Here is a 49,699-nt window from a genome sequence, read left to right as displayed (position 1 = left end):
TAACAACATACTTTTGATATGTGATTTGGTTTGTCGCAGTTTCTTGGTCACTTGCGTTCTATGACGAGCCAAGGTCGTAAATTGTTCGTGCTCTTCTGTGGGAATAAAAACACCTCTTAGAACACCTGATTTTAATTGATTGGACAAGTTTTTAGAATCTAAGGCATCTGTTTTTTGATAGCGCTCTTTATCTCCTGTCTTTATATCGGCGGGATTAACAACTAGAACATTCCAACCCAAGTTTAAAAAATATCGTGCCGCGGAGAATCCGCAACAACCCGCTTCATAAACTAAATCCACAGCATGATCTGGAAATGTACGTTCCACATATTGGTACAAATCCTCAGCATTAGAAGGCATCGAATAGGTCTTGTGAAAAAATAAATCTGTTTGGATAGAAACTGTCCAGCTTTTTTTGTGAATATCTAAACCAATGAATATCTTTGGAATAGAAAAGGTGTCTTGTAATTTCATAATCTTCGTTTTTTGTACTCTCAAAGTTATGCTTTTACATAGATGCTTGGAGCTAGCTGGAATTTAGTGGAATTATCGTTTCGCATCAAGTTTTCGTTAAGCCGAAAATTGAAAGGTTACGAACTTCCAGCCATCTCAAAGTGCAAAACGGTGCCATACATTGAGGAACGCACTCAAAAATGAAAATATTAACGAATGAAGAAAGAAAATATCCCTCTAATAATAATCATTGTCAGTTTTATTTTAAGTGTTGCTAATATTGTAACATATGAAAAAAATGATAGCGGATTTTGGTCACGAATTACATCAAGTGTTTTATTAATAATTGCAATGTTTATTATAATTCGAGAAAGGAAAAAGCAGAAGAAAAATAAAACAGAATGATATTCACAGTGGATTTTTTCGTTAGTTTTCGGAATTTAAACCCATCTGATGCTCGTTTGCAACGAGTACCTACTTACAATATAATCGAAATCGTAGTATTTCTAATGCGGTTTACATAGTACTAAAACTTACTACTATGAATCGAGGAAGTGGAGTTCGTCGAGATTCTTTCAGAATGACAAACTAAATGGCGTTTGATTGCGAATTTTTTATAAAAACCAGCTCTCCGAAGTGTTTTTTATAAAAAATAAATTAGGAGTGGAACGGGTGCGAATTCTACTGACTTCGTACCCGTTCCTATTCTAGAATATTATATGACACTTTTATGAAAATCTAGTAGTTTGATTGCTTCGTTCCGCTCGATATTGAAACTCGTTAGGACTCCATTTACTGGTATTCCGTGTAATCTGCACGCTAGAAGAAATATATTTCATAACTTCGAACACGGTCATCATAATTACAGGGCTTCAGGAGAGCAACCTTTCTAAGAATCTAAATCAGGTACTGCAACTAGCATATTGGATTTTTTTTCAAGATTAGACGCTTTTTTACCCTGTAAAATAGTTGTTTTAGGGCTTTGAAATGCTATTAATTTCCCACCAGTTCAGGTAATTTTCGATAAAAAATTAGATTAAAAACGAGGGAAATTTTATTAAACACAATTCGCCCACAACAGTTAGGCATAAACGGAATAGATAATTTACATAATGACACCCCACGGAATATTTTAATAAAAATCACATCAACTATGAAACAAATAGTAACTCTTGCCCTTGCTGTACTTACAATGATAGCATGCTCAATCCGTCCAGAAAAAAAAAAACTGAAATTACAGGAATAGACAACACAGTGCGTCCCGGTGATAACTTTTATCGATATGTAAATGGCAAATGGTACGATTCTATATCCATACCTGCTACCCAAGCTGGAGTTGGTGCTTATATGTTTATGAATTATCCCCAACGCTTGCGCTTACAACGAATATTAGATAGTGTTTCCCGAGGTAAGTATGCTGCAGGAAGCATTGAGCAAATGGTGGGTGACTTTTACGCATCAGGTATGGATACTATAGCCATTGACAAGCGCGGTTTTGAACCAATTAAGCCCACGCTTGCAAAAATTGAAGCAATTAATAACGTACCGTCTTTAATGGCCTTTGTGGCACGTGAAATCAAATTAAATAATAGCTCTATCATGACTTTTGGAGTGGGTCCTGATGATAAAAACAGCAGTATCAATATTGCTCACGCCTACCAAACGGGAATAGGTTTACCAGATAGAGATTATTATTTTAAATCAGATTCCTCTACGGTCGCCATACAAAATGCCTACACGACATACCTTACCACATTATTCCGATTAACAGGTAGCAATGAGGCGGAGGCTAGTAAAAATGCTGATGTAGTGTACAATATTGACAAGCAACTTGCAGCTTCGCACAAGACAAGAGTGGAACGACGAGACGTGCAAGCAAATTACAACAAGATCGGGATTCAAGAGCTTGAAAAAAAACAGCCGAACATTGGTTGGAACGATTTTCTTAACCATTTAGGCGCTAAAACCGATTCTATAGATATTGGACAACCTGCTTATTACGAGAAGCTAAATACACTATTAAAAACTATTCCGATAGCGAACTGGAAATTATATTTGAAAGCCAATACCATAGAAGGATACGCAACGGACTTAAGCGGGCCTTTTGTTGATGCCGCTTTTGAGTTTACCAAAGTAATTTCTGGCCAATCGGTGCAAAAAACACGTGGAGAAATTATGGCTAGTGCCGTTGATAATTATTTAGGTGAAGCACTTGGACAATTGTATGTAAAGAAATATTTCCCGGAAAGCGCAAAAAAACGCATGTTAGATCTCGTTAATAATGTACAAAAGGCCTACGCGATACGAATAGACAATCTGGAGTGGATGAGCGACAGTACAAAACGAAAAGCAAAAGAAAAACTGTTTGCGACTACTAAGAAAATAGGATATCCAGATCAATGGAAGGAGTACAGCACTGTTGCTATTTCAAGAAATGCGTATTTTGAGAACTTAGTATCAGCTGGGGGAGCTGCATATTCACGTGAATTGAAAAAGTTAGGTAAGCTAGTAGATAAATCGGAATGGTTTACAACACCGTCAACAGTTACGGCCTACAATAACCCCTCCGCGAATGAAATTGTCTTTCCTGCAGGTATTTTACAGTCTCCTTACTTTGATAATGAGGCCGATGACGCTCTTAATTATGGCGGTATAGGAATGGTTATAGGCCACGAAATAACACATACTTTTGATGACCAAGGCGCACAATATGACAAAGAGGGTAACGTGAAAAACTGGTGGACAAAAGACGATTATGCTAAGTTTAAATCAAGAATAAAACAAGTCATTGACATGTATAGTACGTTTACCGTTTTGGACAGTTTACATGTTAAAGGCGATATGACTGTTGGGGAAAATACGGCAGATATTGCTGGAATAGCTGTAGCTTACGATGCTTTTAAAATGACGAAGCAGGGACAGGATACTATAAAAATTGGCGGTTATACGCCAGACCAACGATTCTATCTTTCTGTTGCCAGAATATGGAAGGTAAAAATGAAAGAAGAATTTCTTCGTTTGTGGATTAATAACAACTCCCATTCACCACCTATTTGGCGTGTTAATGGACCGCTGATGAATAGTACTCCTTTTTACAACGCATTTGATGTAAAACCTGGCGATAAGATGTATTTACCCAAAAAAGACAGAATAACTATTTGGTAAACTCGGGACGATATCAAGGAAATTATAAAACTAGTAAATTTCCCCTGCTTCTACAACCAAACAATTTATAGTCACAGTAGTTCTTTTGTGTACTACTTGAATATAATAAAGTAGATATTCAAATTAATCATTGAAAAAAATAATAGATAAATGGCGCAAATGTTACTTGACTTTGCGTCATTACTATTCTAGGATATATTGAAATAAGGTTGTCATAAAGGCTTTATGTATGCGATTGATTTATTTTAACAGCTATGACAATTCGCAATGACTGTATTTATAGAAATTTAGGATATTTAATCTCCCTATTTATTTTGATTGGCATACTACCAGGCGCTTTTACGCACATCTTTTGTCCAGTACTGCTAAGACCAAAAAAAACATCAAAAAGTTTAGCCTTACTTGCGCCTACTACTACTCTTTAAATTTTAGAATAAAAAAAGTACCTTTAATACTACTGCTTTTATAAATTGTTATATAATTTTACTAATCAAAATCATTTGCAATGCGGCGAAGAAATACTAGCAATCGCTATGAATTAGATAGCTTTTAAGACATAGGTATTACGATGGTGATGTCGATTATTCCCAATGCAATCAAATCTGTAAAACACCTCTTTAAAACCATAACACTTCGCAATCGATTGATGGATACTTTAAAAATCTTTTATTTTTTACGATCTTTTTTTCTCATCGTAAATGATTTTTAATTATTTTTGTACAGTGTTTTTTATCACACAATACACTACCGAAAATTGAGTTCAACAGCAGTTACTACACACACAAAACTACTGTGAAAATTACCGTTTCCCAAGGTATTTCATTAGACCGAAAACATGCAAGTTTCAAATTATTTCAGATTTTGAAACTGTCCTCGATTTGCAATAAATAGACAACTACTACAAATAACTACTGAACTTAAAATTTTAAAATTAATCATGAAAGAAATTATTAAAAAATTTGACAAAAAAATTATTGACAAATTAGATCAGAGTACGATCACAATTATGAGAAAGACGAGCAGAATTGCAATCCGTCTATCATTTGGTATAATATTTATTTGGTTTGGAATACTAAAACCATTGCACCTATCACCCGCAGAAGGTTTGCTTAAAGCGACTGTCGTATGGCTGCCATTCGGATCTGCAGATACTTGGCTAATAATTATTGGATGGTGGGAAGTTATTATTGGTATTTGCTTTCTCTTTGAAAAAACAACAAGGTTAGCGATTATTCTTTTACTAACTCAGATGATAGGGACTTTTATGCCATTAGTTTTTCTTCCAGAAGTAACTTTTCAATCGAATAATATTTTGCTTCCTACATTAGAGGGACAATACATAATTAAAAATTTGATAATTATTTCTGCAGCTTTGGTTCTTGGTGGCGAAATTACTAGATCAAAAAAAGTAACATAAATAACTGATAACAGTTAATTATTGATTTAGTTTCAAAAACCAATAATCAATCAACAATAAGCGGACTAAGTAATAATTCTAAAGTAAAGTACGCCATAGCAGGCATGCAACGCTAATAAACGTCTAGTCCTGTGGTATTATTCCCGATACTTTGCGAATCTTTTCGTGTAGTATCGGGGATACATACTACAGTCAACAATAAATATACATGCTTCGCAAATTGTTCTTGACCTTCCTTTTTTTCGAATTTAATACTAGAGTTTGACTCCTTTCAGTAATGTACTTATGGTGTAATTGCATTGGTACTAGCAACGGCAGGTAAAGCAAAAAATCATTTATTATGCTAAGCGAATCCCTGTGCTGCCTCTGTGTAAGTTGCTACTGATTATGTACTTATTCTTTAATTTAATAACACCGTTAAATCTGATTTAGTCAACCACAAATAGTGTTACCGCTTCGTTACTCACAATAGTATAGTTGACAAAAATCATTTGTTATTATAAGAACATCTATATTTGGTCTCTTTTCAAAAAAATCATGAGGTAAATGATGCAGGTATTTTTCTTTCGTCAAAATGCTAAATCAACACTTATTTGTCGAAGAACTACCTTTATATTATCATTAAAATTCTATTAATAGGGATTCCAACTCCTTTTTTTAAAACTACACTTTGATCCGTTAGTGCCCAGACTGTAGTTTCTACCATTTTTTTTGATCTATCATCTTCAAAGTAAATTTGAATTTTTGAATGTTCTAAGTTCCCTAAGGCAAGTGCTCTTTCTAATTCGTTTTTTCTTGCTCTAATTGCACTAACGTCCTCTAATACCTCACTATGTGGGAATTTCAGAATTCCTATGTTTTCTTTCTCGACGATTTCAAAATCTATAGTCATAATTACTTTATTAAGATTATTAATTTGCTCGATTGCTTTGTTATCAACATTAAATTGAAACTAGTCTACCAAATATAAATACATTTTGCTTCTTGCTCTCTTTTGTTATTATTAATTTAACAAACCTTTAAATTACCATTTCTTTCTAGAGCACATTTGCAACAAATACTTCCCTTTCTTTAAAAACAAAATAATAACATTTGCTTCGCTATTCCCTGAAAAACCAAACCCATTATATTTCATACTATCATTTTCGGCACTTAATAAAAAAGTATGTAATGTAGTTCCTCCATTTTGAGAACTATCAGAACGAAGCAACGACTTGGTTTATGGCAATTATGATATTGGCTTTCTGATTTTGAGCTACATTAATTTATAAGCTATATTTTCCCATCCAGCACCCGAAAATTTACTTACAAAAAAATAGAATTAGAATGCTACGCATCCTGATATTGCATCCCATTTTTGGATTTCTAGAAAGTATGCTATCACAACGTATTCAAAAATATTTTAGGAATCTATAAAATTTAAAATAAATTCTCATCCATTTCATACGCTACCCTAATTCGGTACGATGAATTGAATACCTAACCTTTAGATAAAAACGTATTTTCTTGACGGAAACAGTACATATAAATTCAAAAAAAGGTCAATGCACACTTGTAAAAACTATAGATAGAAATTCAACTTGCAAAAGGTTTTTAAATCTTGCTAGAAAGGACATAAAGCAATCAAATGTAAGAACTGCCATTATAATTTGAAAATAAACTACACAAACCATATTTAGCAGAGATACTAGCGAAGCAATTGAAACATTTATTAGCGTAACTATTATGTTTAATTTAAACAAAATAGTAGAGTATAAACTCTTAATCGCTCTTATGAGTAGTGCACTTTGCATATTCCTGTTCACTTCTGATGTGATCAATCTTTTTTTCATTTATCGAATAAAATGAACCGCTGTGCCCTTGTAGAAATTAAAAAGCATACAACTCAGCGCTATTGGACGGAATGAGCAATAAAGCCTTGACTGAACATTGCGTATCTGGTAAGTAGTACATCTGTCCATCCATGCCTATAACTTTACCGTAAAATATTGAGTAAAAATTGACTTTCCCATTTTTATGGTAATAAATTCCTGCTTGTTATTTATCAATTAAGTAGTACTATTGTATCAGGGTTATAAAATTAAATTTAAAGTTGAAATGGATGTAAACGACTTAATTGGCAGCTTTACTATTGTAGGAAGCAATCAAGATGCCGAAGAAAATAATTATAAAGGCACACTGACTTTAGCTGTCGATACTAACAGTAGAGTTACAGCCAAATGGCTTATTAATAACGAACAAGAACAAATAGGTACTGGTTTTTTTAGAGATGCTATCCTCGTAATTAATTTTAATTACAAAGGAGATAACGATGAAATTTTTAAAGGTGTTGTCGTTTATCGCTGCTTATCTAAGGACTTATTAGATGGCTTTTGGTCTGAAAAACAGGGTAATCCACTTTATCTTGGTACAGAACGTTGTTTCAGAAGTACTAAGATTCTAAATTAGAATTGTTTATTTGGACCTTACAAACAACCTAAAAGTATTGTGCCCTTAAATACTTGAATCAGTTTTGCAAAATAGTACTGATGAAAAACAAACAGGATTAGACTGCTGTACATCAATCCTTTCCATACCATTTTGTGCAAACTTTAACGAACGGTCAATTAGCAATACAAATTAGACAAAATTCAAAAAGGTACTAGAAACTGTATGTATTTAACGTTATATGCAAGCTGTCTTCGTACGGAAAAACGTAGAATTCAAACTTCAATTTATCGGGTTAAAAAATCAGATCCGTAATTTGTTTCAGTATTTCCCTTTTTTGTTTTATACCAAAGACTAATAGCTGCACTACCTTTGTATCAAAGGAATTAAACAAATTTAAAAATAAAAAAATATGAATTTAGCAGATAATATTTCAGGAAAAGTAGTGCTAATTACTGGTGCTAGTAGTGGATTAGGAGAAACTACAGCACGTTATTTGGCTTCCAAAGGTGCAAATGTAGTATTAGGTGCTCGTCGCGAAGAACGTTTAAAAGAGATTGCAAACGATATTAATACTCAAGGAAAAGGTAAAGCGATTTATGCCAAAATGGATGTAACGATTAAAAAAGATGTACAAGAATTAGTTGATAAAGCTGTACAAGAGTTTGGCAAATTAGATGTAATGATAAATAATGCAGGATTAATGTCTATTGCGCCATTAAGTGAATTAAAAGTGGATGAATGGGATACAATGATTGATGTTAATATCAAAGGGGTTTTATATGGTATAGCCGCTGCATTACCAATTTTCCAAAAACAAGAATCAGGACATTTTATTAATTTATCATCTGTTGCAGGTGTAAAAGTATTTAGTCCTGGAGGAACGGTTTATAGCGGAACAAAATTTGCTGTTCGTGCCATTTCTGAAGGTTTACGTCATGAAGTTGGCGGGAATATTAGAACAACTACAATAGAACCAGGAGCTATTGATTCTGAATTAAAACAAGGTAGTTCTCATAAAGAAAGTTCTGATTTTGTCAACGAATTTTATAAAAATGCCATTCCATCAGACTCTATTGCAAGAACAATTGCTTTTGCAATAGAACAACCTAGTGATGTAGATATCAACGAAATTGTACTTAGACCCACAGTTCAAGAATTTTAATCCACATTAAATATTTATAAAATAAAGAGTTGTAAATTTGCAACTCTTTAAATGGGTTGTAATCTAACTTATTGATTCAGCCCATATTTATTTAATGTAGTATGCCACATTTTAACAACATAAAAGATTATAATAACTATGCGGGTTACAACACCCCTAAAAAAGACCTAATTGACGTCATAAAGTACAACGATTATAACAAAATTCTATTATCTTGTTCAGGTATAACTTCTGACTTTTATATGATGGCTTTTAAGCGAAATATGACAGATTTAGAATGGTTTGGAAATACAGAATTCGATACAAAATCTGACTTTTTATATTTTATCAAACCCAGCCAAATGCATAAATGGGATGTTAAAGAGCCTTGGGAAGGGTATCATATTTTAGTATCCCCTATTTTACTAAAAGACTACAATATCGATTTTAGTTTTTTTCAATACGAAATTAATGAAGCTCTTTTTTTAACTGATGAAGAGCAAGTCCAAATTGAGCATTTATACACTCAAATATTCAATGAATACAATAAAGATAATTATGAATTAGATTTACTAATTGCGTATTGTAATCTTGTATTTACCTACATTGCTAAATGTTATAAACGACAATTTGATACACGACAACCGCTATATAACAAGTTTGTACTCGAGTTTAAAAAACGAGTAGACTCCTACTACTTAGACAAATTAAACGAACTTCCTTCTGTTCATTACTTTGCGCAAAAATTAAATCTATCTACCAATTATCTGGGAGATTTAGTAAAGCATACTACAGGCAAGACGGCTTCAGAAATTATCCAAGATAAAATTATCACGGAAGCAAAAATACAATTGAAATCAACCGATAAAACTATTGCGGAAATCGCATATAATTTAGGGTTTGAATATCCTACATATTTCTCACGGTTATTCAAAAAGCATACAGAAAAAACACCTTCTCAATTTAGGAAGTAAGAAAAGAATAGCAAACAAGGCAACACCGTATAAACTTAATAGCTTCTTTTAGTTTGTTTGTGAAAGTCTTCGCAAACTTTCTATCTGTGATCTATTTGCTTACTTCAATGCTTAAATTAGCTCTCCAAAATAGCACCTTTAAAACCAAATAGGATTGTAACGATGTATATCCCTCTTTCCCACACCATTTTGTGCAGAATTCAATGCATGGGTTTTGTAAAATCGCCCAAAAAATGTAAAGTTGCTAATCATTTTAAGCTTGAAAATGTTATCTTAGCAACGGCAGTTGATTTCAAGCTAGGATTATAACAAAATATAATCCCTTTAAAAGTTCGTCTTAATATAATTGATAAATGATTCGAACTTACAAATAAGTTAAAATCTTAAGTAATTAGAAAAGTGAAGACCAGAAATCACTTAAAAATAACGGGGAAAAACCTGAAAATCTAAATTAGTAGGGGAAATTTAAAAAAAATGCGATGGTAATATTATCGGTTATTGCGCAACTAATTGTTGCTGTTTCTGTTCTTATTGTATGGGTATTTCGTTTTGATAATATCGTTAAAGAATTCAAGCAATATGAACTCAGTGATTTAACACGTATGATTGTTGGAGCAACTAAAATAGCATCAGCAACATTGCTTATTGTAGGTATTTGGTATCCCTCACTAGTGCTAATTCCGGCACTTGTCATGGCATTCCTAATGTTAAGTGCACAGTATTTTCATTTCAAGGTGAATAACCCTTGGCTAAAACGTCTTCCCTCATTATTATTTATGCTACTAAGTCTTTTTATTGCTGCTGTAACCCTTAATTTAATTGCCTAATGCCCTTACTAGAAGTTTTAATCATTTTTTCCAGTCTCTCTTTTTTAGGTTACGGTGTAGCTTACTTTACAACTACAAATATGAAAAGTGAATTTATTCGCTTTGGATTGGGTAAATTTGGAACCCTTACAGCAGTTTTAGAAATCGTGGGAGCAGTAGGTTTGCTGGTTGGTTTATTATACAATTCTATTTTACTGATAGCCTCAGGTGGTCTAGCTCTATTAATGTTTTTAGGAGTAATAGTTAGGATAAAGATTAAAGACGGTTTATTAGCTTCGTCACCCGCTTTTTTTTATTTCGCTTTAAACTTATACATCTTTTTAGAATCAATGAAAATCTTCTTGGATTAAAGATTAAATATGATTGTTTAATTGAATTACAAAAAAAAATTAAATCAAAAGCTTCTTTCTTAATAAAATATATTTGTTGAAAACAATAGACTTAAATTTTTAATTAGTAATAAATACTTTTAAATAAAAATATAAAAGGATAAATCGATGGAAAACATAGTAAATAAAAACTTATAAAAATCGACAACCATTAATGGTCTTATTCATATCTACTCAATGTTACTTCTAAGAGATAAATAAGATCAGAATTTCTTGCCCTAATATAGAAGAAACATAATTTTCACATTATAATGGCAAACAGGCCTTAGTACTAAATGATTTAAGACCGATTGTATGTTCAACATAGTACAATTACACTGTACTATTTTCATCTCAGATCTGTATTGTACTAAAACGATTTTGACCAAAACATAAATTCGTATGGTATAACATCGCTACGCTTACTGACTTTCAATGCCCTTAGGACAATCTCTAATGAGCGAACTTATAGTATCAAATGCAAACAGTGATTTTCATAAATTCGTTTTTGGATAACAGAAAACCTCATATCTGGTAACCACGAAGAATTACGCGCAGCAAATGTTGAACAGAATATTGAGCGGAAATTTCATAAATGAATAAAAATTAAAAAATTTAATTTACGTTTTTATCTGCCTATTTATCGCAATTACTGCCTTTTAAGTTTTTTATTTAGCAACAAAATCTTCTAAAGTAAGAATAATTCAGCCTTTATTACTTAGAAGATTTTGTTGTTTATTTCTGGTTAACTGAATTTAGACAAGACCTCATAAAATAGAACTCATAAATAATATGATTATAAAAAGAGGCTATTTTGGCCTTGAAAAACAAAAATTTTATAAAACTGAATATTTAGAAGGATTTTATATATCTAACCAACCAAGTAAAGCGGATCCAACCCTTACATTTTAGTAGTACAAATAGGAAAAAGCATTCGCTCTCTTTGCTAATTTTATCTTAGAAATTATAACAAGATGAGGTTATAAATGAAACAAAAAACTAAAAATTTAGAGCCAAAAGAGTGTCAATTTTAAACCGAATATAAAGAAATGTTCAATAAACTTGCAATTGTGTGTGACGCGATAACTAATTTATTGTTAGTTCAGTTTGAATACGCAATCCTTTCGTACTTCTCATTTTGCTGATGTTTGACAAATTATAAGTTCTTGTTAGACTCAACAAGCACTGCATAACCACGTTAGTATAAATATAAAAAAACACCTATCTGTTTAGTCACGGTCTGAAGAATTTTCTTGTGTATTTTTGTTATTTGCACTTCAAAAACCCTTGCTTTTTTAAATTTTTTTACCGGTTTATTACCATAACTCACCTATTTATAAATGATTTTAAGATTACAAAGTATCCTTTACTGCCATTTAAAGTCTTATTTCTGAACTACTCATAACAAATTTCCCCAGCATTAACTTAATGCTGGTTTTTTTATAATCGGGCAAAATCTTATTTACAGTTCATCACACTTTTTTAAAAACAGTACAATAACAGATTAAAAAGAAATAAAATTACTTGATTTTATAGCCCAGTAAAAAGGGAAGAATCCATCTTGGTGTTAACTGTAACATTTTTTGGACCTACATTTTCGTTAGGTCTATCAAAAGAAAGTAAGATGTTACCCGCTTTTTGATAATTATTCCAAGGCTTCAAGAACTTTGGCTCGGAATCTTTAAAATTTTGATAATACGCCCATTGTTTTATCAAGTGGTCTTCTTTGTCAACATAAAGCCAGTATTTATTTTCGGGTGTTACACCTACAGCATTAAAAGTAAGTTGTAGCACATCCGCTGCTGCTCCATTGGGTAATTGGTCTGTTTTGACATAAGTAAGATTTACTCCAGGATCTTGCAATTTCCATGGCATCACTAACCAATATGAATCATTAATCCACAATGCCTTTCCCTTTTCAAGTAAACCATTAACTTTAGTCTCATCTTGAACTAAAGCGCCATTCTCGTATACTTTACCCTTTAGGGTATTGATATTTACTAACGTTACTTGATTTGCTGATGGATTCTCTATGCGAACATCTCCTGTCCATTTATTCCACAACAGTTTTCTGTTCACAAAATCCCATTGAATAAAATGTGTAGCATCATAATTTTCCATTCCACCCATCGCAGTCACCATTTGTTTTACGACCGCATTTGCTTTTTTATCATTTGACTGAGCTAATACTGAACTGCCGCTGAAAATTATCGCAATAACAAGTAGAGCCACTTTAAAAATATTTTTCATAATCATTTTTTTGATTGATTCTTTCAAACAAAAGTAGTTTCTTTTTTCTTTCTTTTTAAATCTAATCTGATTATATAAATTTATATCTTGATTATTATTTCCTATTGTAGCTTCGTCTATCGAAATATAAGGCTGCCTCATCCCAAATAAGTGAATGAAGATAAGTAGCCGAATTAATTAATCCGTTTTTAATTAAGTTATCTAGGACTTCATATTCATCTAAATCTGGATTTCTTCGGTTTAAAACTAACTTTCTAAAAGCCTCTAATGCCTTTTCATGAGTTAAATCAATAATAACTGCATTAAAGTCATGTGCAGATTTTGCAACCAGTCCAAAAGTGGCTAAATAATCCTCCGCAAAATCTTTTAAATTATTTGTTACTATTACATTTGCCTTTGTTTTTATTGCCGCTGCAAGCACATGACGGTCTTTAACGTCCGGCAAGGTTAATCCAGAAATCAATGATAAATAATTTAGGACTAATCCGTCTGGCAATGCCAGATTTACAGTAGTTGACCTTTTTTTAATTTCTTCTTTACCTATTCCTTCTCTTCCCATGACATCTTCCAATTCATATAAAACATGAGTGATCCACTCTAGAGTAAATAATTCATAATGAGCAAGCCAAAAAAGTAAATCTCTAATTTTAATTGGATAAATTACATTAGAGTCAAAAACACATGTAAACGTAAGCTATGAAACATATAAATCTAATTCTTCATAAGATTTCATCCTATTTATTAGTAATTGCTCCTGTTTCAGTTTTAATCCTTTTTTATAATCCATTACGTGTCAAGTTTAACTCGACGATGTCTTCCGACCAAGGTAAATGGAATATTTCCTTCCTCAACTAATTCAACAAAATGAATTCTTAAGCAGCCTAATAATTGAGCTGCTGCTTGAGTTGTAATTTCGGTAGCAATCGGAACCAAAAAAATTGATCACCCTGACTTGTTCCCTTTAATATTTTCACTAAAATTTTTAAGTCGCGTTTAAAGAAATTTTAATTTTTTCAGGAGTCTCTTCAATTTCAATTTCTGGATTCTCCGAATGCAATCCATCAAAACTAGCTACAAGTACATTGAATGATTTCATCGCTACAATCTGCTCTTTTTTAAGTTAAGTTTTTTTTTATATCATTAAAGTGTTCTATTTCGAATTAGTAATTTAATTCTAAAAAATATAAACGAAAATGAATTGTATAGAAATGTTACTTTTTTAAACTATTAAAAAGCAACACCAACACCTTAGCTAAAAATGTCCTAATTTCATTTACCATCGTTAATTTTAACAGTACTACCGTCTTTTTTACTTACGCTGTACCTATCTCTCTTTCAACGATCATAAAAAGAAACTAAAAGCTATCCATAATACACCAATACATTCTTACCATCAACGCAGTTGCAACATCCATCTTCACCTTATTATACTTACCTTAGCCTAACTAAAAATAAGCACAAGAAAAAAATATAAAATGCAAACAATATTAGGAGCAAACGGAATAATAGGAGAAGAATTAGCTCGCGAATTAAGAAAAAACTATACCGATAACATACAATTAGTGGGCCGAACCCCGCAAAAAGTACATCCAGATGATCTGCTTTTTACAGCAGACCTACTTGATCCGGAAAGTGTTATAAAGGCACTTCACAATACTGAGATTGCTTATTTAACAGTAGGACTTCCATTAGATTCTGAAATATGGCTAAGGGATTGGGTGATTATTATGCATAATGTGATCACTGCTTGTAAAAAAAACAGCTGCAAACTAGTCTATTTTGACAATACTTATGCCTATGCTCAAGACAGCAAAATCCAAACCGAAGAAACCCCTTTCACCTCTAAAGGGAAAAAAGGAAGAGGAAAAAAACTGGCAGCAGATCTTTTATTAAAAGCCATTGCTAATAAAGAAATTGAAGCCGTGATTTGCAGAGCTCCCGAATTTTACGGTCCTGGTAAAACTAAAGGACTCACCAATAGTATAATTTTTGAAAATCTTAAAAACGGAAAAGAACCTAAGGTATTCTTGAAAGACAATGTCTTACGGACACTTATTTTTACCCCTGATGCCAGTAAAGCGATGGCACTTATTGGTAATACTGTTGATACGTATGGGCAAACTTGGCACTTGCCCTGTGACGACAATAGATTAACCTACAAGCAATTTATCACTGAGATAGGAGAGCAATTGGGAAAAGAAATAAAATACAAAGTGTTGCACTGGATCACACTAAAAATTGGTTCTTTTTTTGACCATAACCTTAAAGAAACACAAGAATTACTGCCTCGTTATGCGATTGATAATATCTTTAAGTCCTCAAAATTTAAAACCAGATTTCCAGATTTCGTTGTAACGACATACCCAGAGGGAATTGAAATAATCATAAAAGACTTTAAGATAAAATAATACCAAGTGGGTATTCAATATAGGCCAATTATATTGTACAATTTCTATATTACATCGGCATTAAACCAAAACGATTTGGAGTAAAAGATAAATTCGTTTTTTATAACACGCTATCTAATTTTACCGATCAAAAAAAATGGCTTTCCAAACTGGGCAGCCATTCTTAACTTTATGTAGCTCTATATTTTAATCATTATGATACTACCTAACTCACCTTCTCTAATGCTTTGCTTATCAACGTTTCTCCCTTAATAATTTCAAAAGTCGCCATATTAGCTATGTTATCATCTAATGACTGCATCAAGGTTTGTGCCACGTCTTCCCTACTTATTTCTCCCCATTTATTTAATTTTCCTTCAAGCTCAATAGTAGTTAAAGGGGATTCATTTGTTAAAGAACCTGGTCTGACAATGCTATAGTTCAATCCACTAACTTTCAAATATTCATCAGCAACGTATTTTGCTTTTAAAAACTCTTGCAATTGAGTTGCTTCTTCCGGTTTGTCAGCTCCCATGGAACTCAACATAACAAACTTCTTTATTTTTGCTTTTTTAGAGGCATCTATTAGTTTTTTTGCTCCTTCTTGATCAACTCCGATAACATTCGTACCACCAGAACCGGCAGCAAAAATTACTTTATCAATAGAGCCCGTAAAAAGGGGTGAAACATCACCTTCTAAGTCACCTAAAACAGTTTCAATATTTTTATCTTTGAAATAAGCGCGCTGCTCTTCTTTTCTAACCATCGCTATTGGATTAAAATCGACTGATTCCATTAAAAGATGTACTACTTTTTTTCCTGTGGTGCCATTAGCACCTGCTACCAATATATTTTCCATATTCTAATGTACAAAAACAGATTTACTAACTTCTATAAGATGAAACGTTTAACTTTAGTTTAATACTAATTAACGTCTTTTTTAGAAATAATCTATTTGAAATTGTGTGACTGATAATAAAGCCTAATTCATTTTTATGATTTTCTACTCTTTAGAAAATTTACTATTTTTACATTCTAAAAATGATACAATGCCAAATAAAAAATATAAAATAGCAGTTATCCAATTGAACCTTAACGATGTTGCCGAAAACAACCTTAAAAAATGTTTGAATTGGGTACGTGATGCCGCAAATCAAGGCGCTGAAGTTATCACTTTACCGGAGTTATATAGTAGCCATTATTTCTGTCAGAGTGAAGACGTTGACAATTTTGCTTTAGCAGAGCCGCTTTACAGCACATCGTTCATTGCCTTTAGCGCTTTAGCCAAAGAACTAGGCGTGGTAATTATTGTTCCTTTTTTCGAAAAAAGAATGGCAGGAATTTACCACAATAGCGCTTATATTATTGACACTGATGGTTCAGAAGCAGGATTATACCGTAAAATGCATATTCCAGATGATCCTCATTTTTATGAAAAATTTTATTTCACACCTGGCGATTTGGGTTTCAAAACCATCCCTACAAAAAAAGGGAAAATTGGAACACTTATTTGTTGGGATCAATGGTATCCTGAAGCGGCTCGATTAACTGCCTTAAGTGGATCAGAAGTTTTGTTTTATCCAACAGCAATAGGATGGCACCCAGGTGAAAAAGAGCAATATGGTGAAAATCAATACGGCGCCTGGATGAATGTTATGAAAGGACATGCTGTAGCAAATGGGGTGTATGTAGCGGCGGCAAACAGAATTGGATTAGAGCAATATTTACCTGATACAGCTGGAATTGAATTTTGGGGCGCCTCATTCATTACGGGACCACAAGGCGAAATTTTGGCGCAAGCCTCACACGATAAAGAAGAAATCCTGATTGCTGAAGTTGATTTAGACTTGCAAGAAAATGTACGTCAGAACTGGCCATTCTTTAGAGACAGAAGAATTGATGCTTTTGGCGATATTACTAAAAGAGCAATAGAGTAATTATGACTACAAACAATAGAAGATTCCCTGCAGAATGGGAAAACCAACAAGGGATATTACTTTGCTTTCCTCACAACGGAAAAGACTGGCCAGGAAAATATGAAGCCATCCAAGTGGGCTATTTGTTGAATTTAATAAAAAAAGTAGCTACTTATGAAACAGTATTTTTAGTAGTTTTTGACGACAAACTAAAAGAGAAAGTTACCGGAATGCTAGAAATGGCAAATGTGAATTTAGATAATATTTCTTATATTATTCAAAAAACCAACAGAAGCTGGATGCGAGATTCTGGCCCTATTGTAATCAAAAATGGAGACGCTAGAGAAGCTTTAAATTTCAATTTTAACGGTTGGGCTAAATATAAAAATTTTCAATTAGATAAGCATGTTCCTGCGAGAGTAGCTAATTTTCTAGATATCCCGCTTACTCAAGTGCTATACAAAGGGAAACCGGTAATTGTAGAGGGTGGTGCAATTGACAGTAACGGAAGAGGAACTTTATTGACATCTGAAGAATGCTTGATGCATCCTGATATTCAGGTACGAAATCCAAACTTTACCAAAGCGGATTACGAAGCGGTTTTTAAGGAATACCTGGGAATCACTAACGTGATTTGGTTAGGAAATGGAGTTGAAGGCGATGATACGCACGGGCACATAGATGACTTGTGTCGTTTTATCAATGAGGATACCATTGTGACGATTGTAGAAACAGATCCAAAAGACAAAAACTATCATCCGCTACAAGATAACTTAAAACGTTTACAGAATGCCAAACTAGAAAATGGTAAATCGCCTGTAATTGTAGCTTTACCAATGCCTACGCGATTGGATTTTGAGGACTTAAGACTTCCGGCCAGTTATGCCAACTTCCTCATATTAAATAAATGCGTGTTGGTTCCCACTTTTAATGATGCCAATGATCATAAAGCACTTAATATAATTGCAGAATGTTTTCCAGACAGAGAAATAATTGGCATTAGCGCCATAGATTTAATTTGGGGATTTGGAACTTTGCATTGTCTAAGCCAGCAGATACCATCATAAAAGGGAAATCATTAAGACTATTATACATAAAAACACCAGCAAATTAGCTGGTGTTTTTATTTGCCATCCTTTTTACAAAAGATTATTTATCTTTTGTAAACGGTATCTTTTGAGTACCACCAATAATCATATCAAAACCAGTCTGGCTCTCATTAAATTGGAATTTCAATCCCGCTCTCTTAGATTCAAAAAGATCTTTCCCTATTGGTTCTACAGAAAACGTAGGATAGTTAGTAATCGCCGCCTGAAGGACACTATTTTCCTCTGCAAAAGTAATTTTCATTGGTGATTGCGTATTTGAATAAGTTCCTAAATATCCATCTAAAATGATATCCTTTTCAATAATTCCTTTGGCAGCAGTCCATACATTATTGGATTCATTGCTATCTGGAAAAACATGATCTGGATCTAAAGTGATACTTTCAATTTCCTCCGTAGAATTATGCTTAAAAGACCACTTTGTGTTTTTTTGCCAAATTTCAACTGGTAATTTCACTCTTTCTACTTTACCGCTTTTTGTTTTCACATCAAGGATTATTGGCATTGGCATTTTTTCGAAATTTTCAACAGTAATTACAATCCCTTGATTTGGATCATTTTTAACGTATTTAATTGAATTAATACCTTGGTCGAAACGCCAATTGTATTGAAACCAGCCTCTCCAAAACCAACTCAAATCCTCACCTACAACATTCTCCATAGTTCTAAAGAAATCATCTGGTGTAGGATGTTTAAAAGCCCAGCGCTCGACATAAGTCCGGAAAGCCAAATCAAAACGTTCTGGACCTAATATCTGTTCACGCAAAATAACTAAGCCTAAACTTGGTTTGTAATACGCTAAAACTCCGATATTGGCTTCTTTCATATTATCAGGAGAGCTCATAATCGTTTCTAAATCAATACCCGTAAGAGCTTCGGCTCTTTGATGTAAATCACCTGGTTCTCCCTTATATTCCCCATTATTAAAATCCACTGATGATAATGAATTAATAAAAGTATTAAATCCTTCATCCATCCAAGCGAATAAACGCTCGTTTGAACCTACAATCATAGGAAACCAGTTGTGACCAAATTCATGATCCGTAACTCCCCATAAACTTTCGCCTTTGGCTTCCCATCCACAAAACACAATCCCCGGATACTCCATCCCGCCTTCATTACCAGCCACATTTGTAGCTACTGGATAAGTGTACTCAAACCATCTTTTAGAATAATTTTCAATGGAAGCCTTGGTAAATTCTGTTGAACGTCCCCAGGCCTCATTTCCTGCGCTTTCGACTGGATAAGCTGATAAGGCTAATGATTTTTTTCCGCTTGGAAGATTAATTTTAGCTCCATCTAAAATAAATGCTGCTGAAGATGCCCATGATAAATCTCTAGCATTTTTAAGTTTATAATGCCATGTTTTAGTTGCAGTAGAGGTAGCATCGGCTAACGCAGCCACTTCTTCTGCTGTCCGAATAAAAACAGTTTTATCGCTTAATTTTGCTTTTGCTAATCTATTTTGTTCTACAGCACTATACACTGCCGTTGGATTGACTAACTCCCCTGATGAAACAACAATATGATTGGCTGGAGCCGTGATGTTAATATCAAAATCTCCGTATTCCAAATAAAACTCTGAAGCTCCTAAATACGGATTTGTATTCCAACCTCTTATGTCATCATACACACACATACGCGGATACCACTGCGCTATGGTAAATATTTTTCCGTTTTTAGTGTCCAAAACTCCAGTTCTATCTGAACCTTCCTTCGGAGAAACATAAGAGAAATCAATTTTTACTTTAACTGTCCCTCCTTTTGCTTTTAGTCCTTGCGGAAGAAAAACTTGCATTCTTGTATCTATAATTACAAACTTAGCATCGACTTCAGTAGAAATTCCCTTAGTAGTACTTAGAATTTTAACCGATTTGATTTTATGCCCTCCATCAAAATCTTCTCCTTGTGCGCCATTGCGACTGCCGGTTAAAGGCACAACAGCATTACCGCGTGAATCTTCTTTGAATAAATTTTGGTCGACATTCATCCAGATAAAAGACATCGCGTCAGGACTGTTATTGGTATAGGTGATTATATCTGTACCAATAATTTCATTATTCTCTGCGTTTAATTTTGCTGTAAGGACGTAATCAGCTTTATTTTGCCAATACTCTGCACCCGGCTGACCGCTGGCGGAACGTGTTGTCGTTCCGTTTGTTGAATAAAAAAACGGGGCAAAAGCATCATGATAATTATAACTAGATTTTGAGGCAGCTGTTGCAGGAACTTCTTGCGCCCAAAGGGAAGAGATTCCCAATAATAAAGCCATTTGAAGCATGGCCATGAACCGAATTATTTTCATTTTTTTTACTGTTTGAGTAGCAAATTAATGAAAAATAATCATAATCGAATACCAAATTGAATGTTTAATCAAAAATTAAGAAACTTTCAATAAAAAGACCTTTTGTTAGTTTTCATTATTTAATATAAAAATTTAGAAATATATTTACAAGGACAAACAATTTAATCCAAAACAAGACTCTCCTTTTGATAACAGTAATAAACAATTCCAATTTAATTGCGCAAATCAATCATTTTGGTGCAGAACTAACTTCACTAAAAAACAACCAGTCTATCGAATATATTTGGGAAGGCAACGCCAACTTTTGGGGCAAGCACTCCCCTGTTTTGTTTCCAATCGTGGGAACACTTAAAAATAATTCGTATCAATGTAATGGTAGACAATATCATTTGTCGCGACATGGCTTTGCCAGAGATATGGTATTTGAATTGATTGATAAAAGAGAAAATAGTGCCACTTTTGCTATTCAATCATCAGATGACACGAGAAAACAGTACCCTTTTAATTTCGAACTCCAGATCAACTACACACTGGAAGACAACAGCTTGTCCATCTACTATAAAGTGGTAAACAAAAGCGGATCACAAATGCCTTTTTCGATAGGTGCCCATCCTGCTTTTTCCTTAGCCGGTAATTTTGAAGACTACAATTTACAATTTGAGAAAGACGAACTTTTAGAATATAATCTGTTGGAAAATGATTTAATTACTAACGAGACTAATGTACTTGACGCCACAAACAAGTTGGTTCCTTTAAACTATGAATTATTCAAAAACGATGCTTTGATTTTTAAATCATTGCAATCTAAATATGTAACAATTTTAAAAAATCAAACGCCATTACTTAGAGTCAATTATGCAAATTTCCCCCATTTGGGAATTTGGACGAAAATAAATGCACCGTTTCTTTGTATCGAACCTTGGTTTGGCTATTCGGATTCAGTTGAAAGCAACGGAAATCTTATGGAGAAAGATGGCATCCAGATAATAGAACCACAACAGACTTTTGAGGCGAAGTTTAGTATCGAAATTCTCTAATCTACTAAATATAACTATTAAGATGTTGTCCAAAAACTTCACTCCCTTTTCAACCCAAGAAGACCGAACAACTGTACTTAAGACCTTTCAATAAAAATGATGCCAGTCCGATACTCAAATTACGATCAGACGCCGGAATGATAAAATACATCCCAAGACCATTACTGTAATTTCTTAAAGATGTAATGGAACACACTGCAATGATTGATGCTAAAATTGAAAATATCGTACAGGTAAATTGGATAATTACACTAAAAAATGATTCTAAATTAATAGGTAAAATAGGTTTTTATAGGATACAGCCGGTGTATTTTCGTGCTGAAATTGGTTTTAAGCTATTGCTAAGTTTAGTGTTAGCGGAATCAATTCAGAAGCTATAAATGGAGTTTTAAACTATAGTTTCAGCGAAATGCAGTCACACTCAGTTGAAGGAATTATTGACCCGAGGAACTAAGGTTCAGAAGAGGTTTTACAAAAAAAAGGATTCATAAAAGAAGCTCACTTAAAAGAGAATAAATTTTGTGAAGGAAGCTTTTTAGATACTGTTATTTATTCAAGATTAAACAAAGTACAGCACTAATTTATTTTAATTTTTTATCCTATTTGGATTACAAATCTTTACCATATTATTTTATATTTGCATTTAAAACTGACAATAATTTCGCTTTTATGTTGATCAATAAACTTTATATCATGAAAAAACTTCTTTTTTTACTTGTTGTTTTGCTTTCATTACAATTACATAGTCAAACCTACGTAAAAGTAAATGCATTAACCACTTTATTAACTATTCCTAATGTAGGGATAGAAACCAGTATTGGCAAAAAATCAACTTTTCAATTGGATATCCTAGGTTCTCCATGGAAATCAATCGATGGTAAGCCTCAGCAATTCTATATCGTTATTCCAGAATACCGCTATCATTTTAAAGAAAAACACAATGGCTTTTATGCAGGAGCTCATATAGGCGGTACTGTATTTAATTTCCAAAAATGGAACTATTTAAATACTGACCTCTATGAAAAAGGATTCGGTTACGTAATCGGAGCAACAATTGGCTATCAGAAAAAAATAAATGATCGTTTTATGTTGGACTGCTTTTTAGGAGGAGGAAACCAACAGGGATTTTACAAAGGCTACCTCATTAGCACTGGCGAACGTTATGAAACTGCTAAAAATTGGAATAAAAGCGGAGAATGGTTACCATACCGAGGAGGAGTTATGGTTTCCTACCGACTAAATTAAGCCTTGAACTATTTTTCTAATTTGGACAGCGATTGAACATACAATTCTTCTACTTCCTTTCTTGCCCAATCTGTCTTTCTTAAGAAAGTAAGACTTGATTTTATACTTGGATTATCATTGAAACAATTAATTTTCACTAATTCGCCCAAGGTGTCAAATCCGTAATGACTTACAAGTTTTTCCAATATTGATTTTAGTGTTATTCCATGAAGCGGATCTTGTGACTGTTGCTTTTCCATCCGGCAAATTTAAATCAATTTTATAAAAAATAGTGTCGATTCATTGATTTGTTCCTACATTTGTAGCTATATGGTAAAATCAGTCAAAATACTTAATAAAAGAGCCCGGTATGATTATGAAATAATCGAGAAATTCACTGCGGGAATTGTTTTGGCAGGAACTGAAATCAAGTCAATCCGTTTAGGGAAGGCTAATATTACTGAAAGTTTTTGCGAATTCAGTGGTACTGAACTTTTTGCCATAAATACCTATATCGAAGAATATACGTTTGGAAATCAATTCAATCACAAAGCGCGAAGCGAGCGAAAACTGTTGTTAAACAAAAGAGAATTAAAAAGTTTAGCACGAAGTGTTCAAGCCAAAGGATTGACCATAATACCTTTAAAATTATTTACAAACGAAAAAGGAATGGCTAAATTAGAAATAGGACTTTGCCGAGGTAAAAAAACCTATGATAAGCGAGAATCATTAAAAGAACAAGATACCAAACGCGATTTAGCGCGAATCAAGAAAGAGTTTTAAAAAAAAGGGGAGCTTGAATCGCCCTTTTTTATTATCCAAAATGATGACTAAATTTGTCAAGACTACTTAAATTCTAGCTTACAAATGAAAATACTACTCAAAGAAGCTCGTGAGCTAAAAAGCTTAAAAACAAGAGAAGTGGCCCAACTTTTAGGGATCGATCAGGCGCTAATAAGTAAATTTGAAAGCGGAACCAGAAAACCAACTAAAGAGCAAATCATAAAATTAGCTACACTTCTTGAAATTGATTTCGAAACAATAATGGTTTCTTGGCTAACAGAGAAAATAATCCATGAAATAGGACAAGATGAATTTGCTTTAAAAGCACTACGGGCAGCCGAAGAAGAAATTAAATTGAATAGCAGATCGTCCGTTAAAAAAGTTTCTAAACCACTTCAAAAGCTTTTAGACGAAATAGATACTCTTAAAGTAAAACTAGATACTTTTCTACCAATTGAAAAAAGTGCAGTTAACCAGGCATTAGAATTAGATTATACCTATAAAAGCAACTGGATGGAAGGAAATACACTTTCACTCGCAGAAACTGATTTGGTAATTAATGAAGGCCAAACCATTTTCGGCAAAAGTATGCGCGAACATTTAGAAGCTATCAACCATCAGGAAGCGATTGTATTTATAAAAAACAAAATTGAAAAGAATTCGATTTTTGGTGAAAAGGAACTCATTTCCCTACATACTATCATTTTAAGGGGGATATTACCGAAAGAAGCAGGCCAATATCGAACTGTAGGGATCACAATTAAGGATAAAAGTTTCAATCCCTGTGAACCAGCAGCTATTCCAAAAGAAATAGAAGCGCTTTTCAATTGGTATGAACGGAATAAAAATAGCGAACATCCCATTATATTAGCCGCTACCATTAAGGAGCGTCTCTTGACGATACATCCTTTTATAAACGCAAACGGGACAGTATCGCGACTCATTATGAATGCTGTATTGCTAAAACATGGATACCTGATAGCAAATATTAAGGCTGACGAAGATACACGAGATCTGTATTATAAAACGCTAAAAAAATCAATAACAAAAGAAAATAAAGACGATTTTATACAGTTTGTAGCTCAAATTGAGAAGGAAAGTTTAAAACAGTTCATAGGTTTCAGTTAATGAAAAGCCTTTTCAAAAGAGCCTCTTTCATTTAATTTTTATCAACTAACAAAGGAACGAATTTAAATTCTCCCAGTTCATGTTTCTCAAATTGTGTTGCATTTACCCGAATCAATAAAGTCATAATTTGCACTTCATCACCTAACGGAATGACAAGTCTACCTCCTATTTTCAACTGTGCCATAAGAGGTTGTGGAATAAACGGTGCCCCTGCGGTAACGATAATACTGTCAAAGGGAGCATAACTAGGTAATCCTTTATAACCATCTCCAAAAGAAAGGTGCTTGGGACGAATTCCCAATTTTGGGAGCAAAATCGACGTTTGTTTAAACAATTCGTTTTGTCGCTCCACACTATATACTTTAGCTCCCATTAGGCATAAAACAGCCGTTTGATATCCTGATCCAGTACCAATTTCCAGAACTTTATGCTCTTTTTTAATTTTTAATAATTGAGACTGAAAAGCTACTGTATACGGTTGCGAGATGGTTTGACCGGCAGCAATGGGAAAAGCTTTATCTTGATAAGCATAATCTTCAAAACTAGAATTTAAAAACAGGTGTCGAGGTATCTTCTTTATCGCATCCAAAACAGTTACATCGGTAATCCCTTTTTGCTGTAAAACGCTTACTAATTGATTCCGAAGTCCTTGATGTTTGCCTGTATCTTTCAAAGTTTATTATTTTGTTTTGGTAAAAATAGAAAACAAATTCTAATTCTAATTATCAAACTAAAATTTTTAAATCCTCAAATAATTGTCCCTTATACTTAAGGGATTAATCATTTAATTCCTATTTTTGTAGAAAGAACATCATTATGCTGAAAATTGGAGTTTTAGGTGCTGGTCATCTAGGAAAAATACATTTACGTCTATTACAACAATCTGAAAAATATGAATTGGTTGGGTTTTATGACCCAAATCAAGAGAATGCTGATAAAATTTCTAAAGAATTTGGATACAAACATTTTAGTACAATTGCCACTCTTATTCATGCAGTGGATGTAATAGATATTGTAACTCCAACACTTTCCCACTACAAATGTGCAAAAGTTGCTATCAAATCCGGCAAACACGTTTTTATTGAAAAGCCCATTTCAAATACGATTGAAGAAGCAGAAGAAATTATTGCTTTGGCCAAAGAGTACAATGTTAAAGGCCAAGTAGGGCATGTAGAACGATTCAACCCTGCATTCATCGCTACTAAAAACATGATCGAAAATCCCATGTTTATAGAAACCCATCGTTTGGCTGAATTTAATCCTCGGGGCACAGATGTTCCGGTAGTTTTGGATTTGATGATTCATGATATTGATGTCATTTTAAGCGTAGTCAAATCAAAAGTTACAAGCATTAATGCTAGTGGCGTATCCGTAATTAGTGATACACCAGATATTGCAAATGCTCGCATCGAATTTGAAAATGGATGCGTTGCTAATTTGACCGCCAGTAGAATTTCGATGAAAAACATGCGAAAAACTCGTTTCTTTCAAAAGGATGCCTACATCTCTGTTGATTTTTTAGAGAAAAAATGCGAAGTGGTAAAAATGAAAGATGCTCCAGAAACTCCTGGTGATTTTGACATGATTTTACAAAATGCAGAAGGGATTAAAAAGCAAATATACTTCTCAAACCCTGAAGTCGAACAAAACAATGCCATTCTGGAGGAACTAGAAACTTTTGCAGATGCGATAAATGACAATTCGACTCCTATTGTTACTCTAGAACAAGCTACGGAAGCATTACGAGTTGCCTATCAAATTATAGATTGTTTTAAAAAATAGAACAACTATTCGAATTTAAAAGTTAAACGAGAAAACTTTAGAATTAAATATACAATAAATGAAAATAATAGCAGTAATCGGAGCAGGAACTATGGGTAATGGAATCGCCCATACCTTTGCCCAAAGTGGTTTTACAGTAAAATTAATTGATGTTTCTGAAAAATCATTAGATAAAGGAATGGCGACAATTGCCGCCAATTTAGACAGAATGATTTCAAAAGGAGTCATTACTGCAGAAGATAAAGCAAAAACAATTACCAATATAATTACCTACACTGACATCAAAGATGGAGTTGTTGGCGTTGATTTAGTTGTAGAAGCTGCAACTGAAAATATAGATTTAAAACTTACTATTTTCAAGCAGTTAAACGAAGTTTGCGCTTCTGACACGATATTAGCTACAAATACCTCTTCTATTTCTATAACTCAAATTGGAGCGGTGGTTTCACATCCGGAACGAGTTATCGGGATGCACTTTATGAATCCTGTGCCGATAATGAAATTAGTTGAAATTATTCGTGGATATAACACGAGTGATGAAGTGACTAAAACTATTATGACTTTATCAGAAAAATTAGGAAAAATACCCGTGGAAGTAAATGATTACCCTGGCTTTGTTGCTAATAGGATTTTGATGCCAATGATTAATGAGGCTATAGAAACATTGTACAATAAAGTAGCCGGTGTATATGAGATCGATACCGTCATGAAACTTGGAATGGGACATCCCATGGGACCTTTACAATTAGCTGATTTTATTGGACTTGATGTATGTTTAGCAATCTTAAACGTTATGTACGACGGTTTCAAAAACCCAAAATACGCACCTTGCCCGCTATTAGTTAACATGGTTCGTGCCGGAAAATTAGGAGTGAAATCCGGAGAAGGATTCTACGATTACTCAGAAAGCAAAAAAGCAGAGAAAATCTCTAAACAATTCGTATAAAGTCAGAGTTTACAGTCGCAGATTTAACTATAAATTGCGACTGTCGCTTAACACTATAAATAATGGCCAGAATAATTCCTTTTAGAGCGGTACGCCCTACCCGCGATAAAGTTAGCTTCGTGAGCTGTCGCTCTTACGAGGGTTACGTTCCCGCGGAATTAGCTGCACAATTGGATTTCAATCCTTTGTCTTTTCTGCATATCTTAAAACCAGCTTATACGCATCAGGAGTCTGTATCCTTTGAAAAAAGATACCGCCAAGTAAATCAAAAGTACCAAGATTTCAAGACAGAAAGAATTTTGGTAAAAGATAAAGCGCCAGCGATTTACATTCACAAGATAATTACAAAAGCGCATTCTTTTACAGGAATTATTGTAGGGACTAGTATAGATGATTACCATAATAATAACATCAAAAGGCACGAAGAAACTATTGCTTTCAGAGTAAATCTTCTTAAAGAGTACATGAAATATTCAGCGTTCAATACGGAACCCGTCTTAATGACCTATCCGGATAACAAAACGATAGAAAATTGGATCTTTAACAGAACTCAAAAATTAGCTGATTTTGAATTTTCGACTACTAAAAGAGAAATCAATTATTTATGGAAAATTGATAACACTTTAGAGGTCAACTGGATTCAGAATGTTTTTGAAAAAATAAAGACGCTATATATTGCTGATGGACACCATCGTTCAGCTGCTGCTGCATTATTGTCAAAAGAAAACGATAACCCGCAAAATACCGATAAAGATTATTTACTGAGTTATTTAATTTCTGAAAATAATGTCAAGATCTACGAATTCAACCGATTGGTAAAAGATTTAAATGGTTTTGAAAAAGATGCTTTTATTAAAGAGCTCAATAAAAGCTTCCTAATTGAAAATCTAAAGCAGCAACCGTTTCAACCTTCTGAGAAACACCAATTCGGAATGTATCTTGACAATGAGTTCTATAGTTTATTCTTAAAAAAGGAAAGATTTGTTTTCAACTCAGCTTTAGAAAGTCTTGACACGCAGATATTATATGAAACGGTCCTTTTACCAATTTTGGCTATAAAGAATTTAAGAGATGATGAACGCATCGAATACGTTTCTGGAAAGCAGTCCATTTTGGAATTAAAAAAGAGCATTGATGAAGGTGAGTTTGAAGTTGGGTTTATTCTCTTTCCATCGAATATTAATGAGATTAAAGCTTTGGCAGATGCTGATTTAATTATGCCTCCGAAAAGTACCTATATCGAACCAAAGTTTAGAAGTGGAATAGTTATCCATGAACTTTAAATTGGGATAAAAAAAATTATAAATTAAAAAATAAAACAATGTTAATAGCTGAAAATTTACTTTCCATTAAAAATAATTTACCGGAACAAGTAACACTAGTTGCTGTTTCCAAAACTAAACCTATTTCGGACTTAATGCAAGCCTATGATGCCGGCCAACGCATTTTTGGTGAAAACAAAATCCAAGAGATGGAGGGTAAATGGGAACAAATGCCTAAAGATATCCAATGGCACATGATTGGTCATGTCCAGACAAACAAGGTTAAATTTATGGCGGCATTCGTGAGCTTGATTCATGGCGTGGACAGTTTTAAATTATTAAAAGAAGTTAATAAACAGGCCTTAAAAAACAACCGAATAATTGATTGCCTACTACAAATGCACATTGCTGAAGAGGAAACAAAATTTGGTCTTGATGAAGAAGAGTTAAACTCTATTTTGGCTTCAAGTGAATTTAAGGAAATGAAAAACGTAAGAATTACCGGATTAATGGGAATGGCAACATTTACCGATAATCAAGATCAGGTAAAAAAGGAATTTTCTCAACTAAAATCAATTTTTGATGAGTTACAATCACAAGAAACAGAAAACTGCCAACTGAAAACACTGTCGATGGGAATGTCCGGTGATTACAAACCAGCCATAGAAATTGGAAGCACGATGATTCGCATCGGAAGTAGTATATTTGGAGCAAGATAAAACTTCAATGAAAATTGTAACTAGAAATTGAATGATATTATAATTAACGCAAGAAGATAACGGTCCTACTTTTTATGAAATCTATAATTTTGAAGATTTTTTCGATCGATTTGCTGGCGAATGACTTTCTTGATTAGCAAATTAGAAAATCATACGCATCCGAATATTATAAAATTAACTAGTAAGATCTTCTGAAAATTCTACATTATATTATGAAGAAACATAAGGTGCAATAACTAGCAAAGGTTTTGTTTTCAAAGCTTTGTTAACAGTATAAGAATTGAAAAATCTCGAAACTCATTAAAGGTTCTTGATTATATAAAAGCAGACGATTCAAAAGAAAAAAGTGGCTTTTGAAAAAAGTTGAAAAACTTATCGCAATCACTTCAAAATGATTAATAATAAAAAATAATTCGATGGCAATGACAATGTTTTTTCAATAACAATCAAAATAGCAATCACAATTTTTAATTTCTTAGGAATTGGTATTGATATTTGACATTGAGTTTGATATTGCCATTGATATTTTGAAATTGATATTGATATTTAAAATGTACGCAATACTAGACATAGAAACCACGGGAGGGCAATTCAATGAAGAGGGAATTACCGAAATCGCTATATATAAATTTGATGGTCATGAAATCGTCGACCAATTCATTAGTTTAGTTAATCCTGAAATTCCCATTCAACCTTTTGTAGTAAAATTGACCGGTATTAATAATGCCATGTTAAAGTCAGCTCCCAAATTTTTTGAAGTGGCAAAACGCATTATAGAAATCACAAGTGATTGCGTCGTTGTTGCCCACAATGCCGATTTTGACTATCGGATTCTTAAGACAGAGTTTCGCCGCTTAGGCTATGATTTCAATACAAAGACACTTTGCACAGTAGAGCTGTCTAAGAAATTAATGCCTGAACAACTTTCTCACAGTTTAGGGAAATTAGTAAGAGCATTAGGAATACCTATGGCAGACAGACATCGTGCTAGTGGAGATGCAATGGCAACAGTGAAGTTATTTAAAATGTTATTAGACAAGGATTTAGAAAAAGTAATCATTAAAGATTTCATAAAATTAAAAATCGAAAAAGGCTTAGCTCCAAAATTAGTTGATATTTTAAATGGTTTACCTGCGGTAACTGGCGTTTACTATATTTACAATGAAAGTGGTACTCTTATTTATATTGGGAAAAGTAAAAACATCAGAAAAAGACTCAACCAGCATTTTACAGGTATAACTAATAGTGCTAAAAAAATTCAAGTTGAAGTATTTGCCGTAACTTACGAAGAAACTGGAAGTGAGTTAGTTGCGCTATTAAAAGAAAGTGAAGAAATAAAGAAAAACAAGCCTAAACACAATAGAGCGCAGCGAAAAAGTATTTTTCAATGGGCGCTATACCCGGAAATGGATGCGAATGGCTATTTGAACTTAAAATTATCAAAAGCGGACGGACGAAAAAAAGAAATCACCTCATTCACCAGCTTACAGGAAGGAAAAAATAGTTTATTTAGAATTACGGAGAAGTATAATTTATGTCAAAAATACACTGGCCTATATCAAACAAAAGCGGCTTGTTTTCAATATAAGATAAAAGAGTGCGATGGCGCCTGCATAGGCATGATATCTAAAGAAGAATACAATTTAAGAGTAGCAGCATTTATTACAAATAATAGTTTTGAAAACCAAAATATGGTTATTGTTGAAAAAGGAAGAACTGTCAATGAACGTAGTGCTGTGCTGGTTGAAAACGGTGTTTACAAAGGCTACACTTTCTATGATTTAAATTATCAGATAACAAATATTGAGATCCTACGAAACATCTTGATTCCGATGCAGAACAACCGTGACACACGCAATATCATTCAAGGTCATATCAGAAAGAATAAAGGGTTCAAAATTATAAATCTGTAAGATAATATCTAATTTATCCAATGCTTATGCCTGAATTACAATCAAAATATGAGCGCTTTAGACAGAAAGCAAATGAAATAATCCATGGAACAAACACGAAAGCAGGTCGCTTATTCGATTTAATTCTCCTTGCCCTTATTTTGTTGAGTGTTGTTTTAGTAATGATGGAAACCGTTGCTGAATTTGATTTAAAATACCATTCTTATCTTGTACTTCTCGAATGGATTATCACCGTATTATTTACCATCGAATATATTTTTAGAATCATTTCAATTAATAGACCTTGGAAATACGTTTCCAGTTTCTATGGCATCATTGATTTATTAGCTGTTCTCCCCATGTATTTGTCGATTTTCTTTCTAGGAACCAGTATTATGACCGTCGTTCGTTCCTTACGATTATTGCGATTATTCAAAATACTAAATCACCCACAATTTACAAGTCAATCCTTGCAGCTAAAACAAGCCATCAAAGCCAGTAAAGGGAAAATTATAGTTTTTATATACTTTGTCTTGATCAGCACCATCATTATTGGTTCTATAATGTATGTTGTAGAAGGCAAAGAAAGCGGTTTTACTAGTATTCCCGCCAGTATCTATTGGACAATAGTAACATTGACAACTGTTGGTTATGGAGACATATCTCCTGGAACTCCATTAGGTCAATTTATTGCTTCTTTTGTCATGATTTTGGGATATGGAATCATTGCGGTACCTACAGGTATCGTTACTGCTGAAATTGCCAAGAGAACAAAAGATAAAATGGCAATGGACCAAGAGCCTTGCACTGGATGCGGTACCGAAGATTATCCAGAAAATGCTAATTTTTGCCCTCATTGCGGACATTCCTTTGACAGTAAGTAATCCTTGAAGCTATCTCCAGCTATTCACTGCAGCTCCTCCTCCCTCAAGTTGTATTTCTAAGACATAAAAGGAGCTTAAAAAAGCGCTCTTTTACGTCGAGAATTGCTAACTTGCAGTCATCCGGGGTTTACGTTACTATCCGGGCTAAAAACAAATATGAAACAACTAATTACCATTGTAGGTCCCACAGGTATCGGGAAAACTTCATTAAGTCTTGTTTTGGCTAATCAATTGAATTGCGAAATTATTTCCTGTGACAGCCGTCAATTTTTCAAGGAAATGACAATTGGAACGGCAGTTCCTAACGCTACCGAACTAGATGCTGCTCCACATCATTTTATTCAAAATAAATCGATATTTGAGAACTACACTGTTGGTGAATTTGAAAAAGAAGCCATTAAAAAAATAGAGACGCTATTTTTGACGCATGACTATGTAATACTAGTTGGTGGTTCTGGCTTGTATGTAAATGCTGTTTTAAAAGGCTTTGATGATTTCCCTGAAATAAATAATGCAGTACGGGACGCCGTAATTATGCAATATGAAAAACTAGGAATCGTATATCTGCAGCAACAATTAGAAACGCTCGATTTGGCATATTTTGAAAAATTAACTAATGAAAATCCACAAACCTTACAAAACCCGCAACGCATGATGCGCTTTGTAGAAGTTTGTATCGGTGCAGGACAGCCCTATTCCTCCTTTTTAAACCAAAAACAAATCCAACGCGACTTCACACCTATTATCATAGGCCTTGAAGCGGAAAGAAGTGTAATGTATAACAGAATCAACCAACGCGTCGACATCATGATGAACGAAGGTTTATATGCAGAAGCCAAGGGATTATATTCAAACAAAGAATTGAACGCCCTGCAAACTGTTGGTTATAGAGAATTGTTCAGCTATCTCAACGGAGATTTCACCTTAGAATTTGCCGTCGAAGAAATCAAGAAAAACACTAGACGTTTTGCTAAGCGGCAACTCACCTGGTTCAAAAGAGATGAAAACACAAAATGGTTTAATTTAGAAACCCCCTACGCAACAATTATCAGCTATATTAATTCCAGAAAATAAACCACTATGGACTTAAAGTCAATTGGTAAAATCCTATTTTTACTTTTAACAACTTATTTAATTATCCTATATTGTGTAGGTTTAAAATTGAAAATATCGCAACTTTCTTTAAAACGTACACATAAAAAGTAATTTTTTTTGGGTCTTATTGTACTGATTATAATAGCAGTAAATATTCGTCTATTTTATCCCTACTTAAAAAATAAAAATCTAAAATCGTTAATCTAAAATATTAAATCTACTATGCCATTAGCTCCAAATTTCACTTCTGTTTTTAGCAAAGACTGGGAAATCAATTTCACGCAATGCATGCCTAATGGCTATTTAAAATATACTGACTTGTGCAATATGCTGCAATTGACAGCAGCAGCACATTCTGATATGGGGGGCATCAGTTTTTCAGACATGCAGGAATTTAGTCAAGCTTGGGTTTTGAGCAAAATGCGTGTGGAAATTACTGAATTACCCAAATGGAGAGATATCGTAACGATAAAAACATGGGTTAATAGCCTCGAAAAATCTCGATCTGTACGTGCGTTGGAAATGCACGTAAACGGAACTAAAATAATAGGATCTACTACATTTTGGGCTGTTTTTAATACTGACAAGCGCCGACCAGAAGCATTAGCCTTACCTTATGAGCATATCGAACTGTATCCAGAAAAAAAACCAACGCAAGAAAGCTTTTCAAAAATAACAATCAATCCAGAGAAGGAAATGGTTTTTGAAAAAGTGGTATACTTATCCGATTTAGATATTGTCAATCATGTTAACAATGTAAAATACCTAGAATGGTGTCTAGACCATGTTGACGAAAAATCGATTCTGAATGAAAAACTGGATAGTTTTGAAATGAATTTTATGAAAGAACTCTCCTTGAAAGATAAGGTAGTAATTCATGAAAACTTCTCTGAAGTGTCTACCATATTTAGCATAACAAAAGAAGATAAAACCTGTTTCGCTTTAAAGTTAAACTGGAAATAAAAGATATTATTTCTGCGGAATACTAAATCTATTAAAAGTAGAACTAGTTATGTTTACTGCAAAGAATAAAAAGTTAGTGTCTCCTCTTTAAGATTTGACAATAAATCAAAAAAAGGCTCCAATTTCTCGGAGCCTTTTTTATTTTACTTTTCTACTTTATTTTTGACAACTAATCTAAACCCTTCACCGTGAATGTTCAGAATTTCAACGTTTTCATCTAATTTAAGGTATTTTCTTAACTTAGCGATGTACACATCCATACTTCTAGACGTGAAATAGTTATCGTCCCTCCAAATTTTTGTTAAAGCTAATTCTCTTGGCATTAAATCGTTCTCATGAAGAATCAACATTTTCAATAACTCATTCTCTTTTGGAGATAATTTAATAGGTTCTTCACCGTTAAAAGTCAAGAACCTCAATTTTGAATTAAGGTGAAATTTGCCAATATTAAATTCATGTTGAACCTGTTCTGCTTTAGTGTCAGAAGACTTTCTTTGAATTATCGCTTTTATCTTCATCAATAATACTTCTGAATCAAAAGGTTTGTTCAAATAATCATCAGCTCCCGCCTTATATCCTTTTAAGACATCTTCTTTCATCGATTTTGCAGTAAGGAATATAATAGGTACTTCACTATTTTTTTCTCTTATTTCCTTCGCTAAAGTATACCCATCTTTATAAGGCATCATTACATCAAGAATGCACAAATCATAGATGTCTTTTTTGAATTTTTCAAAACCTTCCATACCATTCTTGGCTAAAGTAACGTCAAAATCATTTAGCATTAAATAATCTTTAAGTACTGCACCAAAATTAAGGTCGTCTTCTACTAAAAGTATTCTTTTATTTATATTTTCCATAGTATATTTTATTAGTGGTATTTCAATTTATCAAGGGTAATTTTATTATGAAGGTACTCCCTTTCCCTTTCTCGCTTTCTACATACACCTGACCGTGATGATCTTCTACAATCCTTTTCACGTAAGCTAAACCTAAACCATGGCCTTTTACATTGTGAATATTGCCAGTATGTTCTCTGTAAAATTTTTCAAAAACTCTTTTTTGTGCTATTTTACTCATTCCTAATCCTTTATCCTGTACCTTAATAAGAATCATATCTTTAATATTTTCTGTGTAAACATTAATATTAGGGACATCAGGAGAGTATTTAATTGCATTTTCTAAGACATTCACGATTACATTTGTAAAATGCACATCATTCATCAAAACCGTCGTTCTACTCGCATCAAAATGAGTAGTAATCTGTCCTTCTCTATCTTCAAGAATTAAATTAACGTGTTCAATTGCGTCGATTACAACTTCTTCCACATTACTTGATTCTTTTTCTATGTCAAGCTCTTTTTTCTCAAGTTTAGAAATTCTTAAAACGTTTTCAACCTGAGCATGCATTCGTTTATTTTCATCACGAATCATCTGCAGATATTTGAAGACTTTTTCCTTATCATCAATTATTTTCGGATTTTTAATAGCGTCCAGTGCCAAATTGATAGTGGCTATCGGTGTTTTAAACTCATGTGTCATGTTATTAATGAAATCCGTTTTTATTTCAGAAATTTGACGTTGGCGTATCAATTGATTCAATGCACTTGAATAAGCCACAATAATAATTAAAGTAAAAATGATTGATAATACGGTTATGCTTACTAATTCAGACAACAGGAATTTTTTCTTTTGCGGAAAAGTTACTAATAATTTGTATTTTTCATTCCCTTCATTATCCGTGAAAATTGGAATTGTATAAGTAGCTTCCTTATCATATTTAAAATCATCTGACTTAATTATAGTGGCCAAACCATTGTTATATATTCCGAATTCAAACTTTGTTTTCACACCAGATACCTCTAATTCTTTTTTTATAAGTTTCTGTAATGTCTCCGCTGAAACCCGTTCTTGAATTGGCATAGCTGACGCTATATCTTTAAAGAAAATTTCAAATTGAGCATTATCTAAAACATCTAAATTTCCTGACTTTTCAATTTTTACATCTGGTGTTAGGCTTTGCTGTATATTAGATTTATCAATTGTATTATTGTTATAAACCTCCGTTACCCGCTTAGAATTAAAATTTTTAAATTTTTCGCTATTAAATTTTTTATCAAAGAACGTAGAAGATATTTTGTAATCTTCCGATATAATACTGTTTGAATAAACGATTGTTTTATTAGTCCTTGGATTTTTTTGAACATAATAAAACTCTAATAAATCATCTTTTTGAGGAATTTTACCGGTACTATCTTTATAATGATTGTATTTATCATAAAAACTATAAGCTTCTTGCTTTTGAAGCTTAGCGGCAACATTACCAACAACCTCCGTTACATGAAACTTAAACTGTTCATCATTATTTTTGAATGAAGTATTGAACCAATATACCTGAACTAAAATTATTCCTATCAAAGATAAGCTCATCAACACCACCAATAATCTAAAAAAAATTTTATTCATCGTTCCAAAATTAGCATTTTAACAATATGAATGATAATCTATTAACCAAACATTAACATTTAAGAATCATTTTGTTTTATCCTCAAAATTTTAAGAATTTCTTCCGTTTTCTTTTTAGCAATTTTAGAATCAATGTTTAAAATTACATAATCACTTTTTGAAACACGCTGTTCATCAGTCCATTGCGAATTTATTCTCCCTAAAACCTGATCTCGCGTCGTTTTATCTCGCTCAATCACTCTTTGAATTCTTGATTCCAAGGGCGCTGTTACCGATATAATTGAGTCAAAGTCCTTATAATTCCCACTTTCAAATAAAATAGCTGCTTCATAAATTACAATAGAACACTCTTTATGTTCCAGGAGCCATTGCTTAAAATGCCTTTTAACAGCAGGATGTACAATCGAATTGAGCAGCTGCAATTTTTCTGGGTCGTTAAATACTATTTCAGCCAGTCTGTCCCTTTTTAAAATAGCACCTTCAAAAAGAGCCACTCCAAATGTTTCCTTAATAGCATCTACAACTTCAGCAGTCTGCATAATTTTCCTTGCTTCATCATCTGCTATATAAACAGCAATCCCCAAAGATTGAAAATGATTTGCAATCATGGTTTTTCCACTACCTATACCGCCCGTTAAACCTATAATTTTAGTCATAATTACACTTTAAAAAATAATTCAGGAAAAGCATTTTGAGGCTTCTTTTTCAGAATAATAATTTTAACGAACGATTCTATAAACCCTACTCCGTAACCATAAAATTGTTTCCAAACGGCTACTACCGATAAATAGCCAATTTTAATGTTTTTATTTTGATACGTAGCGACCAAAAAAAGCGCCAAAAAATAGATAAAATACAGTTTAAGTAATACGTCAAAATTGAAAACCAGCAGCAGTACTGCTAAAGCAAACCCAATAATGAAAACGGACGGAAAAAAGAACGTCAACTTATTATACTGGGGATACCAACTATTAAGTATCGGCCTTGCTTTACCAAATTTATTAACTTGCACTGAAAACTTATCCCAATCAATCCTTCTCTTATGATATACATACGCATTTAAGAAGAGCTTGGTTTCAAAACCTAAATTCCACAATCGGATAGATAAATCCGGATCTTCTCCAGGATGTATGTTTCCAAAGCCATTTGATGCTTCAAAAGCTTTTCTGGACAATCCCATATTAAAGCTTCTTGGTTGGAATTTATCTATCTTTTCAGAACCGCCTCGTATTCCTCCCGTTGTCAGAAACGAAGTCATGGCAAAGTTGATTGCCTTTTGTATGTCTGAAAAGCTATCAAGTGCTCGATCAGGACCTCCAAAGCAATCTACGAAATTTCCTTTTAAAGCTCTATCTACTTCGATAAGATATTCCTGCGGAATAATGCAATCAGAATCAAAAATAATAAAGTAATCTCCTTTGGCTTTTTTCATTCCATAATTCCTAGAATCACCGGGCCCAGAATTGTCTTTGTAATAATAGGAAATGGTCATTTTACTGTCATATTTCTGAACTACATCTTCGCATTTCACTGACGAGCCATCTTCTATAATCACCACTTCAAAATCTTGATTGTAATCTGATCTTGATAAACTTTCTAATAGTTCATCCACTTCTTCTGGTCTATTGTAAACAGGAATAATTAAAGAAAAAAACATATTCTTGGAGGGGAATTAATTATACGATTAGGGTAAATTTTTAACAAAGATATGCTATCTCAATAAAAAAACCATCAACTAGTAATTGATGGTTTTGCATATAATTTAAGTAAGCTTTTTTTCGTTATTCAAACATTTCCACTACTTCCTGACTCACTCCCATATTAGAGAATCCCCCATCATGCAAAAGATTTTGAAGCGTTACCATTTTTGTTAAATCTGAAAACATAGAAACCGTATAATTAGCGCAATCTAAAGCTGTTGCATTACCTAGAGGTGACATTTTATCGGCAAATGAAATAAAACCATTAAACCCTTTAACAGCTTGACCCGCCTTAGTAACCGTTGGTGATTGGGAAATTGTATTTACCCTTACTTTTTTATCTCTTCCGAAAAAATAGCCAAAACTACGGGCAATCGACTCCAAGTACGCTTTATTGTCTGCCATGTCATTATAATCCGGAAAAACGCGCTGTGCTGCCATGTAAGACAAAGCAACAATACTTCCCCACTCGTTCATGGCATCTTTTTTATACAACACCTGCATGACTTTATGAAAAGAAACGGCTGATACATTCCATCCCTTTTCGGTGTAGTCGTAATTCTGATTTGTATAATGATTTCCTTTTCTAACATTTACAGACATTCCGATAGAATGCAAAACAAAATCTATCTTACCTCCAAGAATTGTAACAGCTTGGTTCACTAAATTCTCTAAATCAGCAACTGATGTCGCGTCAGCAGGAATGATTTGTGAGCCCGTTTTTTGACCCAACTCGACAATGGAGCCCATGCGTATGGAAGCAGGAGCATTTGACAAAACAAAAATACCTCCCTCCTCATGTACTTTTTCTGCCGTTTTCCATGCTATTGAATTTTCATCCAAAGCGCCAAAAATAATTCCTCTTTTTCCTTTCAATAAATTATACATAGTAATCGCTAATTAAAGTATTCTGTTTAAAATAAAAAAACACCTTAATTCCTAAAGGGATAAACCAATACGAAATTAAAGTGTTTTATAAAAATTGGTTGCAGTTATTTAGTATTATTTAATACTCTCAACACCCACCATTTCGTTTGTTTCTGCTTTGTAGTCTACACCTACAAATCCAAATCCAAAAAGATTATGAAAATCACTTCTATACCCATCTAAATCACCTAACTCAGCTAGATTCTCTGTAGTAGCTTCTTGCCATAATTTAGCTATTCTCTCTTGAACATCAGGACGCATTTCCAAATCGTCAACACGAATTCTTCCTTTTTCATCTGTTGCAATTGCTGCACCAGAGAACAATCTATCAGCGTACAAACGTTGAATTTGTTCAATACAGCCTTCGTGAATACCTTCTTCTTTCATTATTTTATACAATAAAGAAATATACAAAGGAATAACTGGTATCGCTGAACTTGCTTGTGTTACTAGGGCTTTATTTACAGAAACATAAGCTTTCCCGTTAATATCAGCTAGGCTGTCAGTGATCGTGAAGGCAGTAGCTTCTAAATCATCTTTAGCACGACCAATAGTTCCTTTTCTATAAACAGCTTCAGTCAATGCAGGTCCGATATAAGAATAAGCGACAGTTGTTGCACCCGGAGCCAATAGATTTTCTGCTTTTAAGGCATCCATCCACATTTTCCAGTCTTCTCCGCCCATTACAGCTACAGTATTTTCAATATCACCACCACTGGATGGCTCGATAGAGATTCCTGATACCTTACCCGAATGGAAATCTACAGTTTTATTAGTAAACGTAGTTCCAATCGGCTTTAAAACAGAGCGATGCAAAACACCGGTTACAGGATGCTTACGCACCGGAGAAGCTAAACTATAAATTACTAAATCTACTTGTCCTAAATCGGTTTTTATAAGATCTAACGTTTGTTTTTTTATTTCATCAGAAAAAGCATCTCCGTTGACACTTTTAGCATACAAACCTGCTTTTTGGGCTTCTTTTTCAAAAGCTGCCGAGTTGTACCAGCCTGGTGAAGCTGTTCTTCCAGCTGTAGGTGGTTTTTCAAAAAAAACACCAATAGTAGCTGCATCTGATCCAAAAGCACTAGAAATTCTTGAAGCTAATCCAAAACCTGTCGAAGCACCAATTACTAATACTTTTTTAGCACCATTTATTGCTCCTTTTGATTTAATGTATTCAATTTGATTTTTAATGTTTTGTTCGCATCCATCTGGGTGCGCTGTCAAACAAATAAATCCTCTCATTCTTGGTTCTATAATCATTTTAATATCGTTTAATCGTTGATTTACTATTTCAATTTATTTGTAAAATTTTTATTCTTGTTGTCAAATAGTACAAATATAACCCAAAAAACTACTTCAGCAAGGCTTTAGCGTGATTTAGGGCCGAATCTGAAACTACTGCTCCTGATAACATTTGGGCAATTTCAATGACACGATCCTCGTCTGTCAAGAGTTTTAACTCAGACTGCGTATCCTCGCCTACCGTTGATTTGGACACTTTGAAATGGGCATTCCCTTTTGCTGCAATTTGCGGTAAGTGAGTAATGGCAAAAATTTGCATGGTTTGACTCATTTCTTTCATAATCTCCCCCATTTTAATAGCTATTTCTCCAGAGACACCAGTATCAATTTCGTCAAAAATCAATGTTGGTAATTTAGAATATTGCGCTAATATTGCTTTTACGGCAAGCATAATACGACTCATTTCACCACCAGAAGCCACTTTTTTCAATATTCCGAAATCAGTTCCTTTATTAGCCGAAAATAAAAATTGGATTTCGTCTTTTCCATTGGGATAATAAGTATCTGATTGTTTCACTTGAATATCAAAGCGAACATTAGGCATTCCTAATGTATCTAAAATAACAATTAATTTTTGAGTCAAAATCGGAATTGCTTCCAGACGTTTATCATTAATAGTTGTTGCCTGATTGTCTAACAATTCTACTTTTCTCTGAATTGCTTGAGTAAGTTTCTCGATTTCTGCCTCTAAATTCCCAAGTTCAAAAACTGAATTTTCTAATTGGACTTGAATTTCTAATAATTCATCGACAGTCGACACCTGATGTTTCTTCTGCAAATTGTAAATAAGTTGCAGCTGCTGACCAATGCGATCCAACTGCACTGGATCATTAATTAGTTTATCAGAGCATCGGCTCAATTCATCCGAAATATCATCAAATTCTATTGCAACACTTGTAACTCTATCTAAAAGCAAATTGTAATCTGTCGAAAAACCAGCTATTTTTTGCAAAGAAGCTTTAATTTCTTTTAGATTATTTAGAACTCCTATTTGCTCTTCATTAGCGACAGCCAAAGACTTATCTAGTGACTCTTTTATAGTCTCGACATTATTTAACTTTTCAAAATCATCTTCAAGGACCTCTTGTTCGCCTGACTTTAAGTTTGCTTCAACCAATTCATTCAATAGAAAACTATGATACTCCTGTTCTTTTAACGACTCTCCTTGCTTTTTTATAAGCGAATTTAACTTCGTTTTATCTGCTTTATAACTTTTTAGAAGCGCTTGATACTCTTGAATGTTCTCTACATTGTCAGCTATAGCGTCAATAATATCAAACTGAACATTCTCGTCGGACAGTTCTCGTGTTTGTTGTTGCGAATGAATGTCTATCAAAAACAAACTTAACTCTTGTAATATTTGTAAGTTGACAGGGCTATCATTAATAAATGCCCTAGATTTTCCAGACGGAAGAATTTCACGCCTAACAATGGTGACCGTTTCATAATCTAATTCATTGCTTTCGAAAAAAGGAGATAAATTGTATTTTGAGATTTCAAAATGCGCTTCGATAATACATTTTTCTTCTTTATTCTTTAAAGAAGTCAGGTCAGCTCTTTTACCTAAAACTAGTCCCAAAGCACCTAATATAATTGATTTACCAGCACCCGTTTCTCCTGTAATAATTGAAAAGCCTTTTGAAAAATCTATGCTTAATTTTTCTATTAATGCATAGTTTTTTATCGATAGAGTGGTTATCATTGATGGTGTTTTTTATTATGAAGATTTAAATTTATTGAAAAATTAATTAATAAATTTAGTATTTAATCATTTCCCATTTGCTTGCGTTCAAAGGAGAAGTTCTATTTAAACTATTTATTAAATCCGACACAGTAATACTTGGCCCTCCTGAAAAAACGGAAAGAATTTCATCTGATTTTGCATCGAAGAAGATGCGCGTCAAAAACGCATTGGGTTTAGAAGAATTTAGTTTAGCTAAATCTATTAACGATATTTTGATTCTCTCTTTGGCAGATTTTAAATCTTTTGCCATTAGGTCTAAACCAGAATGATAATCGAATGCTGTTTTACGTACTGCTGAAAATGAACCAGATAACATATCATTGATCAGGAAATAACGATTTTGATTTCCGTCAATTTGACTCCAACCTTTATAGCTACTTTGTTGCGCTACATCTGTAATATTTTGTGCTATTTCAAAATTAGGATTTCCTGATTCAAGTAAAAAAGTATCCTGATCCATTCCTAATATAACATAGCTGTAAAAAGAAATTACAGAAACCAGATTCGATTCGAATACCGTTGGATTAAAAAGTAAATTCTCAAATTCAGTATACCTAAAACTAAAGTCTTTATCGTTGTAATTTAGCACTGGTGATGAATAGGATGAATTGTAGATGGGTCTTGAAGACTGTACTTGTAAAGTTGCCGTAAACTGATCTGCATTATTTGATAAGATCGTAATATACATGGAGCAATTAATTTTTTCACTCTGCTTCATTATTTGGCCATTCCAATCTGTTTTGTTTATAAATTCATTCAGTGATGTTTCGAGAGTTTTGAAAACCTGTAAATTGGCATTACCTAATGTCTCTGAATTTACCGTTACTGTACAATTTAGCTGCTGTGCTTGAGTAAAGCCAACTGATAATAGTAAGAAAATGATAAATATCTTATTCATGAAAATTTGCTATTACTTTATTTAATATATCATCAGCAACTGCTTCTTTCGATTTCAGCTCCATCGGTTCAATATTAAAATTCTTGTCGATAAAGGTAACTTTGTTAGTTGGTTTTCCAAAACCTGCTCCGTCATCCTGTAAAGAATTTAAAACAATCAAATCTAAGTTTTTTTTCTGGATTTTACCCTTCGCATTTTCGATTTCATTTTCTGTTTCTAAAGCAAATCCTATTAAAAACTGATTTTTCTTTAGATTCCCTAGCGACGCTAATATGTCCTTTGTCTTTGTGAATTCGATAACAAAATTATCTTCGGCCTTTTTTATTTTTTGAATAGTTCTATTTTTGGGCTTATAATCAGATACTGCTGCTGCTGCTATAGCAACATCTACATCTTCAAAATACTGATGACATGCTTCATACATTTCCTGTGCAGAAACAACATGGATGACCTGAATTAAAGAATGATTTACCGTGAAATGGGTAGGCCCTGCCACCAAAATTACTGAAGCGCCTAACTTTGCGGCACTCCTGGCAATATCAAACCCCATTTTACCAGAGGAATGATTCCCTATAAATCGTACTGGATCTATTGCCTCGTATGTGGGACCCGCCGTAATTAGTATTTTTTTTCCTTTTAGCGGTAGTTTACTTTCTAGATCATCTTCCAAAAAACGAATGATTGTTGAAGGTTCTGCCATCCTACCTTCCCCAGAAAGACCACTTGCTAATTCTCCACTCTCAGCAGGAATTATAGTGTTCCCGAAGTCTTTTAACGCCTTAAAACTAGCAACGGTTGAAGGATGCTTGTACATATCTAAATCCATTGCAGGAGCAATAAAAACAGGACACTTAGCAGATAAGTAAACAGCTATTAGTAAATTATCGCAAGTACCATGTGCCATTTTTGACAAAGTATTTGCTGTTGCTGGGGCAATCAGAATTAGATCTGCCCATAGTCCTAACTCCACATGATTATTCCATTTTTCATTTTCTTCATCTTGATTAAAGAAAGCGGAATGCACTGGGTTTTTAGATAAAGTGGATAATGTAAGAGGGGTTATAAAATCCTTAGAAGCAGGTGTCATTATCACTTGGACATGTGCACCTGCTTTTATGAAGAGTCGTACCAAAGACGCTGTTTTATAGGCGGCAATTCCACCAGAAATTCCTAGTAAAACCTTCTTTCCGCTTAAAACTGACATTGTACTTTTATTTAGTTGAGTCTCTGTGATAAATTTTACCTTCTAACCATTCTTGAACGGCTAAAGCATGAGGCTTTGGCAATTTCTCATAGAATTTTGAAACTTCAATTTGCTCTTTGTTTTCAAAAACTTCTTCAAGACTATCATTATACGTAGCAAACTCTTCCAGTTTTTCAGTCAATTCTTTTTTAATCTCAGAATTGATTTGATTTGCTCTTTTAGCCATAATGGTTATCGCTTCATACACGTTTCCAGTAGGTTCTTCAATAACAGTTTTATTATAAGTTATTGTATTTACCGGCGCATTCGTCTTTTTTAAATCCATGACTTTATTTATTTAGTAAATTTTTGTAAATCTTCTTCAACTCTAGCTAACATTTCGTTCGCTGTCTTTTTGTATTTTGTCTCCGCTTTAAATCTGATCAAGCTCGTATAGGCTGTTTTTGCAACATTCAAACGTTCTTCCATTTTAGCAGGAACGCTATTTATTCCTAATTGGTATGCCGAATCAAACTTATAAAACAAAGCATCTTCTTTGTAGGGCGTTCCAGGATAATCAGCGATAAAATTATCTAATGCGACTAGGGCCGATTTATAATCAGATATCGTGTTGTATCCTTTAGCATTTTCAAATACTTTTTTTTCTATTTTTTCGCTTAAAACTCTTACCGTTTCATTTGCCTCCGATAAATACTCAGAATTAGGATACGTATCTATAAAAGCCTGTAATTTATCAATGGCTTTGTAAGTATCAGTTTGGTCTAAACTGTAAACCGGTGATAGCATAGAATAACTTTTCGGGCCTAAATAAGCGGCTTCCTGTACTTTTTCACTTTTAGGATATCCTGAAGCGAAACTTTCAAACTGATATCCGGCTAAATAATACTGTTCCGTTTTATAATACGACTGTGCAAACATGTAAAATAACTTTTCCGCCTGAGGCTTTCCTCTGTAAGCAGGAGCGATTTGTTCAAAAAGTCGTATTGCTTTACTATATTTTCCAGCCTCATATAGTTTAGTACCTATGTCAAATTTCACCGCTACATCATCGTTTTTTAATGCTTTTTGATATTCGTTACATGAAACAAAAAGAGCAGTAAGAAGCAATAGAGATATAATTTTTTTCATTTTAATATTTTTAATTGATTTATGGAGTAGTTACACCCCACAAAAAATCATACCGAAGTTTCGATGGCAAATTTAGTTATTAATTTAGCTACTACAAAATATTTCTTTGCATAAAAATAAGCGGTACGTTGTTCACTTATTTGGCTGTATTTTTAACAAATTGATCTATTCTTTGACATAAAGACTCATCCACCTGGACTAATGGCAAACGTACAAAATTATCTGCTATTCCCAATGAATCAAATACTTGTTTGATCCCGGCAGGATTCCCTTGTTCAAAAATCAGATCAATACAATCAGATAAAAGGTATTGTATTTTATAAGCTTCATCTACTTTGCGATTTAAGCCCAATCGTATCATTTCAGAAAATTCTTTTGGGAAACCTTGTCCTATTACGGATATTACCCCTGATCCTCCTGCAAGAACCATCGGTAAAGCGATCATATCATCTCCTGAAATCACAAGAAACTCATCTGGCTTATCCTTTAAGATTTGCATGGCTTGAACCATATCCCCTGCCGCTTCTTTAATGGCTACAATGTTTTTACAATCATTTGCCAAGCGCAATACCGTCTTAGGCAATATATTACTTGCTGTTCTTCCGGGCACATTATAAATGATCACTGGAATCGGCGAGGATTCAGAAATTGCTTTAAAATGTTGGTATATCCCTTCTTGGGTAGGTTTATTATAAAATGGAGAAACGGAGAGTATAGCTATAAAAGAGGAAAAATCTCTAGTTTGTAATTCTTCAACAATCTTTCTTGTATCGTTACCTCCCACTCCCAATACTAAGGGCAATCGTCCCTTATTGCAGTCCACTACCGTTTTAATAACCAGCTCCTTTTCGTCTTGAGATAGTGTTGCATTTTCTGCTGTTGTCCCTAAAATTACAAGATACTCAATTCCACCGTCTACAGAAAAATTTACTATTCTTCTTAATGCCTCCGTATCAATTGAAAAGTCCTTGTTAAATGGGGTCACAAGAGCAACACCCGTCCCTATTAATGCTTGCATGTTTTATTATATTTTATTTAATATTTTTAAATATCTCAACAATTCCTGAGTAAAAACCTTCTGATTTACAGCATCGGTATTGATAATCAAATTATTTAATCTTTTATCAATCGCTGAAAAACCAACTTTAAAATGTGCTTTTGAATTATGAGTCACACTTAATAAAATCGCCTTCTCAATCTCATAATAACTTATTAATAAATCAAAATCTTTGTCGATAAAATTGTTAAGAGCTGGATTGTTTATTACGGAATTCCACTTTAGATGTTTTGAGCCAAAAGTAGTGTATTCCATATTCATACTTTTTATAAACGTATCTCTGTAGACAATAACTTCTATATTTTCTTCTAAAATACCATTAGCAATGAACTCCGTGGTTAAAGCTTTTATTTCTAAAAAATACCGCTGATCGATAACTAAACCTACCGTTTTTATTATTCCAGAAATTGAATTGCTTTTTACATTTTGTTAAACTATTTTTTAATATTTTTTTTGCAGCAAATTCTTTTATATAATTTAAAAACATTCTATTTTTACCACTTTACAAAATTAATTAATTAAGTCCCATAACAAATGGTAAATCTAAAAAAGTATAACGATGTTTTCAAACTTTTTGTTATATTCTTAACATATTTTTTCGTTCTATCCTGTGGAAATAAAACACTGAGGTTAACCCAAATTGAAGGTGTACAATTACCTATTACAGAAAAAGGGCAACAAGTACCTGAAATTGAAAACTTTATAAAACCGTATCGCGACCACATAACAAAAGATTTAGACAGCGTACTTGCCTATTGCCCTGAGACTTTAGACAAAAGTATCGGAAAATGGCAAACAAGCATTGGCAACTTAATGGCCGATGTTACTCTAAAACGTGGAAATACTATCTTTACAAAAAAAGAGAATAAGAAAATTGATATTTGTTTACTCAATCAAGGCGGGATCAGATCTACCCTTCCAAAGGGAAACGTAACGAGCAGAACTGCTTTTAAAATTATGCCGTTTGAGAATAGCCTTGTAGTAGTGGCTTTAAAAGGAGAACAAATTAATGAAATTGTAGATTACTTCCTGAAAGAAAAACAACCACACCCATTGTCTGGGATGACGTTTACGATTGATAGAAATAAGCAAGCTAAAAACGTACTTGTACAAGGAAAACCAGTGGAAAAAGAGAAAGTATACTATGTAGGTACTAACGACTACTTGGCAAATGGAGGAGACAATATGTCTTTCTTTAATAAAGGAATTCAAACCTATAATCTGGATTATAAATTAAGAAATATTCTGATTGATTACTTTAGAGAGGTAGACAGCATTCCTGTAATTAATACTGTTCGAATCACAATCGAATAAGCACCAAATATTTTTAAAACAACTATGGCCCTAGCCCCGATTATAGTGAAAATCCTTTTTATCCGCCAAAAAGGCGGTTAAAAAGATTGAAGCGGAAAGCGGGAGTGAGCTTCAAAAAAGAAAAAAATGAAAAGAAGAGATTTCATAGAGAAAACGGCCGCAACTACTGCAATATTAGGTTTAGGGCTGTCATTGAGTAGTTTTGAATCTCTCCATGTCAAAAAAATCACCATACTGCACACCAATGATGTCCATAGTCATATTGATCCTTTTCCTGCTGATGATCCTAGAAATCCAAATATGGGTGGTGTTGCTAGAAGAGCCGCATTAATTCAAAAAATCAAGAAAAGAAGATAAAAACGTATTGTTGCTGGATGCAGGTGATATTTTTCAAGGAACTCCTTATTTTAATTATTATGGAGGCGAGCTAGAATTTAAATTAATGAGCATGATGCAATATGATGCCTCAACGATAGGGAATCATGATTTTGACAATGGTATTTCTGGTTTATACGCTCAAATGCCACATGCAAAGTTTGAGTTCTTATCTGCGAATTATGATTTCAAAAACACTCTGATGGATGGCTTAGTCAAACCTTATAAAATTTTCAATAAAAACGGAATTAAAGTAGGTGTTTTTGGAATTGGAATTGAACTTGATGGCTTGGTAGATAAAAAAATGTATCAGGAAACGGTCTACAACGACCCTGTCGAAACAGCACGGGAAATGACCAAGATATTAAAGCACGAACTAAAATGCGATTTAATTATTTGTTTATCGCATTTAGGGTACAACTATAAAAATGAGCTAACAAAAATAGACGACTTAAAGTTGGCGGCGGTAACAAAAGATATCGACTTGATAATCGGTGGACACACACATACTTTTCTTGACAAACCTACAGTTGTAAAAAACAGCATAGGAAATGAAGTTTTAGTAAACCAAGTAGGCTGTTATGGTATTAACCTTGGTCGGATTGATTTTTATTTTGATTCCAATAAAAGAAAAGCAACTGAAGGAGTAGCAATCGTGGTTTAAATTTTAGCACTTTCATCTCTTTTATAAAGCAATAGATTTTATATCCAAGATGTTATTTTAGCAAACCCTTTATTACACTAATCAAAATCATTATTCCGACTACAATTCCGCTAACTGTGAGATACAATTTCAGTGCCTTCTTTCCATCTCGATAATCTGAAGTTGGAATTGTTTCTGTATGAGCAATTATACTGTTCTCTCTGAGAATCCCATCAAGTTTGAATCTATCTGGATCTAGAATAAAATATCTAATTCCACTTTCTAAAAATGGTTGATTTTCAATGTCACAATAATATTCAATATGCTGTTTTTCGATTTCGCTTTCAAATACTATTTTGTCTTTTAACAGGACATAAATTTTGAAATGAGTTTTGAATAGTATTTCTGGGTTTTTTCTTTCCATTTAGTTTCTCATAAATTGGCTAAAACGGTATAATAATAAATATGACTATCCGCTTTA

At 33.4% G+C, this 49,699-nt stretch carries 49 protein-coding genes and 1 pseudogene; 26 read left to right on the top strand and 24 right to left on the bottom strand.

What is annotated here, in order from left to right:
- Positions 1-474: IS110 family transposase (locus A3SG_RS0104370; RefSeq protein ID WP_016988800.1), on the bottom strand; the 474-nt coding region annotated here is incomplete at its 3' end.
- 195 nt (positions 475-669) lie between these two features.
- Here A3SG_RS0104370 and A3SG_RS0104360 point away from each other — a divergent pair.
- The 3 genes from A3SG_RS0104360 to A3SG_RS0104350 all read left to right on the top strand — a co-directional run bounded on the left by A3SG_RS0104360 (position 670) and on the right by A3SG_RS0104350 (position 5,035).
- Positions 670-858 carry a hypothetical protein gene (locus A3SG_RS0104360; protein WP_016988798.1) on the top strand — a complete coding sequence of 63 codons (189 nt, stop codon included), beginning with the start codon at positions 670-672 and terminating at the stop codon, positions 856-858.
- 795 nt (positions 859-1,653) lie between these two features.
- Complete coding sequence (locus tag A3SG_RS0104355; protein ID WP_016988797.1) at positions 1,654-3,618, top strand: M13 family metallopeptidase; 1,965 nt, start codon at positions 1,654-1,656, stop codon at positions 3,616-3,618.
- 937 nt (positions 3,619-4,555) lie between these two features.
- Entirely contained in the window at positions 4,556-5,035 is a 480-nt protein-coding gene (locus A3SG_RS0104350; protein ID WP_016988796.1) for a DoxX family membrane protein, read from the top strand.
- A gap of 610 nt (positions 5,036-5,645) precedes the next feature.
- Here A3SG_RS0104350 and A3SG_RS0104345 read toward each other — a convergent pair.
- Entirely contained in the window at positions 5,646-5,927 is a 282-nt protein-coding gene (locus A3SG_RS0104345; protein WP_016988795.1) for a hypothetical protein, read from the bottom strand.
- Positions 5,928-6,059: 132 nt separating this feature from the next.
- Positions 6,060-6,245: a hypothetical protein gene (locus A3SG_RS0104340; RefSeq protein WP_016988794.1), complete on the bottom strand. Its 186-nt coding sequence runs from the start codon at positions 6,243-6,245 to the stop codon at positions 6,060-6,062.
- An 887-nt stretch (positions 6,246-7,132) separates the two neighbouring features.
- Between A3SG_RS0104340 and A3SG_RS0104330 the strand changes: the two genes are divergently transcribed.
- From A3SG_RS0104330 to A3SG_RS0104305, 5 genes are all read left to right on the top strand, one after another.
- On the top strand, positions 7,133-7,483 hold the full coding sequence (locus A3SG_RS0104330) for a hypothetical protein (protein ID WP_029596603.1): 351 nt from the start codon (positions 7,133-7,135) through the stop codon (positions 7,481-7,483).
- Positions 7,484-7,874: 391 nt separating this feature from the next.
- A complete protein-coding gene (locus A3SG_RS0104325; RefSeq protein ID WP_016988791.1) occupies positions 7,875-8,627 on the top strand; it encodes an SDR family oxidoreductase in 753 nt (250 codons plus the stop codon).
- A 101-nt stretch (positions 8,628-8,728) separates the two neighbouring features.
- Positions 8,729-9,580, top strand: coding sequence for a helix-turn-helix domain-containing protein (locus A3SG_RS0104320; protein WP_016988790.1), 852 nt, complete (start codon positions 8,729-8,731; stop codon positions 9,578-9,580).
- A 479-nt stretch (positions 9,581-10,059) separates the two neighbouring features.
- Positions 10,060-10,407: a DoxX family protein gene (locus A3SG_RS0104310; RefSeq protein WP_016988788.1), complete on the top strand. Its 348-nt coding sequence runs from the start codon at positions 10,060-10,062 to the stop codon at positions 10,405-10,407.
- Complete coding sequence (locus A3SG_RS0104305; protein ID WP_016988787.1) at positions 10,407-10,757, top strand: DoxX family protein; 351 nt, start codon at positions 10,407-10,409, stop codon at positions 10,755-10,757. Before A3SG_RS0104310 ends, A3SG_RS0104305 begins: the two co-directional genes overlap by 1 nt.
- 1,548 nt (positions 10,758-12,305) lie before the next feature.
- Here A3SG_RS0104305 and A3SG_RS0104295 read toward each other — a convergent pair.
- The 3 genes from A3SG_RS0104295 to A3SG_RS23055 all read right to left on the bottom strand — a co-directional run bounded on the left by A3SG_RS0104295 (position 12,306) and on the right by A3SG_RS23055 (position 13,958).
- Positions 12,306-13,025 carry a hypothetical protein gene (locus tag A3SG_RS0104295; RefSeq protein ID WP_035663406.1) on the bottom strand — a complete coding sequence of 240 codons (720 nt, stop codon included), beginning with the start codon at positions 13,023-13,025 and terminating at the stop codon, positions 12,306-12,308.
- 94 nt (positions 13,026-13,119) lie between these two features.
- Positions 13,120-13,671, bottom strand: coding sequence for a PIN domain-containing protein (locus A3SG_RS19110; RefSeq protein ID WP_232226275.1), 552 nt, complete (start codon positions 13,669-13,671; stop codon positions 13,120-13,122).
- A 140-nt stretch (positions 13,672-13,811) separates the two neighbouring features.
- Positions 13,812-13,958, bottom strand: a complete 147-nt coding sequence (locus tag A3SG_RS23055) for an excisionase family DNA-binding protein (protein ID WP_198008499.1) — start codon at positions 13,956-13,958, stop codon at positions 13,812-13,814.
- A gap of 542 nt (positions 13,959-14,500) precedes the next feature.
- On the opposite strand from A3SG_RS23055, the gene A3SG_RS0104280 reads away from it, so the two are divergent.
- Positions 14,501-15,433, top strand: coding sequence for an NAD-dependent epimerase/dehydratase family protein (locus A3SG_RS0104280; protein WP_016988782.1), 933 nt, complete (start codon positions 14,501-14,503; stop codon positions 15,431-15,433).
- 205 nt (positions 15,434-15,638) lie between these two features.
- Here the strand turns inward: A3SG_RS0104280 and A3SG_RS0104275 are convergent, their stop codons facing one another.
- Complete coding sequence (locus tag A3SG_RS0104275; RefSeq protein ID WP_016988781.1) at positions 15,639-16,271, bottom strand: SDR family oxidoreductase; 633 nt, start codon at positions 16,269-16,271, stop codon at positions 15,639-15,641.
- Positions 16,272-16,461: 190 nt separating this feature from the next.
- Between A3SG_RS0104275 and A3SG_RS0104270 the strand changes: the two genes are divergently transcribed.
- Together A3SG_RS0104270 and A3SG_RS0104265 are read left to right on the top strand one after the other, a co-directional pair.
- Positions 16,462-17,349: a carbon-nitrogen hydrolase gene (locus A3SG_RS0104270; RefSeq protein WP_029596602.1), complete on the top strand. Its 888-nt coding sequence runs from the start codon at positions 16,462-16,464 to the stop codon at positions 17,347-17,349.
- Between the two features lie 2 nt (positions 17,350-17,351).
- Complete coding sequence (locus A3SG_RS0104265) at positions 17,352-18,395, top strand: agmatine/peptidylarginine deiminase (RefSeq protein WP_016988779.1); 1,044 nt, start codon at positions 17,352-17,354, stop codon at positions 18,393-18,395.
- A gap of 82 nt (positions 18,396-18,477) precedes the next feature.
- Here the strand turns inward: A3SG_RS0104265 and A3SG_RS0104260 are convergent, their stop codons facing one another.
- Positions 18,478-20,739, bottom strand: a complete 2,262-nt coding sequence (locus A3SG_RS0104260; RefSeq protein ID WP_016988778.1) for a M1 family metallopeptidase — start codon at positions 20,737-20,739, stop codon at positions 18,478-18,480.
- Positions 20,740-20,924: 185 nt separating this feature from the next.
- Between A3SG_RS0104260 and A3SG_RS0104255 the strand changes: the two genes are divergently transcribed.
- The 3 genes from A3SG_RS0104255 (at position 20,925) to A3SG_RS0104245 (ending at position 23,021) form a co-directional block, all read left to right on the top strand.
- Positions 20,925-21,776 carry an aldose 1-epimerase family protein gene (locus tag A3SG_RS0104255; protein WP_016988777.1) on the top strand — a complete coding sequence of 284 codons (852 nt, stop codon included), beginning with the start codon at positions 20,925-20,927 and terminating at the stop codon, positions 21,774-21,776.
- Positions 21,777-21,961: 185 nt separating this feature from the next.
- Positions 21,962-22,156 carry a hypothetical protein gene (locus tag A3SG_RS22205; RefSeq protein ID WP_016988776.1) on the top strand — a complete coding sequence of 65 codons (195 nt, stop codon included), beginning with the start codon at positions 21,962-21,964 and terminating at the stop codon, positions 22,154-22,156.
- A gap of 313 nt (positions 22,157-22,469) precedes the next feature.
- The gene (locus tag A3SG_RS0104245) at positions 22,470-23,021 is read left to right on the top strand and encodes a DUF3575 domain-containing protein (RefSeq protein WP_029596601.1); all 552 of its coding nucleotides are present in this window, start codon (positions 22,470-22,472) and stop codon (positions 23,019-23,021) included.
- Positions 23,022-23,029: 8 nt separating this feature from the next.
- On the opposite strand, the gene A3SG_RS0104240 is transcribed toward A3SG_RS0104245, so the two are convergent.
- Positions 23,030-23,260, bottom strand: coding sequence for a VF530 family DNA-binding protein (locus A3SG_RS0104240; RefSeq protein WP_016988774.1), 231 nt, complete (start codon positions 23,258-23,260; stop codon positions 23,030-23,032).
- Between the two features lie 70 nt (positions 23,261-23,330).
- On the opposite strand from A3SG_RS0104240, the gene smpB reads away from it, so the two are divergent.
- Both smpB and A3SG_RS0104230 read left to right on the top strand, forming a co-directional pair.
- Positions 23,331-23,783, top strand: a complete 453-nt coding sequence (gene smpB, locus A3SG_RS0104235; protein ID WP_016988773.1) for an SsrA-binding protein SmpB — start codon at positions 23,331-23,333, stop codon at positions 23,781-23,783.
- 84 nt (positions 23,784-23,867) lie between these two features.
- On the top strand, positions 23,868-24,911 hold the full coding sequence (locus A3SG_RS0104230) for a Fic family protein (RefSeq protein WP_016988772.1): 1,044 nt from the start codon (positions 23,868-23,870) through the stop codon (positions 24,909-24,911).
- A gap of 31 nt (positions 24,912-24,942) precedes the next feature.
- Here A3SG_RS0104230 and A3SG_RS0104225 read toward each other — a convergent pair whose 3' ends face one another.
- Positions 24,943-25,584: a protein-L-isoaspartate(D-aspartate) O-methyltransferase gene (locus A3SG_RS0104225; RefSeq protein WP_016988771.1), complete on the bottom strand. Its 642-nt coding sequence runs from the start codon at positions 25,582-25,584 to the stop codon at positions 24,943-24,945.
- Between the two features lie 143 nt (positions 25,585-25,727).
- Here A3SG_RS0104225 and A3SG_RS0104220 point away from each other — a divergent pair, with 143 nt between their 5' ends.
- The 8 genes from A3SG_RS0104220 (at position 25,728) to A3SG_RS0104185 (ending at position 34,454) form a co-directional block, all read left to right on the top strand.
- The gene (locus A3SG_RS0104220) at positions 25,728-26,693 is read left to right on the top strand and encodes a Gfo/Idh/MocA family protein (protein ID WP_016988770.1); all 966 of its coding nucleotides are present in this window, start codon (positions 25,728-25,730) and stop codon (positions 26,691-26,693) included.
- 58 nt (positions 26,694-26,751) lie between these two features.
- The gene (locus A3SG_RS0104215; RefSeq protein ID WP_016988769.1) at positions 26,752-27,639 is read left to right on the top strand and encodes a 3-hydroxyacyl-CoA dehydrogenase family protein; all 888 of its coding nucleotides are present in this window, start codon (positions 26,752-26,754) and stop codon (positions 27,637-27,639) included.
- Between the two features lie 62 nt (positions 27,640-27,701).
- Positions 27,702-28,922: a DUF1015 domain-containing protein gene (locus A3SG_RS0104210; protein ID WP_016988768.1), complete on the top strand. Its 1,221-nt coding sequence runs from the start codon at positions 27,702-27,704 to the stop codon at positions 28,920-28,922.
- Positions 28,923-28,960: 38 nt separating this feature from the next.
- Complete coding sequence (locus A3SG_RS0104205; RefSeq protein WP_016988767.1) at positions 28,961-29,620, top strand: YggS family pyridoxal phosphate-dependent enzyme; 660 nt, start codon at positions 28,961-28,963, stop codon at positions 29,618-29,620.
- 551 nt (positions 29,621-30,171) lie between these two features.
- The gene (locus A3SG_RS0104200; protein ID WP_029596600.1) at positions 30,172-31,533 is read left to right on the top strand and encodes an exonuclease domain-containing protein; all 1,362 of its coding nucleotides are present in this window, start codon (positions 30,172-30,174) and stop codon (positions 31,531-31,533) included.
- Positions 31,534-31,559: 26 nt separating this feature from the next.
- Entirely contained in the window at positions 31,560-32,396 is an 837-nt protein-coding gene (locus A3SG_RS0104195) for an ion transporter (RefSeq protein ID WP_016988765.1), read from the top strand.
- Positions 32,397-32,552: 156 nt separating this feature from the next.
- A complete protein-coding gene (gene miaA / locus A3SG_RS0104190; RefSeq protein WP_016988764.1) occupies positions 32,553-33,470 on the top strand; it encodes a tRNA (adenosine(37)-N6)-dimethylallyltransferase MiaA in 918 nt (305 codons plus the stop codon).
- 243 nt (positions 33,471-33,713) lie between these two features.
- On the top strand, positions 33,714-34,454 hold the full coding sequence (locus tag A3SG_RS0104185) for an acyl-[acyl-carrier-protein] thioesterase (protein WP_016988763.1): 741 nt from the start codon (positions 33,714-33,716) through the stop codon (positions 34,452-34,454).
- 143 nt (positions 34,455-34,597) lie between these two features.
- On the opposite strand, the gene A3SG_RS0104180 is transcribed toward A3SG_RS0104185, so the two are convergent.
- The 13 genes from A3SG_RS0104180 to A3SG_RS22200 all read right to left on the bottom strand — a co-directional run bounded on the left by A3SG_RS0104180 (position 34,598) and on the right by A3SG_RS22200 (position 47,261).
- Positions 34,598-35,314: a response regulator transcription factor gene (locus tag A3SG_RS0104180; RefSeq protein WP_016988762.1), complete on the bottom strand. Its 717-nt coding sequence runs from the start codon at positions 35,312-35,314 to the stop codon at positions 34,598-34,600.
- Between the two features lie 22 nt (positions 35,315-35,336).
- Positions 35,337-36,920, bottom strand: coding sequence for a sensor histidine kinase (locus A3SG_RS0104175; protein ID WP_016988761.1), 1,584 nt, complete (start codon positions 36,918-36,920; stop codon positions 35,337-35,339).
- A gap of 59 nt (positions 36,921-36,979) precedes the next feature.
- A complete protein-coding gene (gene coaE, locus A3SG_RS0104170) occupies positions 36,980-37,576 on the bottom strand; it encodes a dephospho-CoA kinase (RefSeq protein ID WP_016988760.1) in 597 nt (198 codons plus the stop codon).
- A gap of 2 nt (positions 37,577-37,578) precedes the next feature.
- Entirely contained in the window at positions 37,579-38,577 is a 999-nt protein-coding gene (locus A3SG_RS0104165) for a glycosyltransferase (RefSeq protein WP_016988759.1), read from the bottom strand.
- 124 nt (positions 38,578-38,701) lie between these two features.
- Positions 38,702-39,508 (bottom strand): enoyl-ACP reductase, encoded by an 807-nt coding sequence (locus A3SG_RS0104160; protein ID WP_016988758.1) that lies wholly within the window; start codon positions 39,506-39,508, stop codon positions 38,702-38,704.
- 114 nt (positions 39,509-39,622) lie between these two features.
- The gene (gene fabV / locus A3SG_RS0104155; RefSeq protein WP_016988757.1) at positions 39,623-40,813 is read right to left on the bottom strand and encodes an enoyl-ACP reductase FabV; all 1,191 of its coding nucleotides are present in this window, start codon (positions 40,811-40,813) and stop codon (positions 39,623-39,625) included.
- Between the two features lie 91 nt (positions 40,814-40,904).
- Positions 40,905-42,557 carry a DNA repair protein RecN gene (gene recN, locus A3SG_RS0104150; RefSeq protein ID WP_016988756.1) on the bottom strand — a complete coding sequence of 551 codons (1,653 nt, stop codon included), beginning with the start codon at positions 42,555-42,557 and terminating at the stop codon, positions 40,905-40,907.
- Between the two features lie 55 nt (positions 42,558-42,612).
- Positions 42,613-43,497: a DUF4835 family protein gene (locus tag A3SG_RS0104145; protein ID WP_016988755.1), complete on the bottom strand. Its 885-nt coding sequence runs from the start codon at positions 43,495-43,497 to the stop codon at positions 42,613-42,615.
- Positions 43,490-44,701, bottom strand: a complete 1,212-nt coding sequence (gene coaBC, locus A3SG_RS0104140; protein ID WP_016988754.1) for a bifunctional phosphopantothenoylcysteine decarboxylase/phosphopantothenate--cysteine ligase CoaBC — start codon at positions 44,699-44,701, stop codon at positions 43,490-43,492. The genes A3SG_RS0104145 and coaBC overlap by 8 nt, the downstream gene beginning before the upstream one ends.
- A gap of 7 nt (positions 44,702-44,708) precedes the next feature.
- Positions 44,709-45,026, bottom strand: coding sequence for a DNA-directed RNA polymerase subunit omega (locus tag A3SG_RS0104135; RefSeq protein ID WP_016988753.1), 318 nt, complete (start codon positions 45,024-45,026; stop codon positions 44,709-44,711).
- A gap of 8 nt (positions 45,027-45,034) precedes the next feature.
- The gene (locus A3SG_RS0104130; protein WP_016988752.1) at positions 45,035-45,829 is read right to left on the bottom strand and encodes an outer membrane protein assembly factor BamD; all 795 of its coding nucleotides are present in this window, start codon (positions 45,827-45,829) and stop codon (positions 45,035-45,037) included.
- A 136-nt stretch (positions 45,830-45,965) separates the two neighbouring features.
- Positions 45,966-46,847 (bottom strand): 4-hydroxy-tetrahydrodipicolinate synthase, encoded by an 882-nt coding sequence (gene dapA / locus A3SG_RS0104125; protein WP_016988751.1) that lies wholly within the window; start codon positions 46,845-46,847, stop codon positions 45,966-45,968.
- A gap of 6 nt (positions 46,848-46,853) precedes the next feature.
- Positions 46,854-47,261 carry a DUF6913 domain-containing protein gene (locus A3SG_RS22200; RefSeq protein ID WP_410500985.1) on the bottom strand — a complete coding sequence of 136 codons (408 nt, stop codon included), beginning with the start codon at positions 47,259-47,261 and terminating at the stop codon, positions 46,854-46,856.
- A gap of 159 nt (positions 47,262-47,420) precedes the next feature.
- Here A3SG_RS22200 and A3SG_RS0104115 point away from each other — a divergent pair, with 159 nt between their 5' ends.
- Together A3SG_RS0104115 and A3SG_RS19090 are read left to right on the top strand one after the other, a co-directional pair.
- A complete protein-coding gene (locus tag A3SG_RS0104115) occupies positions 47,421-48,200 on the top strand; it encodes a 5'-nucleotidase C-terminal domain-containing protein (protein WP_016988748.1) in 780 nt (259 codons plus the stop codon).
- Positions 48,201-48,326: 126 nt separating this feature from the next.
- Positions 48,327-49,239: pseudogene (locus A3SG_RS19090) on the top strand (bifunctional metallophosphatase/5'-nucleotidase).
- 52 nt (positions 49,240-49,291) lie between these two features.
- On the opposite strand, the gene A3SG_RS0104105 reads toward A3SG_RS19090, so the two are convergent.
- Entirely contained in the window at positions 49,292-49,642 is a 351-nt protein-coding gene (locus tag A3SG_RS0104105; protein ID WP_016988747.1) for a hypothetical protein, read from the bottom strand.
- Between the last annotated feature and the right edge of the window lie 57 nt (positions 49,643-49,699).

Source organism: Flavobacterium sp. ACAM 123 (assembly GCF_000264055.1).
GTDB lineage: Bacteria > Bacteroidota > Bacteroidia > Flavobacteriales > Flavobacteriaceae > Flavobacterium.
The sequence above is the reverse complement of the archived record's forward strand: the minus strand, read 5'-3'. Positions and strand labels throughout refer to the sequence as shown.

Coding starts and splice junctions, on each gene's coding strand:
- A3SG_RS0104360 (WP_016988798.1), top strand. CDS start 670: ATGAAGAAAGAAAATATCCCTCTAATAATAATCATTGTCAGTTTTATT.
- A3SG_RS0104355 (WP_016988797.1), top strand. CDS start 1,654: ATGCTCAATCCGTCCAGAAAAAAAAAAACTGAAATTACAGGAATAGAC.
- A3SG_RS0104350 (WP_016988796.1), top strand. CDS start 4,556: ATGAAAGAAATTATTAAAAAATTTGACAAAAAAATTATTGACAAATTA.
- A3SG_RS0104345 (WP_016988795.1), bottom strand. CDS start 5,927: ATGACTATAGATTTTGAAATCGTCGAGAAAGAAAACATAGGAATTCTG.
- A3SG_RS0104330 (WP_029596603.1), top strand. CDS start 7,133: ATGGATGTAAACGACTTAATTGGCAGCTTTACTATTGTAGGAAGCAAT.
- A3SG_RS0104325 (WP_016988791.1), top strand. CDS start 7,875: ATGAATTTAGCAGATAATATTTCAGGAAAAGTAGTGCTAATTACTGGT.
- A3SG_RS0104320 (WP_016988790.1), top strand. CDS start 8,729: ATGCCACATTTTAACAACATAAAAGATTATAATAACTATGCGGGTTAC.
- A3SG_RS0104310 (WP_016988788.1), top strand. CDS start 10,060: ATGGTAATATTATCGGTTATTGCGCAACTAATTGTTGCTGTTTCTGTT.
- A3SG_RS0104305 (WP_016988787.1), top strand. CDS start 10,407: ATGCCCTTACTAGAAGTTTTAATCATTTTTTCCAGTCTCTCTTTTTTA.
- A3SG_RS0104295 (WP_035663406.1), bottom strand. CDS start 13,025: ATGAAAAATATTTTTAAAGTGGCTCTACTTGTTATTGCGATAATTTTC.
- A3SG_RS0104280 (WP_016988782.1), top strand. CDS start 14,501: ATGCAAACAATATTAGGAGCAAACGGAATAATAGGAGAAGAATTAGCT.
- A3SG_RS0104275 (WP_016988781.1), bottom strand. CDS start 16,271: ATGGAAAATATATTGGTAGCAGGTGCTAATGGCACCACAGGAAAAAAA.
- A3SG_RS0104270 (WP_029596602.1), top strand. CDS start 16,462: ATGCCAAATAAAAAATATAAAATAGCAGTTATCCAATTGAACCTTAAC.
- A3SG_RS0104265 (WP_016988779.1), top strand. CDS start 17,352: ATGACTACAAACAATAGAAGATTCCCTGCAGAATGGGAAAACCAACAA.
- A3SG_RS0104260 (WP_016988778.1), bottom strand. CDS start 20,739: ATGAAAATAATTCGGTTCATGGCCATGCTTCAAATGGCTTTATTATTG.
- A3SG_RS22205 (WP_016988776.1), top strand. CDS start 21,962: ATGGAACACACTGCAATGATTGATGCTAAAATTGAAAATATCGTACAG.
- A3SG_RS0104245 (WP_029596601.1), top strand. CDS start 22,470: ATGAAAAAACTTCTTTTTTTACTTGTTGTTTTGCTTTCATTACAATTA.
- A3SG_RS0104240 (WP_016988774.1), bottom strand. CDS start 23,260: ATGGAAAAGCAACAGTCACAAGATCCGCTTCATGGAATAACACTAAAA.
- smpB (WP_016988773.1), top strand. CDS start 23,331: ATGGTAAAATCAGTCAAAATACTTAATAAAAGAGCCCGGTATGATTAT.
- A3SG_RS0104230 (WP_016988772.1), top strand. CDS start 23,868: ATGAAAATACTACTCAAAGAAGCTCGTGAGCTAAAAAGCTTAAAAACA.
- A3SG_RS0104220 (WP_016988770.1), top strand. CDS start 25,728: ATGCTGAAAATTGGAGTTTTAGGTGCTGGTCATCTAGGAAAAATACAT.
- A3SG_RS0104215 (WP_016988769.1), top strand. CDS start 26,752: ATGAAAATAATAGCAGTAATCGGAGCAGGAACTATGGGTAATGGAATC.
- A3SG_RS0104210 (WP_016988768.1), top strand. CDS start 27,702: ATGGCCAGAATAATTCCTTTTAGAGCGGTACGCCCTACCCGCGATAAA.
- A3SG_RS0104205 (WP_016988767.1), top strand. CDS start 28,961: ATGTTAATAGCTGAAAATTTACTTTCCATTAAAAATAATTTACCGGAA.
- A3SG_RS0104200 (WP_029596600.1), top strand. CDS start 30,172: ATGTACGCAATACTAGACATAGAAACCACGGGAGGGCAATTCAATGAA.
- A3SG_RS0104195 (WP_016988765.1), top strand. CDS start 31,560: ATGCCTGAATTACAATCAAAATATGAGCGCTTTAGACAGAAAGCAAAT.
- miaA (WP_016988764.1), top strand. CDS start 32,553: ATGAAACAACTAATTACCATTGTAGGTCCCACAGGTATCGGGAAAACT.
- A3SG_RS0104185 (WP_016988763.1), top strand. CDS start 33,714: ATGCCATTAGCTCCAAATTTCACTTCTGTTTTTAGCAAAGACTGGGAA.
- A3SG_RS0104180 (WP_016988762.1), bottom strand. CDS start 35,314: ATGGAAAATATAAATAAAAGAATACTTTTAGTAGAAGACGACCTTAAT.
- A3SG_RS0104175 (WP_016988761.1), bottom strand. CDS start 36,920: ATGAATAAAATTTTTTTTAGATTATTGGTGGTGTTGATGAGCTTATCT.
- coaE (WP_016988760.1), bottom strand. CDS start 37,576: ATGACTAAAATTATAGGTTTAACGGGCGGTATAGGTAGTGGAAAAACC.
- A3SG_RS0104165 (WP_016988759.1), bottom strand. CDS start 38,577: ATGTTTTTTTCTTTAATTATTCCTGTTTACAATAGACCAGAAGAAGTG.
- A3SG_RS0104160 (WP_016988758.1), bottom strand. CDS start 39,508: ATGTATAATTTATTGAAAGGAAAAAGAGGAATTATTTTTGGCGCTTTG.
- fabV (WP_016988757.1), bottom strand. CDS start 40,813: ATGATTATAGAACCAAGAATGAGAGGATTTATTTGTTTGACAGCGCAC.
- recN (WP_016988756.1), bottom strand. CDS start 42,557: ATGATAACCACTCTATCGATAAAAAACTATGCATTAATAGAAAAATTA.
- A3SG_RS0104145 (WP_016988755.1), bottom strand. CDS start 43,497: ATGAATAAGATATTTATCATTTTCTTACTATTATCAGTTGGCTTTACT.
- coaBC (WP_016988754.1), bottom strand. CDS start 44,701: ATGTCAGTTTTAAGCGGAAAGAAGGTTTTACTAGGAATTTCTGGTGGA.
- A3SG_RS0104135 (WP_016988753.1), bottom strand. CDS start 45,026: ATGGATTTAAAAAAGACGAATGCGCCGGTAAATACAATAACTTATAAT.
- A3SG_RS0104130 (WP_016988752.1), bottom strand. CDS start 45,829: ATGAAAAAAATTATATCTCTATTGCTTCTTACTGCTCTTTTTGTTTCA.
- dapA (WP_016988751.1), bottom strand. CDS start 46,847: ATGCAAGCATTAATAGGGACGGGTGTTGCTCTTGTGACCCCATTTAAC.
- A3SG_RS0104115 (WP_016988748.1), top strand. CDS start 47,421: ATGGTAAATCTAAAAAAGTATAACGATGTTTTCAAACTTTTTGTTATA.
- A3SG_RS0104105 (WP_016988747.1), bottom strand. CDS start 49,642: ATGGAAAGAAAAAACCCAGAAATACTATTCAAAACTCATTTCAAAATT.